We start from the raw sequence: 55,428 nt of genomic DNA, 5'->3' as shown, positions 1-55,428 counted from the left end.
GGTGAACTTCTTCGCTTCCGCCGAATCGCCGACGAAGATGTTGCGCGATTGCTCGAACAGCTCGTCCATCCCCGCCTTGCCCGCGCCGGAGACCGACTGATAGGTCGCGACGACGACGCGCTTGATCTTGGCGAAATCGTGCAGCGGCTTCAGCGCCACCACCATCTGCGCGGTCGAGCAGTTCGGGTTGGCGATGATATTGCGCTTGGTATAGCCCGCGATCGCATCGGGGTTCACTTCCGGCACGATCAGCGGCACATCGGGGTCCATGCGGTAGAGCGACGAATTGTCGATCACCGTGCAACCGGCAGCGGCAAAGCGCGGCGCGTGGATCTTGGTCGCGTCCGACCCGATCGCGAACAGCGCCATGTCCCAGCCGGTGGGATCGAAATTGTCGATATTCTGCACTTTGAGCTTGCGCCCGGTCTCGCCGAAATCGACCTCGTCGCCCTGGCTGCGCGACGATGCCACCACAGCGATATCCGCCAGCGGGAATTCACGCTCCGCCAGAATATTGAGCATCTCGCGCCCGACATTGCCCGTCGCGCCCGCGACCACGATCCTGTAACCCATAACATCCTCCAATTCGGATCGCGCCCGTAGCGTCATTACGCGCCGACGTCCAATCGCTTTGCTAATCGTGCGTGCGCGCCTGCCACGTCGCATGGGAAATTCCATGCACGGTCGCAAGATGATCGGTCAGCGCGTCGAGCTCACCGCCGTCTATATTGGTGCTCACCAGCTTGGCGACAATCTCCACGCGATCTTCACCGCGCGCAACCACGTCAAGCTCGGCCACGGGGAGTTGCGCCGCCTCAAGATGCTCGGTCAGCAAATCGCCCATCGGCCCGGCCTCCTCGGCATCGGTGGTGATCGTCACCGTATAGGTCGCCTCGACATTGCGCCCTTCGATCGGGATGCGGTTGATCGCATCAACCAGCGGCCGCAGCATCGTGTTGGCGAGGATCACGAAGCCGGTCAGCAGCACCGCTTCCGCGATCAGGTCGCTCCCGGCAATCGCGCCCACCGCCGCCGAGCACCACAAGGTCGCCGCAGTGTTGAGCCCGCGGACGTTCATCCCCTCCTTCATGATCACGCCCGCGCCGAGGAAACCGATCCCCGACACGACATAGGCAATGATCCGGATCGACTCGACGTCCCCGCCGAGCCGCTGCCCGAGATCAACGAACGCCGCTGACCCCAATGCGACCAGCGCATTGGTACGCAGGCCCGCAGTGCGCTGGCGATATTGCCGCTCGGCGCCGATCAGCGTGCCGAGCACGAACGCCGCCAAATAGCTGACGACCGTGTCCAGGAACGGCCACAGATGGAAGGTCGTCAGGAACCGCATGTGATCAGCGCTTGTCCTTCACGTTGCGGTCGAGGAAGGTCAGGATCGTCCCCCACAGATGCTCGCTAATCCCCGGCCCAGCCACGCGGTGCGTGTAGCCGGGGTAGAACATCATCTCGAACGGCGTATCGGTCGACTGCATCCGCGCGGCGAGCGCGGTCGAGTTGGTAAACACGACGTTATCATCAGCCATTCCGTGGATCAGCAGCAGCGGATCCTTGATCTTGGGCGCGTTCTCAAGCGCCCCTGACGCAGCATAGGCTTTCGCGTCGCCGACCGGCGAGCCCATATAGCGCTCTGTATAATGCGTGTCGTACAGGTTCCACTGCGTCACCGGCGCGCCCGAAACGCCGGCCGCATAGACGCCCTGGCTCGCCTCCAGCATCTTCAGCGTCATATAACCGCCATAGGACCAGCCATAGATCGCCACCTTGTTTGGATCGACGAAGGGCTGGCTCTTGATGAACTTCGCGCCCGCCAATTGATCCGCCACTTCGACCGTGCCCATCGCGCGGTAGATATGGTCCTCGAACGCCTTGCCGCGATTGTACGATCCGCGATTGTCGATCTGGAAGAAGATGTAGCCGTGCTGCACCAGATATTGCGGCAACGCCCCGCCCCAGCCACGCGTTACCTGCTGCCCGGTGCCCGGGCCACCATAATGCTGGAAGAACACCGGATACTTCTTGCCCGGCTCCAGCGGCGGCGTGATCATCTCATAATAAAGATCAGTGCCGTCCTCGGCCTTGATCGTGCCGAAGGTGGTTTGCTGATGCTCGCCAGATAGGGGTAATAAGGATGCCCCGGCTTCAGCGCATTTTCGTTGATCCACGACAGCCGCTTGCCGCTCGCATCGGCCAGATAGACCTGCGTCGGCTGGGTCGGGTTGGAGCGCCCCACGATCATCCGCGTCGCGGCGTGATCCATGCTGGCACCATTCCACCAGCCCGTCTCGGTCAGCCGCGTCACGACGCCCGGATGCGCGATGTCGACCGAATAGACATGCTGCTCCAGCACGCCATCCTTATTGCCGGTGAAGAACAGCCGACCTTTGGCTTCGTCAACGCCGATCAGCTGCTGGACGACCCAATCGCCCTTGGTCAGCGCGGTCCACTTGCCCTTGGCGAAGCGGTAGAGGTGGCCATAGCCGGTCCGCTCCGAGCGCCAGATCAAGCTGCCATCCTTCATCGGACGATAGGCTTCGGTAAGGTTCAGCCAACTCCGCGCGCCCGCTTTCTCGGTGAACAGGATGCTGCTCTTGCCCGTTTCCGGGTCGACCGTGAGCATGTCGAGCGTCTTCTGGTCGCGGCTTTCGCGCTGCACCAGCAGCGTCTTGCCATCGGGCGTCCAGTCGACGCGGGCGAGATAGATGTCGGGATTCTGGCCAAGATCGACCTTCACCCTGCCTGTGCCATCGGCCTTCATCACATACAGTTCGACCGCGACATTCGGTGTGCCCGCCGCCGGATAGCGCTGCTCATAGACCTTAGTCCCGGTCGCCCCGATCGCGGCGCGGGTGACGATGCCGACCGGAGCCTCGTCAAAACGCTCGACCGCGATGTGCGTGTCCTGCGGGGACCACCAATAGCCGGTGCGACGGTCCATTTCTTCCTGCGCGACGAACTCGGCCTCGCCCCAATGCACCGTGCCCGCGCCATCCTGGCTGATCTGCCGAGCGTCGCCGCCGCCGAGCGGCTGGACGAACAGATTCTGCCCGCGCACGAAGCTGACGAACCCGCCCTTGGGGCTGATAATGGGGTTGAGCGCGCCGCCAGGCGAGTTGGTCAGCCGCCGCGTCGTGCCGTCGAGCGTCGCGAGATACAGGTCCCCGTCCAGCGGCACCAGGATGGTCTTGCCATCGGGGGCCCAGTCATAGGCCACGATCCCCTTTGACCCGGCGATGCGGGCGCGCTCGCGCTGCATCTTTTCGGCCTCGGACAATTCCGCGCCACTGCCGACCTTCTTCGAATCTACCAGCATCCGCTCTTCACCGGTGCGCGTATCGAGCGCCCATAGGTCGAAACGCTCCTTTTCATCGGCCCGCGGGCGCAGCGAGGTCAGCAAAGTGCCGTCAGGCGACAACCGTACCCCGCGCGGCTGCACGCCCGACAGATCGGGGCTCCCGAACACGCGTGACAGCGTCAGCTTGGTCGGCGCGTCAGCCGCCATCACGGGCACCGCCGCACAGGCGAGCATCACGCCCGCAAAAGCCCAACTCGCCCGCATCCTGCATCTCCAATCCCGCGTTTTTCCTCGCCCGACGAGTGCGGACGGCGTCGGCGCTTATCGCGGTGCGCGGGGACTGCGTAAAGAGGGCAAGCGCGCGGTGCGGCATCGCGTCCGGATTGCAACGAGAATTTGCTCGGCTGCGGATGCGTCGATCGCGCCGAACGCCCCCTTGCCGTCGTTAAGGATCAACTTCGGCCTGCACTTTGCGCGGTGCCCGCTAAACTGACGGGGCAACGCGCGCTGCACCAACCAAGACACCATTCACCCTTCGCCTTTCAGGAGAATAGTAATGCCGTTGGAAACAAGCAGCCTGTCCCCGCGCGACGCCGCGCTCGAAATCATGGACGGCTTCAAGGCGCGCCTGGGCATCGACCTGGCCGGAATCGCCGGCAACGAAGCACTGACCGTCGAACAACGCCGCCGCAAGATGATCGCAAAGCTGTTGGAGGCGACACTCTCGGGAATCGATGAGTATCACCGCGCCGAGGGCATCGAGCTCGCATCGCATGAAGACAACACGCTGATCACCGCTGCTCTGGCCGAAGAGCCCACCGAGATCGAACCGAATATCAGCCTGACCCAGCATAATTTCGAAATTGTCCGCGGCTATCGCGGACAGGAAGTGACCGATTATGTCTATGGTCTGTCCAAACGGCTCGAAGCGATGCAGAACGCCAAGACGCCGGGCCAGCTCGCCATCGAGATCGGCGCGAGTAGCCTGTTCAGCATCGGCGTGGCGATGGCCAAATTGACCTGGACCGCCTGGCGCGGCGGGGCGACCTTCCTCAATGCGCTGCGCACGGGCATCACCACGCTGGGCATGAAGACCGCGATCACCATCATCGTGATCGTGCTGGTCGCATTCCTGCTCTATCTATTCCTCGAAAACCCCAAAAAGGTGCTGGCGCTGGTGTTCAACGACACGGCGGAAGATCTCGTCGTCACCAATTGGCGCGCCGGAGTCGAGGGCGGCACGGGTGGGAACCTCTATGTCGCGCACGGGCACATGGAGAATTTCATGCAGGATCACGCCAGCGGCGATCTCGATTCACCAATCGTGCAGATCCGCCAACGCTTCTTCTTCGAACCGAACGATCCCGACAATGTCGTGTTCGGCGGGATCTATTTCGCCGATCGCAATTTCGGCCTGCGCGGCAGCGAGGGGGTAATGCTGTTCACATCGCTGAACAGCCCTTTCTCCGCCGCGCATCTCTACGCCGTGCCGTATGTCAACGATAACGGCACCAACATGCGCTTGATGACCGGGCAGAAACCCAATCTCGAAACGCTGTTCCGCGAGATGTACGATACGCGCAAGGTGCGGGTCGATTTCGCCGAGGGCGGGTATCGCTTTACCTCGACCGTGAATGACGCGCGCGGTGGCGTGGTTGGCTTGATCGGCACGATCTCGACGACCTGATCCAAAAACGGCAGGGCGTGGCGGACGCAGTCCGGCATGCCCTGCTGGCCACGACGCGATCCGCCTCGCTCAAGCGAGCGCCGGGCTTCCCTCCACCTGCGGCCCCACCCGCGCCCGCTTGCGCCATGGCAGCACGCGGCGCTCCACCAGCGAACGCCACGCCCATTCGACCGGCGCAATGTCGAAATGCCGCACCCACACATTGGCGCCGATCAGCAACGCCGCATTGATGAGGAAGGCCGTTACCATCAGCGGTCCCCATGTCATCTTGCCGTACAGGCCGAGCATGAATGGCGGGTACAGCACCCACAGGCAGATCAGCGTCTGCGCGATATAGATCGACAGCGCCGTCCGCCCGGCCGCGACGAACGGGCGCAACAGCCGCGCCCCGACGGCGCTGCTGACGAGCAGGTTGATCAGCGCGACATGCCCCAGCGTCATCGCCTGCCGCGCAAACTCATAGCTCGCCCAGAAGGTATAGGGACCATTGCCGAATTCCATCTGTTCGGACGCGCCGATGACCCGCAGCGTGATGCCGACGGCATAAGCGATCAGTGCGGTCCAGACGTAAAAGCGCCGCGAGCGCCGCCCCTGCAGGATGCCGAGCTTATAAAGCGCGGCACCGATCAGCATGACGCTCGCCGCTTCCCATACGAACAATATCTCGAGGAACTGCGACTCGATATCGAGGAAGGAGCCCCATTGTGCGTGCGCCCAGGTGATGAAAGTGCCCTTGCGCGCTTTGTCTTCGGCGGCGATGTCGTTGTGCGATTTGGCGCGGGCCTCGGCGCGCTTTTTGTCCCGCTCGGCCTTGTCCTTCAGGACCTTGCGTTCTTCCGCAGTCGGCTTGGTTCCGGCGGCCACCTTGGCCTCGATCGCCGCCACTTGCGCGCGCGTCTGCAGCGTCAGGTAATAGCCGAAATAGCCCCCGCCCCCCCAATTGGAACAACGCCAGCGTCAGGCCGATCATGATCAGCCATTGCGGGCGCAACCGCCGGAACAGGAACGCGACCAGCGCGGCCAGCCCATAGGTGTGGAGGATGTCCCCGGGCCACAACAGGATGAAGACATGCACCAGCCCGAATGCGAACAGGATGAGATTGCGTACATAATAGCGCCGCATCACCACCCAGCCATTGGCTTTATCGGCCACACGATCGGTCAGGATCACCATCCCCGCGCCGAACAGCATTTCCAGCATGCAGCGGGCGGTGCCATTGGCGAACACTTCGCGCAGCCACCAGGCGATCCGGTCGGTCTGCGACCAGCCGAGATGCCGGATATCGTCGAACGACGCGTAAATCGACTGCCCCATGTCGTTGATGTTCATGAACAGGATGCCGAGGATCGCCACCCCGCGCAGGATGTCCAGCACCGCGATGCGCGGCGCGCCATCGGGTTCGGCGGCGGTGGTCATGGTGACGTCGGACATATTTCCCCCCCGGAATAGTCGGCAGCCGACCATAGCGAATCGCGGTGTATCGTGCAAACATGACACGTTGGTCGAGAACGGATGCGGGGGGGGTAGCGAATGCGGCGGATCGGGTCGGCGCAAAAGGCCTTCGCGGCACTTGTTTTAACGGTCCTGCTTCTTGCCGGGGCAACCCCGGTGCTGAGCCAGTCGATCCACGACCGTATTTATCCCGCGCCAACCGCACCAATCGCGACCGCAGTCCTCCCTGCAGGGGCCGAGCGCGTCACGGTCCAAACTAGCGACGCGCTGTCGATCACCGGAGCTGCGGTCGCGGCCGCGCCGGGCAAACCGACGCTGCTGGTGTTCCACGGCAACGGCTCCAGCGCGATGAGCACGCTCGCCTGGTTCGCGCCCGCCATCGCCAAGGGCTATGGCGTCGTAGCAGCGGAATATCGCGGCTATTCGGGCAATCCAGGCCGCGCCGACGAGCCCGGGCTCGCGCGCGATGCCGACGCTTTTATGCCGAGGCACGGCGGCGGGCCGGGGGCGGGCGGCTGATCGTCGTTGGCCACAGCCTTGGCGGCGGCGTGGCCTTCGGGCTGGCGTCACGGCAAAAGCTGGATGCGCTGGTGACGATTGGCACCTTCACCAGCCTGACCGCGATGGTACCGAAGATCGGGCGCGCGTTCGTCAGCGACCGCTACGACAATCTTGCCACGGTGCCGACGCTGGACGAGCCCTATTTCCTGATCCACGGCCTCGCCGATCAGACCATCCCCGCTGCGATGGGGCAAGAACTCCACAAGGCCGCACACGCCGCCAAACGCACTGGTTTCAGCGTGGTGATCCAGGGGGCCGACCATCACCCTGATGGCGCGCTGATTGCTTCAATCCTGGAAACGATCGTGGCACATCTGGACCACCCCGATGCGGCGGCTTTGCCCCTCCCCGACACCGTGAAGATTTATGGCTTCGGTTGAGCCTTGCCGCCACGATATTCGCGCACTCTCTTGACTGGTCTCGCAACATCGTCAGTCTCGATCGCCGAGGTTGGGAGCGGATAATGGTAGGAAAGCGGTTCGTTTTTATAGCCTTGTCCCCATTGCTCCTCGGCGCGCAGAGTCCACCGCAATCGCCCGCTGCCGATGTGGCAGATACCGCTTTGGCTAAGGGGCGCTATCTCGAGGCCAGTGACGCCTTGGCCGCCGCAGCCTTCGGCCCTGACGGCAAAGTGCGTGACGAAGACGCGTTCCAGATGTGGGAACAGGTCAGCCCAATGCTCACCAATGAACTCGACCCAGCCGTGCTGGCCCGTGCCCAGCCTGGCTCGCCCCCCGACCCCAGTTGGGCAACGCACTTGGCGGCGGCCACTCCACACGATGCCATTGAAGAGATCGTCCGACGCGCGCGCGACACCAGCATCGTTATCTTGAATGAAGCCCATGATAGCCCGCGCGACCGTGCCTTTGCTTTGCAAGTGGCACGTGCGTTAAAACCCCTTGGGTACTCGATCCTGGCCGCCGAGACGTTTGATAGCGAGCCGGCGGAACCCGGCCACGCCTCGATGATCGACAAACTCAGGCAGGACGGTTTCGTCCGGATCAGCACCGGTTATTACACGCGAGACCCGGTATTTGCGGGCTTTGTGCGCGAGGCCTTAGCGTTGGGGTATCGGCCTGTGGGTTACGAGCAAACCAGCAAGCAACGCCCGAAAGAGGGCGGCATTGCCCCGCGAGAGCAAGCGCAGGCAGAGAACTTGGCGGCAATTCTCGCAGCGAAGCCCAGTGCAAAAGCACTGATATACGTTGGATATGGCCACGTCTGGGAAGCCCCGATCAACTTTCAACAAAGTACGACCGATATGATGGCAACGCGGCTGAAACGGTTGACCGGCATTGACCCGCTCACCATTGACCAGACGAGTTTAACAGATTTGGCATCCGCCGCCCGCCCCGCTTACGCCGTAGCTGCGCGGCGCATCGGGAACCGACCGAGCGTCTTCTTGGAAGGCAACAACCCGCTCATTCTCGGGCGCTATGCTGGTGCGGTTGACCTGCAGGTGGTTCACCCGGCCAGAGCGTATCGCTACGGACGTCCTCAATGGCTGGTTGAAATGGGCGGCACGCCACTCGCAATCCCGAAAGAGCTGGTGCCGACCTCGGGGCGTCGGCTGATCCAGGTTTTTGCCGCAGATGCACCGCCGGATGCCGTCCCGCTCGACCAAATTGTGGTACAAGCCGGTGCCCCGTTGCCGATGCTGTTCGCGCCCGCCGTACCGGTGCGCTTTGCCATCGGTTCATAGCAAGCCGCTCTGGCACAAACAAAAAGGGCGCAGAGGCCAAAGCCACCGCGCCCTTCTGTTAGCCTAACGGCTGTCCGATTACTCGGCAGCGCCGCCCTTGGCCGGACGGGTGTCGCGGCGCTCGGCGATGCGTGCCGACTTGCCGGTACGACCACGCAGATAATAGAGCTTCGCACGACGCACTGCGCCCTTGCGGACGACTTCGATGCTGTCGACGTTGGGCGAATAGAGCGGGAAAACGCGCTCTACGCCTTCACCGAACGAAATTTTCCGCACGGTGAAGTTCGAGCCCATGCCCTTGTTGGAACGCGCGATGCACACGCCTTCATAATTCTGAACGCGGGTGCGCTCGCCTTCGACCACCTTCACGCCGACCTTCAGCGTATCGCCAGGGCGGAATTCGGGGATCTTCTTGGTCTCGAGAAACTTGGCAATGTTCTCGGCTTCGATCGTCTGGATGAGATTCATCTCATGCGTCCTTGTCTGTCTGTCGCGCGCCAGAGGGCGACTGGACCCGAGCACCCTCATGGCGCTCCCACAGGTCCGGCCGCCTTAGCCGTGTTTCGGTCTCGGCCATCGACTTTCGCCATGCCGAAATCCTCGCATGATCCCCCGATCGCAACACTTCGGGGATCGTGCGCCCTTCCCATTCAAATGGTCGGGTATATTGCGGATATTCGAGAAGCCCCGTTTCGAAGCTCTCGTCCACGCCGCTATAAGCCGCGCCCATTACGCCGGGGAGCAGCCGAATGCAAGCGTCGAGCAGCACCAGCGCCCCCATCTCGCCGCCCGAAAGAATGTAATCCCCGATCGACACTTCCTCGATGTCGCGCGCGGCGAAGATGCGTTCGTCAAACCCCTCGAAGCGGCCACACAGGATGGTGACGCCCGGCCCTTCCGCCAGGCTACGCACGCGCGCCTGGGTAAGCGGGGCGCCGCGCGGCGTCATGGCGAGCAGCGGAAGGCCAGCGGGCACGCTGTCGATTGCCGCCGCCAGCACATCGGCGCGCAACACCATCCCCGCCCCGCCACCCGCGGGCGTTCCGTCGACGGTGCTGTGCTTGTCGGTGGCGAAATCGCGGATGTTGCGCGCGTCGAGGCTCCAGCGCCCCTCGGCCAGCGCGCGACCGGCAAGAGAAATGCCAAGCGGCCCGGGAAACATGTCGGGGTAAAGCGTTAAGACGGTGGCGGCGAACGGCATTGGGCTCCTTCCCCCGCCCGCCTCCGAAAGGCAAGACGCGTGGACGACTGCATCATCATCGGCGCTGGCCCGGCCGGGCTCACCGCCGCCATCTATCTCGCGCGGTTCCATTTGCGCATCCGCATGTTCGATTGCGGCAGCAGCCGAGCCGCGCTGATCCCGCGCACGCACAACCATGCCGGTTATCCCGGCGGGGTGAAAGGCACCGAGTTACTGCGCTTGATGCTGGAGCAAGCCGAGGAATTCGGCGCGACGCGCGAACAGGCGGAAGTCACCGAAATCGTTCCGACGGGCGACACGTTCGACGTGCGCGTGGGCGATCACCGGTATCCGGCCCGCTCGGTCCTGCTGGCTACCGGCGTGGTCAACCACCGACCGGACATGGCGGGGGATGTGCATGACGAAGCGCTGGCCCGCGGGCTGCTGCGCTATTGCCCGATCTGCGACGGCTATGAAGTCACCGACAAGCGCGTCGGCGTGATCGGCACTGGCGACCACGGAATGAAGGAAGCGCTGTTCCTGCGCGGCTTCACCCGCGACGTGACCTTGATTGCGCCCGGTGCCGCGCATGAGCTCGACGCGACCTGCCGCGCCAAACTGGAAGACGCTGGCATCGTTCATGTCGATGGCCCCTGCACACCAATCCGCACTGCCGGGGACGCGATCGAGGTCACCACGCCGGGCGGTGCGCTACGCTTCGACAGCGTCTATCCGGCACTGGGGTCGACGATCCGCTCCAGCCTCGCCGTTGCGGCCGGCGCGCGGGCGACCGCCGATGGCTGCCTCGAAGTCGACGATCATCAACGCACCTCGATCCCGGGCTTGTTCGCCGCGGGCGATGTGGTGAAAGGGCTCGATCAAATCAGCCATGCCATGGGCGAAGCCGGTGTCGCCGCAACCACCATTCGCAACCTGCTCGACGAACGCCGCCCGATCAGGCGCTGACCGACCAGTCTCGACGCGCAGGCCCGGCACATCGGCGAAATCGGCTTCGTTATTGGTGACGATGGTCGCGCCCAGGCTCAGCGCATGCGCGGCGAGCAAACGGTCGAAACGGGCGCGTTTGAAGGGCAGCCGCGCATATTCGCGCGCCGCAGCGTCGTCGAAGGAAAGAATCGGGATCACCGCGACAAAACTCGCCAGAACTTCCGGTGACGGCGGCTTTCCAACAAAGGTGCCGACGGCGATCTCCGCGAAACTGATCGCGGAGATCGCCACCTCGCCCGGAAAGCACGTCGCCAAGCGATCGTTCACTGCCGAAAATCGCTCCGACATCGTGTAGATCGCCATGTCGGCATCAATGAGATAGCGCGTCACGCGTCGCGCGCTGCAAGTCGCTTTGCGATCGTGCTGGGCCGCTCATCGAAATCGCCATGCGGAATTAAGCGTGCGCCGGGTGCCTTGCCCGCGAAACCGCTAATGTCGATCGTCCGCCGGGGCGCGTCGACGGGTTCTACGCGAAACGACATCGGCGCCTCCTTGACCATACGCACTTCGGTGCCTTCGGGAATGCCCATCCCCTTGGGCAGCCGCAACGCGACCGAATTGCCCGACTTGAATGTGGTACCCTTATATTCGTCGTCCGGCATCGCAGCCTCCGTATACACGTTACGTATATACTAGACCACGAAGGCAGTGTCAACGACGAGGCGCTCCGCATTCCACTCGGGTACGGCATCGGCGTTCATCGGGACCATGAAGCGCTTCTTGTCGGGCCGTTCGACTTCGATCACGTCGCCCGCGCCGAAATCATCGATCGCGACGACCTGCCCCAGCGCCTCGCCTTCCAGCGAGACGACAGGCAGCCCCAACAGATCGGCATGATAATATTCGCCCGGCTCCAGCGGCGGCAACGCCGAGCGCGGTACGGTCAGTTCGGTGCCGCGCAACGCCTCGGCGGCGTTGCGGTCGGTCACTTCGGCAATGCGGGCGATCGCGCCATTGCTGCCGTGGCGCACGGACTTCAGCGTCAGTGCGCCACCATTGAACACCTTGTAGCTGCTCAGGTCCTCGGTGAAGACCTTGAGACGGACTTCCCCCGTCACACCGTGCGCGCCGATGATGACGGCGAGCGTGACGGGGGAATCGGGTCGCATCAGCCGTTCGCCGGGGTTTCTTCAGCGGTTGCCTCGGCGACGGCTTCGGCTTCCGGGGTCGGGGTTTCGGTTGCGGCTTCTACCTCAGCGGCCATGACAGCTTCGGCTTCAGCAGCTGCGGCAGCGGCCTTGGCCTCTTCCTCAGCGGCAGCAGCGGCGACCTTGGCGGCCTCGGCATCGTCCAGCTTCTTCTGGCGCTCTTCCAGGCGCTCGGTCGCCTTTTCGCCGGGCTTGCCCTTGTTCGGGTTGTTGCGGGCTGCACGCTCGCGCACGCCGGTCACGTCGAGGAAACGCGCAACGCGGTCGGTCGGCTGCGCGCCAACGCCCAGCCAATAGTTCGCACGCTCGGTGTCGAGCACGATGCGCTTCTCGTCGTCCTTGGCGAGCAACGGGTTGTAGGTGCCGATCTTCTCGATGAACTTGCCGTCGCGCGGGTTGCGCGCATCGGCAACGACGATGCGATAGTAAGGGCGCTTCTTGGAACCACCGCGCGAGAGACGAATGCTGACTGCCATTTTCTGTACCTTCTTCTTTTAATACGTTGATTGGGTTGAACTTATTTCTTCTTGAGCAAATTCTCGAAGCCGGGAGGAAGCTTGGTCTGGCCGCCGCCGAGGCCAGGAAGGCCGCCACCGCCGCCGCTGAGCATCTTCGCCGGATCGATCCCGCCGCCCAGCGCACCGCCCAGCCCACCAAGACCGCCGCCACCGCCGAACATCTTGGCCATGCCGGCCAAGCCGCCCATCTTTTTGATCTTCTTCATGGCATTCGCCATTTCCTGATGCATCTTGATGAGCTTGTTGACGTCCTGCACCGTGGTGCCGGAACCCTTGGCGATACGGATCTTGCGCTTGGCGTTGAGCAGTTCCGGCTTGCGGCGCTCCTTCGGCGTCATCGAGGTGATGATCGCGTCCATCCGCACCAGTACCTTTTCGCCGCCGACCTGGTCGACTTGCGCCTGCGCCTTCTTCATGCCGGGGATCATACCCGCCAGCGCGCCGATGCCGCCCATGCGCTGCATCTGCGCAAGCTGCGCGCGCAGATCGTCCATGTCGAACAAGCCCTTGGCGAGCTTGGCCGCCATCTTCTCGGCATCTTCGACCTGGATCGCTTCGGCCGCACGCTCGACCAGGCCGACCACGTCGCCCATGCCAAGGATCCGCCCGGCAACGCGCTTGGGGTCGAACGCTTCCAGCGCTTCGAGCTTTTCGCCCATGCCGGCGAACTTGATCGGCTTGCCGGTGACGGCACGCATCGACAGCGCCGCACCACCACGCGCATCGCCGTCCATGCGGGTCAGCACGACGCCGGTCAGCGCGACCTGATCGGAGAAGTTCTTGGCGACGTTGACCGCATCCTGCCCGGTCAGCGCATCGACCACGAGCAGGATTTCGGTCGGCTTGGTCACTTCGGCGACCGCGCGCATTTCGTCCATCAGCGCCTGGTCGACATGCAGACGCCCTGCCGTGTCGAGCATCAGGACGTCATAGCTCTGCAGCTTCGCCGCCTGCAGCGCACGCCGGGCGATGTCGACCGGCTGCTGCCCGGCGACGATCGGCAGGGTCGACACTTCGGCCTGCGTGCCGAGCACGGCCAACTGCTCCTGCGCATTCGGGCGATTGACGTCGAGCGACGCCATCAACACCTTCTTGCCTTGCTTCTTGGCGAGGCGCAGCGCGATCTTCGCAGTCGTCGTGGTCTTGCCCGAGCCTTGCAGACCGACCATCATCACGATCGCGGGCGGCGTCACGTCGAGTTCGAGGTCCGCCGCTTCGGCCCCGAGCATCTCGACCAGCGCGTCGTTGACGATCTTGACGACTTGCTGGCCGGGTGTGACCGAGCGCAGCACGTTCTGGCCGACCGCCTGTTCGGTGACCTTATCGACGAAATCGCGCGCCACCGGCAAAGCGACGTCGGCTTCGAGCAAGGCCACGCGCACTTCGCGCATCGCCGCGCGCACGTCGGCGTCGGTCAGCGCACCGCGCCCCCGCAACCGATCGAACACACCGCCAAGACGGTCGCTCAGGCTCTCGAACATCCGAACAAACCCTTCTCAAAAGTCGCTTTTGCCCAGTAACGCAAAGAACGCCGGCGGACGAAACCTCGTCGACCGGCGTAGCCCCGTGGGGCAGCCTTCACGCACCTGAACAGGAGCGATTGAGGTTGCCCCTACCGCAACACAAGCAATTGCGCAACCATCCGGCTTAACACGATCTACACGGGTAGCGTGGGATGGACACGAACCGGGAAAGCGTTGGGGCGAAAGACAGCATGATGGCCGAGTCGAGGGTTGGCGAAACGAGCGAGCAGGGCACACGGGTGCCCGCCGAACGCCACGACATCCTGAACGGCGCGATCACGGTGGCGGCGATTCTGTTGTTCGTCGGCACCGGCAGTGCAGCGCTATCGTCGACGATCCAACGCTATTTCAACGATGGCCCCGGCCCCGACCAGACACTCGTCATCGCCTTGCTGCTCAACGTCGCGCTGATCCTGTTCGGGTGGCGTCGCCACCGCGAGTTGGCGCATGAAGTGGCGATACGGACCGCTGCCGAGGAACGTGCGCAACTGCTCGCCTCCAAGGATCCGCTGACGGGCTTCCTCAACCGCCGCAGCCTGGCCGAGGAAGGGGCGGCCATGTTCGTCCGGGCACAGGCCCGCCATAAAGCGATGGCGTTGCTGATGCTCGACCTCGACCATTTCAAGACCGTCAACGACATGCACGGCCACGCAACGGGCGATGCCCTCTTGCAGCAAGTCGCCGTGCAAATTGCCGAAGCGATGCCCAGCGTTGCGCTGACCGCGCGCTTCGGCGGCGACGAATTCGCCTGCGCCTTCCTATTCGACCCCACCGACCCATCCACCGTCGAACGCATCGCCGAAAAGCTCGTCAGCCGTCTGGCGCAGCCGTTCCAGGCCGGCGGATTGCAGCTGCACATCTCGGTATCGGTGGGCATCGCGCGTTCGGACTTCGATTGCACCAGCATCGATGCGCTGATGCGCGCCGCCGACATCGCGATGTATTCGGCCAAGAATTCCGGGCGCAATCGCTTCGCCTGGTTCGACCAGTCGATGGAGCGCGAGTTGCAGGTCCGCAACGATCTGGAAGTGGGCCTGCGCAGCGCCATCCCGCGCGCTGAAATCGTGCCCTATTTCGAGCAGCAGATTCACCTGGCGACCGGACGACTGAGCGGTTTCGAAGTGCTGGCGCGCTGGGACCATCCGACGCGCGGGCTGATCGGCCCCGACGCCTTTATCCCGATTGCCGAGGAAACCGGCATGATCGCCGATCTGTCGCTGTCGGTGATGCGCCAGGCCTTCCTCGCCGCCAAGGACTGGGACGCCAGCCTGTCGCTGTCGGTGAACATTTCGCCGTGGCAGTTGAAGGATGCGTGGCTCGCACAGAAGATCATCAAGGTGCTGACCGAAACCGGCTTCCCGGCCAGTCGGCTGGAAATCGAGATCACCGAGACGTCATTGTTTCATAACCTCGCGCTGGCGCAATCGATCGTGGGGAGCCTCAAGAACCAGGGCGTGCGCCTCGCACTTGATGATTTCGGCACGGGCTATTCCTCGCTCGCGCATCTGCGCGCGCTGCCCTTCGACCAGATCAAGATCGACAAGAGCTTCATCATGTCGATCAACGAGAATAGCGAAAGCGCGGCGATCGTCACCGCAATCACGCGGCTGGGCGAGAGCCTCAACCTGCCGATCACCGCCGAGGGCATAGAGGATGCGAGCATCGAGGAACGGCTGCGCGCGCTGGGCTGCGCCAAGGGCCAGGGGTATTTCTACGGCCGTCCGACCAGCATCGCCGTTACCCGGCGGCTGTTGGCCGAGCGGCGGCTGTTGCAGGTGGTGACGACCGATCCGGCCTTCCAACCGGCAGAGGAACACCGCCGGGCGAGCTGACGTTGTCACCATCGTCGAGCGGGGCGGTGCATGGACTTCGCCCGCATCCGCTCCTAGATCGCCCGCAATGCCCGGTCCCCAGATCATCAGCCTTGGCTGCCGCCTGAACATCGCCGAGAGCGAAGCGATCCGCGCGCTCACGGCTGGGCGGGACCTGGTCGTCATCAACAGTTGCGCGGTCACCAATACCGCCGTTGCCGAAACGCGCAAAGCGATCCGCCGCGCCCGCGCCGACCGACCGGGTGCCGAGATCGTCGTCACCGGGTGCGCGGCGCAGATCGACCCTACCGCCTTTGCTGCGATGCCCGAGGTCGACCGTGTGCTCGGCAATGCCGAAAAGCTTTCAGGAGACGCCTGGGCCGCGCCAGAACCGGTGCTGGTCGGCGATATTGCACGGGTCCGCGAAACCGCACCCCACCTCGCCCCCGCCTTCAGCGCGCACGCCCGCGCCTTTGTCGAGGTGCAGAATGGCTGCGACCATCGCTGCACCTTCTGCGTGATCCCCCAGGGGCGCGGCAACAGCCGCTCGGTCCCCGCCGGAGCTGCGATCGATCGCATCGCCGCTTTGGCCGAGGCAGGGCATCGCGAAGTGGTGCTGACCGGAGTCGACCTCACCAGCTATGGTCCCGATTTGCCCGGTGCGCCCACGCTCGGGCAATTGGTCGAGCGCATCCTGCACCGTGTCCCCGCGCTCGAACGGCTGCGGCTGTCGTCGCTCGACGGGATCGAGATCGACGACCGGCTGTTCGCGCTGCTGACGCAGGAAAAGCGGATGATGCCGCATGTCCACCTCTCGCTCCAGGCGGGCAGCGACCTGATCCTGAAGCGGATGAAGCGCCGCCATAGTCGCGCGCAAAGCGTCGGGCTGGTCGAGCGGTTGAAGGCCGCGCGGCCCGACATTGCGATCGGGGCCGATCTGATCGCGGGTTTCCCGACCGAGGATGATGCGCTGTTCGCCGAGACGCTGGCGTTGATCGACGATTGCGACATCGTCCACGCGCATATTTTTCCCTATTCCGAGCGCGACGGCACACCTGCGGCACGTATGCCCGCCGTGCCGGTGCCGGTCCGCAAGGCCCGGGCGGCGCTGCTGCGCGAGGCAGGCGCGCAGCGCAAGGCGGCGTGGCTGCAGACTTTGGTCGGCAGGAAGCAAGACGTTCTGGTCGAACGGCCCGGCGATCGCGGGCATACGCCCGGCTTTGCCGAGGTGCGCTTCCCCCTCCCCCCCCGTTCGCCCTGAGCCTGTCGAAGGGCAGGCTTCACCACAAGCCGCGTTCTCCGCAGCGAGCAGTGCTTCGACAAGCTCAGCACGAACGGTAGAGGGGGCTGCACGAACGGCCGGAAATATATCCGCCATCCATATCCTCGCCACCGACGGCAAAACCCTCACCGGAATCCCCGCATGACATCCTGGCACGAAAAACTCCTCGGCGGATTCAAACGCACCTCGGATCGGCTGATCGGCAACCTTGCCGGACTCGGCACCGGGCCACTCGACAAAGCAACGCTCGACGAGATCGAGGAAGCGCTGATCGCCTCCGATCTCGGCCCCGAAACCGCCGCCCGCATCCGCCAGCGCTTGTCCGTGGGCACCTTCGAGCGCGGCATGGAAGAACTGGGCATTCGCCTGGTCGTCGCCGAGGAAATCGAGAAGGTGCTCGATACCGTCGCCACGCCGCTCGAGATCACCGGCTTCCCGCGTCCGCACGTCATCCTCGTCATCGGGGTCAACGGCTCGGGCAAGACGACGACCATCGCCAAGCTCGCGCATTGGCTGAAGGAGCAGGATTATGGCGTCATGCTAGCGGCGGGCGACACCTTCCGCGCCGCCGCGATCGGCCAGCTCGCCACCTGGGCCGAGCGCGCGGGCGTGCCGATCATCAGCGGCAAGGAAGGCGGCGATGCGGCGGGGATCGTTTATGAAGCGGTCAAGCAAGCCACCGCCACCGGCATCGACGTGCTGATCGTCGACACCGCCGGTCGCCTGCAGAACAAGCGCGAGCTGATGGACGAACTGTCCAAGATCCGCCGCGTGCTCGGCCGCCTCAACGTCGACAGCCCCCATGACGTGCTGCTCGTGCTCGATGCCACTACCGGACAGAACGCGCTCAACCAGATCGAGGTGTTCAAAGAAAGCGCCGGGGTCACCGGCCTCGTCATGACCAAGCTCGACGGCACTGCGCGCGGCGGCATGCTGGTGGCGGCGGCGGAGAAATACGGCCTGCCGATCCACGCGATCGGCGTGGGCGAAGGCATGGGCGATCTGCGCCCGTTCGATGCGAATGAAGTTGCGCGGATCATCGCGGGCGTGGAAGGGGTCCGCAAATGACCGCCACCCCCATCAAAAAAGCCCCGCTCGCGCGGGCCAGCGCCTCGCCATCGACATTGGCCCGATCGCGATCTTCTTCCTCGTCAATTTCCTGACGCCAGGGCTGGACATGGTCAAACTGATCGCCGGCACCGCAGCCTTCATGATCGCGAGCATCGCCGCCATGATTTATTCCCTGGTCCGCGCCGGACGCATCTCGCCGATGCTTTGGCTGACCGGCACGCTGGTGCTCGTGTTCGGCGGGCTGACGCTGTATTTCCACAATAAGGATTTCATCCAGATCAAGCCGACCGTGATCTATGCGATGCTGTCGGCGATCCTCGTGTTCGGACTGGTAACCGGGCGACCATTGCTGAGTCTGTTCCTTGAGGCCGCCTATCCGGGCCTGACCGAGACCGGCTGGCGGAAGCTGACGATCAACTGGGCGATCTTTTTCGCGTTCCTCGCCGTGCTCAACGAAGTCGTCCGGCACGAATTCAGCTACACCTTCTGGCTTGGTTTCAAGCTGTGGGGCGTCATTCCGCTGACGCTGATTTTTGCATTTGCGAACGTGCCGATGCTGATGAAGCACGGCTTTAGCGTGAACAACGAACCACCGATCCCGCCACAGGAATAATTGCAACCGCCGTTAGGCGTGCCAATCGCGGGGGAGAGCAGACCCTGCTCAATCCCCCGCACGATCGTGTCGCCGGTGCCGGTCTTTCCGGCGGCCTACCTCTTCCGCGTTTTTGTTCTGATACGGCGCTACGACAGCACGAACGAGTATAGCAGGCGCTCAAACAAAAAAAAAGGCCGGTCTCGCGACCGGCCGGGAAAGTTTTAGGAGAGGATGCCTGAAAGGCACCTTCTTTGTGCAGTGCAGCAGACACTTGCGCAACTGCAATATACGATTTTACGATTGCATATTGTGCAATCGCATCATCCGAAACGTGCGATTCAGGCGGCGTCGAACCGCTTGCCCGCTTCGTCCCAGTTTACCACATTCCACCACGCCTTCAGATAGCCGGGGCGATCGTTCTTGTAGGTCAGGTAATAGGCGTGTTCCCACACGTCATTGGCGAGGATCGGCGTGCCCTTGTCCTTGGCATCGTCCATCAGCGGATTGTCCTGATTGGGGGTCGATACGACCTTCAGCGCGCCGCTCGCATCCTTGATCACCCACGCCCAGCCCGAACCGAACTGGCCCGCACCCTTGCCGTTGAAATCTTCCTTGAGCTTGTCGAGGCCGCCATAGGCTTCGATCGCCTCGGCGAGCGCGCCCGACGGCTGGGTGGTGCCGGCCGGGGCCATGATCTTCCAGAAGAAATCATGGTTCCAGAAGCCACCACCATTGTTGCGCACCAGCGGCGGCAGCGTCGAGATGATGTCGAAAATCTCTTCGATCGTCTTGCCTTCAAGCTTCGGATCGGCCGCAACACCCTCGTTCAGCTTCGCGGTATACGCCGCGTGATGCTTGTCGTGGTGATACTTCATCGTCTCTTCGCTGATGGTCGGCTCCAGCGCATCATAAGCGTAGGGCAATGGGGGAAGTTCGAAAGCCATGGGTCTTCTCCTTGAAAAGCTCGCGAGACGCTAACGTCAGGCCCGGCAAATGGGTCCGCGCGGCTCGTTACGCAACCGATTCCGCATTCGCACCTGAAATCAATCCGTGGCGCTTCAGCGCGTGGCGGAGCTGGTCGTAACTGAGCCCCAGCGCGTCGGCAGTCGCACGCTGGTTAAAGCGATTCTCGGCCAGGGCCGATTGCAGCATTTCGCGCTCGAACCGCGCCAGCCGTGCCTTGTAATCCATCGGCGTGTCCGGGTTACTTGGAGGCTGCGGCGCAGCGGGTGGTGGGGTATCGGACACGGGCTCGGCCGGGGGCTGCACCGTCGGCGGGCGATGCGGCGACTGGAACGGGTCGAACTGAATCGCATCGATCGGGCTGTCCTCGTCCCAGCGATACACCGCACGCTCCACCACGTTGCGCAATTCGCGGACATTGCCCGGCCATTGATAGGCGACCAAAGCCGCCTGCGCCGCCTTGGTGAAGCCCGGCCAATCCTCGCGCCCGAGTTCGGAGGCCATGCGCCGCCCGAAATGCTCGGCCAGCACCAGCACGTCGCCGACGCGCGCACGCAGCGGCGGCAGCGTCACCACCTCGAAACTCAGCCGGTCGAGCAGATCGGCGCGGAACTGATGCCGCGCGACCTTGTCGGGCAAATGTTCGTTGGTCGCCGCGACGATCCGCACATCGACGCGCATCGGCCGAGACGATCCGATGCGCGTGACTTCGCCATATTCGACCGCGCGCAACAACCGGTCCTGCGCCGCCATCGACAGCGTGCCGAGTTCGTCGAGAAACAAGGTCCCGCGATGCGCCTCCTCGAACCGCCCTGCCCGCGCCTTGGTGGCACCCGTGAACGCGCCTGCTTCATGGCCGAACAGTTCTGCCTCGATCAGCGTCTCGGGCAGTGCCGCACAATTCATGATGACGAGCGGCTGGTCCCAGCGCGGCGAAAGGCGGTGGAGGCGCTCGGCGACCAACTCCTTACCGGTGCCGCGCTCGCCGATCACCAGCACCGGGCGGTCGAGCGCCGCGGCGCGGCTGGCGAGTTCCAGCGCATCCAGGAACGCGCCCGATTGACCAATGACGTGCGTTGTCCGTTCCATTCCCAAGGCTTGGCGTAAAATCCCAAGCTTGGCAAGTCCGATTTTCGTTCATCTCCCAGAAAGGCGCGGAAATCCGCCATTTTTGAAACTGGCACGCTCCCTGCAAAGCTATTGGCATCGCCCCACCGGGCACCACGATTTCAAGCTTCAGGAGACTTTCAATGAACAGCGAATATAAATCGGGCAACTCGCTTCCCCAGATCCTCGTCGCCCTGGTCGCGACGGTTCTGATCGGTTCGGTCACCCTGGTCGGCACCGTTGGCCCCGCCACCGCCGCCCCCACCCAGATCGCCGCCCAGCCCCACGGGTAAGGCGATGCCGGGGCGGTGCCCTCACATCCGCCCCGGCACACCCTCTTCACACCAGTACAGCGTACCCCTCGAAGGAGTTACATCATGGGCATCTTCAGCCGAACCCGCGATATCATCGCCGCCAACTTCACCGACCTGCTCGACAAGGCCGAAGACCCCGCCAAGATGATCCGCATGATCATCCTGGAAATGGAGGAAACGCTGGTCGAGGTCCGCGCCTCCGCTGCGCGCACCATCGCCGACCAGAAGGAAATGCGTCGCCACATCAGCAAGCTTGGCAGCTTGCAGGAAAGCTGGACCGAAAAGGCCGAGCTCGCGCTGTCCAAGGGCCGCGAGGACCTTGCCAAGGCCGCCCTGGTCGAAAAGCAGAAAGCCGCCGACATGGCCGACCAGCTGGGTCGCGAAATCGCAGTACTCGACGAAGCGTTGCATGCCTCGGAGGAAGACATCGCCAAGCTGACCGGCAAGCTGCGTGAAGCGCGCACCCGCCAGAACTCGATCGCAACCCGGCTCGAAAGCGCGCAGAACCGTTTCAAGCTGCGCGAAATGTATGCTGGCCCCAAGATCCAGGACGCATTCAGCCGCTTCGAAATCATGGAGCGCCGCGTGGATCTGGCCGAGGGCCGCGCCGATGTGATGGGCATGGGCCAGCCGCCCAAGACGCTCGAGGAGGAGATCGCCGAGCTGAAATCGAGCGACAAGGTGGAAGCCGAACTCGCCGCGATGAAGGCCCGCTTCGGCAAGGATGTCTGAGATGAGCGACATATTGGTCCCCATCATCGTCATTCCCGCGATCTTCATCGGGATGCCGTGGATCATCCTGCACTACATCACCAAGTGGAAGCAGGCCCCCAAGATCACCAATGAAGACGAGAAGCTGCTCGATGAGCTCTACTCGCTCGCCCGCCGCCTCGAAGATCGCCTCGGTACGGTCGAACGGATCATCGCCGCCGACCACCCCGAATGGCGCGCGAGCATGCCGCTCGCCGAGCCGACACCCCCCAACTACGACATCACCCGGAGGAACTGAAATGTCCGCCAGCCGCACCAAATTCTACCTCGACAAACAGAACAGCAAATGGCTGGGCGTCTGCTCGGGGATCGCCGATTACACCGGCATCGACGTCACCTGGGTCCGCGTGGGCACCGCCCTGTTGACCTTCGCCACCAGCGGATGGACGCTGCTCGCCTATATCGTCATCGCCTGCGTCGCCGAAAAGAAGCCGCTCGGCCTCTATGACAGCGCCGAAGATGCGAAGTTCTGGCAGGGCGTGCGCACCAACCCGACCCGCTCGACCGCCGAAGTCCGCAGCAAATTCCGCGACATCGACCGTCGCCTGGCCGACATCGAAATGATGTACACCAGCCGCAACAGCCGCCTCGCCGACGAGATCGACAGCCTGCGCTGATCTGATCCGGGCGTCGTCAAACAGGGGTAATGACAATGAGCAATTCTCTAGGAATTCTGGTTCCGATCGCGGCGATCACCATCGGCCCGATCGCCTGGGCCTTCAACAACTGGGTCCGCGCCAAGCACGGCTATCCGATCGAAACCAAGAAGGGCCGACTCATCGGTCGTGAAGGCGAACTCAGCACCACCCGGCAGACCGAGTTGCTGGTCGCGGAAAACGAGAAGCTGCACGGCCAGATCAGCCGCCTGGAGGAACGCCTTGCCGTCCTCGAACGCATCGCCACCGATCCCGCCGAGCGCGTCTCGCGCGAAATCGACGCGCTGCGCTGAACCGAGGAGAACAGGCCATGCCATCCGTACCCGCTTTCTTCTTCGGCCTGATCCTAGGCGTGACCGGCATCCTCGCCATCCAGGCCTTCGCCCGCAGCAAGGTCCGGCAAGCCCTCTCGGCAGCCGATCCGGATATCGCGCGGAACAAGACGCTCCAGCGCGAAGAGGACGACCGCCGCATGCTAGAACTCGACGCCCTACGGCAGCGTCTCGCGGTGCTCGAACGGATCACGATTGATCCCGCCGTCCGCACCGCACGCGAAATCGAACAATTGCGGATCGAAACCAACTGATCCCGCTGCTCCAACGGAGGATACCGCTATGGGCTTCCAGTTTGTCTTTCTTATCCCGATCCTGGGGATCTGCGTTGCCCTCGTCGCTGTGATCGGTGGCACCATCGTCCGCCCCTTGCTCGCCCACAAAGAACGCCGGATGCAGCTCGAAGCGACGATGGTCGCAGAAAAAAGCCGCGCAATATGCCGCGCAGAGCGAACGGCTCGAACAGCGCGTCCGCGTGCTGGAACGCATCATCACCGATCGCGGTGTCGATCTCTCGCACGAGATCGAACAACTCCGCGACACACCGCTCAACTGAACAGCAACCCTTTCCTCCCCGATCTGACCAGAGGCTATCATGATCATCTTTTTCACCGTGCTCGCCGTCATCACGGCGGGATGTTGCTGGGCGACCGAAAGCATCGACCGCCCGCGCCGCCGCCGCCTTCGTGAAACCGCCGCAGACGCGGGCTGAGGCTTCCGCCCACCACGAGAAACAGGGAGTTTCCACCATGAACCCGTTTGAAATGGTCGTCGCGATCATTGTCGTCATTACCATCGGCCGCGTGCTTCAGGCACGCTACGGCGTGGTCCGCACCAAGCATGGCGAGGATGTCCACTTCCGCGACGATGCCGCAAGCCAGGCCGAGAACCAGCGCCTGCGCGATGAACTGAGGGCGATGAAGGACCGCCTTGCCGTCCTCGAACGCCTCGCCACCGACAACAATGACAGCGGTGCCCGCCTCGATCGCGAGATCGAGAAGCTCCGCGACCGCCCATAATGTCCGTCTTTCCAGGAGTAGGGATGATGACCGACCCGACCTTCTACATCACCATGGCCACCGCCGGGCTCGTCGGCATCGCCATCCTGAGCGGCACGGCGCTGACCGGCTGGCGCGGGTGGCTCGCCTTCAAGCACCAGCAGCTCCACGCCTTTGCCGAGCCCAATGCCGGACCGACGCTCCCCAACGCCAGCGCGCGGATCGAGATCGCCGATCTGAAGGAGCGCATCCGCAAGCTGGAAGCAATTGCTGCGGGCGTGGATCTTTGACCTCAGCCCCCCGGGCCCGTCCCGGGGGGAAGGAAGAGGTGACGAACCCGATTGCGCGAGACTATAGCCCAATTATGCAAAGCCTCGCCGATCTCGAATCCGAATACAGCTTCCTCGAAGCGGATGACCGTTACCGTCTGCTGATCGACCTTGGCCGGGAGTTGGAAGCGATGCCGGATCCGCTCAAGACCGACGCCACCCTGGTGCGTGGCTGTTCGGCTTCGGTTTGGGTCTATCCGACGGTGCAGGGCGACGGCACGCTGCATTTCCTGGCGGATTCGAACGCGGCAATCACCAAGGGCATCATCGCGCTCGTCCTGCTGACGGTGCAGGACCAGCCGCCCGCCAGAATCCTGGCAACGAACATTGCGCAAGCGCTCGCCCCATTCGACCTGAGCAAGCAACTCAGCTCCAACCGCACCCAGGGTATTCCCAACATGATCGCCCTGATCCAGGAGACAGCGGCGCGTTATGCAACCGAGCAGCAAGCCGAGTAGATCAGGACGCTTCGTTTTCAGCAACGCCAGCCCAAAACCGACGAAGATCACGCCGGTCAGGCGATTGAAGGCGCGCTTGATCGCCGGGCGACCAAGATAGCGCGACAGGGACCGCCCGCCGAGCGCGTAAACGCCATACCAGAACGACTCCACGACCGCGAAAGTCGCCACCAGAATCGCGAATTGCGGAACCTGTGGCTGCGTCGGGGTTACGAACTGCGGCAGAAAGGCCGCCGCAAACAGGATCAGCTTGGGATTGCTGATGCCGATGGCAAAGCCGCCGCGAAATAGCCCTGCGAGCGAGACTATGGGCGGGAGCGTCCCATCCCCGACGTCCAGCGGAGCAACCTCGGTCCGCCACGCCTTGATGCCGAGATAGATGAGATAGGCGACGCCTGCATAACGCAGCACCTCGAACGCACCCGGCAGCGCGAGCAGCAGCGTGGTGAGGCCTGCCGCCGATGCCGAAAGCACCGCCACAACCGCCGTGAGGCATCCCGTCATCGCCGCTACGCTGCGCGCCATCCCCATTTCGACGCTGCGCGAAAGGATGTGGAGCATGTTCGGACCCGGTGTCCCCGACAGCAGAAACACCGCGCCTGCGAACAACCACCAAGTGTGCCAGGTCATATCATCCCCCGTCCGGCCTCAGCCCAAGTTCCTCCACCACGGTCGCGACCGGCACACCTGCGCGCACCAGCGCCCATTCGCCAGGGGCAGCGCCGTTGATTACCGTGACGCTGTCACGCGGGCATATGCCGAGGCACTTCACCTCGACGATGCCAAGCGTACCCTTGCGCCCTTTCCGCACGCCAAGTTCCGAACGCAAAGCCTTGGCCAGCGGCGTCTTCCCCTTGGGGCCGAACCCGCCGCCCAGCTTCTTCGAACATTTCTTGCACACCAGAAGGGTGTTGGCCCAGTCCGAACGGACCGTCTTCAAACGCCCGGCTTCCACGTCCGCGCATCCTCGGCGGCCTTCAGCACGTCATAGGCGGCCTGGATCGCGAGGAAGCGCGCGGCGGCTTCCTTGTCGCCGGGGCGGACATCGGGGTGGTTCGATTTCGCCAATCGCCGCCAAGCCACGCGCACCGTCTCGAAATCGGCATCGACATCGAGTTCCAGCACTTCCAGCGCGCGAATCTCGTCGCGCGAACGGCTGCCGTCGCCGGGCCCGGCCCATTGATGGTGGCGCGACGCGGTATAGCCCTCGGCGGTCTGCGTCTCGGCGCGCTCGCGCTCGGCCGCCTCCTCGGCGCTCAGCCCTTCGAAATAGTTCCAGCCACGATTATATTCGCCGGCATGTTCCTGGCAGAAATACCAGCGTTCGGGGCTGTTGGGGGATTTGGGAGCCGGGCAATCGCCCTTTTCGGTGCAGCCATGCCGGTCGCACAGCCGCACGGTCGCCGCTTCCATGCTGGCTTCGCCATAAGCGCGCCAGCGCGGAAAGCCCCAGTCGGCTGATCGGGAGGAGGAACGCGCCATAGCGGGCCATCTAAGCATCGAAGCGCGATAGCGCCATGACGCTTTTGTGAAACCACCATGAAAAAACGGCGACCCGTAAAAAAAAACGCCAGAGGGTCTGTAAGCCGGGTTCTGTCCCCCTCTTGCGAGGTTAGGCGACCATTCCTCTAGGACGACGTTTGCACGCCGCCTCAAGCAATCAACCCGGATGACGAGCCGGAACGAGGCCCATATGCCATCCCTATTCGATCTTGCTCCCGGTGGGGTTTGCCATGCCGCCCCTGTTACCAGGCGCGCGGTGCGCTCTTGCCGCACCCTTTCACCCTTGCCTGTTCCTTCTCGCGAAGGACATCGGCGGTCTGCTCTCTGTGGCACTGTCCCTGGGGTCGCCCCCGCCGGGCGTTACCCGGCACCGTCGTTCCGCGGAGCCCGGACTTTCCTCGCGGTGCTTAACGCACCCCGCGGCCGCCCGACCCTCTGGCTGGAGCTGCCCCTAGCGCGAATCTCGCGCGAAAGACAAACTCATTCGTCCCCGGTCGGCTTTGGCAACAGCAGCGCGAGGAGGATGCTGCGGCATTCGCCATCGATCACCCCGTCAAGCAATTCCGGGCGAAAACGGCGCTGAAAGGCAACCACCGCCGCCAATTTGTCGCTGACATCATAGCCGAAGCGTTCGAGTGCGATCAGGAAACCGGCATCGCTCCACAGAGGATCCATCAAATTCTTGGTCGGGCGTGGCAGCGCGAGGCGCAATTTGGCGAGCCGGTTCCAGGGGAACAGTTCGCCCGGATCCTGCTTGCGTGTCGGCGCAATGTCGGAATGGCCCACCACATTGCCGCGCGTGATGCCGTGGCGCTCGGTGATATCGGCCACCAACGGGAACAGAGCATCGATCTGCTCCTCCAGGAACGGACGATAGCCGAATTCATGGCCGGGATTGACGATCTCGATCCCGATGCTGGCCGAATTGACGTCCTCGATCCCGCGCCAGCGCGACTTGCCGGCGTGCCAAGCGCGCTTGCCCTCCGCCACCATCCGCAGGATCGTGCCGTCCTCGGCGATCAGATAGTGCGCCGATACCTTGGCCTCGGGGTCGCGCAACCGGTCAATCGCCGCCTGCGCCGTCTGCATGCCCGTGTAGTGCAACACAATCATCGAGACGGGCAACGTGCGCTCGTCGAAATTGGGCGACGGCGTATCGATGATGGTCATGGTCCCTCCCCGCGAGCCGAAATACCGCTTAAGCACGGACGCAGCGCGTAAGGAACCCCGACCGTCGATTAGCCTTCGCTCACCGCTGGTTCGTACAGGCCGCGATAGCGCGCGCTAGGCCGGAACGCTTCTGTCTGGCCGATCACAGTTTCGCCAGCTCCGAGCACCAGCAACCCGCCTGGTCGCATAACCGTTGCCAGCCGATCGAGAATTTTCCGCCGCAATTCGATCGTGAGATAGAGCAGAACATTGCGACATAGGATTACGTCAAAGCGGCCCACCGGCGGAGGATCACTGACCAGATTGAGGCGTCTGTAGTTGATTCGCCGAACCAGTTCGGTCTTGGCAACCCAGTCGACCCCATCGCCGTCGAACCAGCGCACCATGCGCCGGACTGGCAAGCCACGCTGGATTTCGAATTGCGAATAGCGACCGCAGCGCGCCCGCGACAATGCCGCCTCCGACACGTCGGATGCGATGATTTCCGGCAGCAAATGGTCTACGTCAAGTTCGCGTTCGGCAAACAACATCGCGAGCGATAGCGGCTCCTGCCCAAAGGAGCAGCCCGCCGACCATATCCGCGGGCGTCTGCTCGGCTTGGTCGCGCGGATACTATCGACCGCATCGGCAACCATATCGAACACGGCGGCATCGCGAAAAAAGGAGCTTTCCTGATTGAGCAGCGCATCGGCGACGCGGTCACCGATCGCGGGTGATTGTTGCGCCGCACTGGCGAGCGCGTCGAGCGTCTCCAGGCCGAGATCGCGCAGAACGGGCTTCAACACCGTCTCCACTCGCCATTCGCGATTGGCGGCGAGTTGCTGACCGGTGCGCGCTTCGAGAATCGCGGTCAGCACGCCCATCGCGCCTTTCGAGGAGGCGCGCGGCAGCAGCCCGCGCGGGGTGCCAAGATCGAGGTTGGGCAAGCTCATGCCGGACGCCGCCGCGCGGCAATCAGGCGACCGATTTCCACGGGCGGCAACACCGCGCTGGCACCCCCGGCATTGGCAATCGCCCCCGGCATCCCCCAGACCACCGAACTCTCGCGATCCTGCACCACGATGGTTCCGCCGCGGGTCCGAATGGTCCGTGCGCCATCGCTCCCATCGCGCCCCATACCGCTCAACACGACGCCCAGTACACGCGGACCATAGACCTCCCCCAGGCTTTCAAACATCGGATCGACCGAAGGCATACACCCGCTTTTGGCGGGATCGCTGGTCAAGCGGATTGCACCGCCGTCGCCAGTGCTGACCACCCTGATATGGGCGTTTCCAGGAGCGACGATGATCCGCCCGGGTCGAATCCGCATACAATCGGTCGCGACGTCACACGGGCGATTGGCCAGCACCGCGATCTGGGCTGCGAAATACGGCATGAACGATTCAGGCAAATGCTGCGTAATCAAAATTGGCAGGGTAAGGTCCTTCGGAACCTCGCGCAGCAACAGGCTGAGCGCATGAATGCCGCCGGTCGATGCCCCGATCGCGACAATGTCAAAACCCGGAGCAAGGCCCGCTTCTGCGGCTCCAGCGCCCGACCGAGCGGGCATAGCCTGCGCATCGTCGCTCGCTAACAAGCGGGTCAATTTCTCGTTGATCGCGACCGAGAAACGACCAGCGAACTCACCGATATCGGGCTTGACCAACGTGTCCGCCGCCCCAAGCGCCAGCGCCTCGATCGTCGCCGCAGCTCCTTCGCTGGCCGCAGACGAGACGATCAGCACCTTGGCCCCCTGACCGGCGGCGATCAGCCCCGGCAAGGCTGCCAAGCCGGAGACACCCGGCATTTCAAGATCGAGCACGATGCCGTCGACACGGGTCCGCTTGAGAAACTCCAACGCAACCGCGGCACTCGAAACCGCTCCCGCAACCAGAAAATGCCCGTCAGTCTCGACCGCGCGCGCAATCACCGCGCGGGCCACCGCCGAATCATCGACGATCAGGACCAGCGGGCGTGCGTCGCCCATCCTTGGAGGTTTCGGCTTTAGTTCGGGGCGGGTGCGCATGGGGACAGACCTGTCAGGCCATACCCACGATCTGAAGTTTGCTTTCCAGTGTCTCGCGGTCGAACGGTTTCATGACATACTCGTCCGCTCCGGCTTCGATCGCCGCGCGGATGTGGGCCATGCCGTTCTCGGTGGTGCAGAACACCACCTTGGGCCGCGTCGGGATGGCGCTGTCACGCAATGCGCGCAGGAAGTCCATGCCGCTCATGACGGGCATGTTCCAATCGAGCAGGACCACATCGGGTGCCGACACCAGGCACGCGTCCAGCGCTTCGCGTCCGTCGCCCGCTTCGCTGACGCGAAAGTTGAGCGTTTCCAGGATATGGCGCGCGACCTTGCGGATCACTTTCGAATCGTCGACGACGAGGCACGTCTTCATGAATTCACCCTGTTAAAGTCCGCTTGGGACGCCCCTGCCCGAAATGCGTAAGCGTCGCGTTAATCTGAAGGTTTTCACGCTGCCAGCGCCAGCGCCCCCGGAATTAGCCCATCGAGCGCGATCGCCAGGATCGGCTCGCCCTCGCGTTCGACAATCCCGCGCCCGACCTTCAGCCATCCTTTGTCGAGCAGGATTCCGGCCGATAGCGGGGCGAGTTCGAACGGGGCGACATCATCGAGCGCATCGACGAGAATTGCGTAATAATGGCCTTCGACGATGGTGATGATCGCGCGGCCCGCATCGACCTCCGCAGCGTCCAACCCCAGCGCGGCGCGCGTGTCGATGACCGTCACGACGCGGCTGCGCAATGCGGCGAGGCCACGCACCTGACGCTCTGCGCGGGGGACCGGAATGACGGTGCCGATGTCGACGACCGACTCCACCTGGCTGGATTCGATCGCCACCGGCCGCCCCGCGATTTGTGCTATCAGGAACAACGCCATTATCGACCTCCCGTCGAGCGCGCGACCGCCGCCAGCAACGCCGGCCGATCATAGCGGAAAATGCTGTCGTCATCGCCGTCGGCGTCGCGGCGCAGACGGACCACGGGAACCGTCGCGGCACTGCCGGTCGGGTCGTCGCTCATGCGCACCACAACGCGCGGCGTCTCGCCCGGTCGCAATGCGGTCGCGACGCGATATCCCGCCCCTTCCAGCACGGGTTTCAGGAACGTCGTCATCCAGGCGGTTTCGGGGCCATCGAACAGGCACAGCGGCGCGTCGCTGACGGTGCCAGCATCGGCGTGGCTCGCAAACAGCCAGTGCAGATCGATCACTTCGATTTGATCGCCATCGATGGCCACGACGCCAGCGATTGGTCCGGCATTATGCGCCGGTACAACGGTTTCGGGCAGTTCGACGATGTCGAGCGCCTCGCCAATGGCATAGCCGATCTCGGCCGATCCATCCCGCAGCCGCACCACCGACACCGTGGGGCGTGCCGCCCATTCGCCCAGTGCAACGAGCGGGATGATTGCCCCCTCCACCGACAACCGCAAACGCCCCGCCGAAAAACGGATCGCCGCCGCCGGAACGGGTTCGACCCGGTCGATCACCGACAGCGGCAGCGCCCGGCGCACCCCGTCAAGGTCGTCGAACAACAGCGCCTGCACGCCGGGCACTACGGCTTCGGCCTCGACCTCCTCGACCATCGCCTCACGCCCGAAGACCAGGCCCGCAACATGCGCGATACCAGCGCAATCCAGCATCAGCATCGGCAGGCCGCTGTCGGGCAGAGTCTGCCCCGCATAGACGCCCGTCGCCATGATCGCCGGTGCTGCGGGCTTGATGACGAGTTCCTCATGATCGAGCACCGAGTCAACGGCGAGGGCGTAGCTGCCGCCCGATGCGCTGACGATCACCAACATCAGCGGGGGCCGCGGCCCGAACCCGAGCAGATCGCCAAGATCGATCAGGGGCATGCGCCGGTCGCGAACGGTCGCGCTCAACGTGTCGCCGATGCGGTCGATGCGGATCATATCGCCGCCCACCCGCACGATTTCCTCGATCACCTGGCGCGAAATGGCGAAGCGCTGGTCGCGCACGCCCACACCGATGGTGGACATGATCGACAGCGTGAGCGGCACGTGGATGGCGATTCGCAAGCCCCTGCCGGGGGTGTTGCGCAGTTCGATACGACCACCAATCTGTTCGACATTGGCGCGCACCACGTCCATCCCGACGCCGCGCCCGGATATGGCGGTCGCCATATCCTTGGTCGAAAGACCGGGTTCGAAAATCAAATCGAGCTTTGCCTGCTCGCTCATCGCCCGCAATTGCGCGTCGCTTCGCAACCCCGCGCTCGCGACCTTCGCGACGAGCCGATCGGTGTCGACGCCCTGGCCATCGTCGGCGATCTCGATGACAATCTGATTGCCCGACTGCCGCGCGGCCACGTTCAGCCAGCCATTTTCGCGCTTGCCCAGGGCGCGGCGCAGCGCCGGCGCTTCGATGCCGTGGTCGATCGAATTGCGGACGATGTGGACGAGCGGATCGCGCATCATCTCGATCATCTCGCGGTCGAGTTCGACGTCACTGCCTTCGATATGCAGCGCCACCGATTTACCAAGTTCGGTCGCGGTGTCGCGCACCATCCGCGGCAACGCAGAGAACAACGCGTCGATCTTCTGCATCCGCGTACGCGTCACCGTGTCGCGCATTTCGGCGACAGTCAGCGAAAGCCGCTCGAGCGCAGCCTCGACGACAGGATTGGCACCTCCGTCGCGCACGCGCCGGGCCAGCTCATTGCGCGCCAGCACCATGTCGGACATGCCGCTCATCATCCGGTCGAGCAAATCGACGTTGAGGCGGACGCTGCGGCTGGGGGACCGGGGTGTCACGGCCGACTGCGGCACTGCCATTTCGGCACCCGTATCGAGCGCAGCGATCAGCAGGTCTTCGCCCGAATCGTCCAGCGCATGCCCGGCGTCGATCGCCTCCACGATCTCGCCAATCCGGTCGACGATCGCGAGCACAGCGTTGACGAGGCGGGTGTCCGGCGTGCGCTCGCCCGAACGCACCGCCGCCAGCACATCCTCGGCCGCGTGGCTAAGCCGCGCGAGCCGGGGCAAATCGAGAAAACCGCAACTGCCCTTGACCGTGTGGACGAACCGAAAAATCGCATCCAGCCGGTCGCGATCGTCCGGCGCGGATTCCCATGCGACGATCTCGCCCGAGAGCGCTTCAAGCGTCTCGCGCGTCTCGGCGATGAATTCCTGTAAGAGATCGTCCATGGGCCCCCGCGTAGCGCTACAGCGGTCATGGCCGAACAGTGGTTAAGGCAGAGTTATCCTGCCTTGAAGACCGCGCCGAACAGCAGCACCGAATCCTCAGGATCGGAAACCTGCACGATCCCGCCGCCCTCGGCGACCAAAGCCTGGACAAGATACGCGGCCGCCGCACGCGGGGTGATGACGGCTTCGCCCTGCGTCCCGGTCAAGGCTGCGCGCATTTCGGCGTCGAGCACGATGCGCGGGCCATCGGCTCGCACCACGATCTCGACCTGGCCGTCATTGCTCTCCGCGCCCACATCGAGCTGCCCGCCGCGCACCAGCGCATCGCCGGCGATGAGCGCCAGGTTGAGCAACACCTTGATCGCCGGCTTGGGGAGCGTCGCATCCTCGACCATCCAGCCGAGCTTGACCTTGTGGCCCTCGCCAAACAGCCCCTCAATCGCCGCGCGCGCTTCGCGCGAATCGACCGACTCGCCGAAACCACCCGCTGCGCCGAAGGCGAGACGAAAAATTTCAGCTTGTTGGCCGACGCCTTGGCGCTGTCGCTCAACAACTCCAGACAGCGTGCCCGCATTTCCGGATCATGCTCATCGGCGAGCAGTTCCAGTCCGTTATTGAGAGCACCCACCGGGCTCAGCAAATCGTGGCAGAGGCGCGAGCACAGCAAGCTTGCGAAATCGGCGGCGCTGATCGTCATTGGTTATTTGGCTTTCGGATCATGACTTGATCGCTCTTCTGGCGATGCACGGCGGAGGAAGCAAGCCACTGTGTCCTTAGTTGGCGTCAGGCTGTCTCGATCCGATAGGGCACGGGGTCGAACCGTCCGACATACGCACCATCGCAAACCGCACGGTAACACGCCACCTGCGGATCCGCGATGATGATCCACAGCGCACCATCGGGCGCGGCGGCCGCCGCGTCGCGGGCGGAGGGAGTTGCGGCCCCATTGGGGTGCGAATGGTAGCATCCGATAATCGCCGGCCCACCGTCGCGCGTGGCCCGATGCGCCGCGATCAACGCCGCAGGATCGATCTCGAAAGCCCGGTCCGGCTCCGCTGCAACATTGCGGCACGGTCGCACCGCATCAAGCCGTTCCGCCGTGCCGAAGAGCAGGCCGCACACCTCCTGTTCGGGCGCATTTGCGGCCTCGTTTAGCAATCGGGCCAGCAGAGTGCTTGAAATCTCCAACGTCATGCCCAGATTCTAGTCCATGAACCGGGGGGTTGCCACTCTTGAAGCACGGGTTTCCGCGACTGCGCAGGGTTTGCGCCTCGACCGCGCGCTGGCCGACGCGCTGCCCGATGTTTCGCGCGAGCGGCTGAAGGCATTGATCGCAAGCGGTGCCGTCACCGACCCGCGCGGTCATGTCGCCAACGATCCATCGGGCAAGGCGATTGCCGGTGGCCTGTATCTGGTCGCAGTCCCCGCCCCCACGCCATCGCATAACGAAGCGCAGGACATCGCGCTTAACGTCGTCTTTGAAGACGACGAGCTGATCGTGATCGACAAACAGGCCGGGCTGGTCGTCCATCCGGCGGCGGGGAATGCCGACGGCACCTTGGTCAACGCGCTGCTCCACCATTGCGCGGGCAATCTCTCCGGGATTGGCGGCGTCGCCCGGCCGGGCATCGTCCACCGCATCGACAAGGACACGTCGGGCCTGATGGTCGCCGCCAAGACCGATCGCGCGCATGAGGGCTTGGCGAAGCAATTTCACGACCATAGCATCGACCGGCGTTACAAGGCGATCGTGTCGGGGCAGCCTGCTCCGCCCGCGGGCACGGTCGACGCCCCGCTCGCGCGATCGCCCTCCAACCGCAAGAAAATCGCGATCGTCCCCGGCGGCAAGCGCGCGGTGACGCATTTCACCACGATCGAACGCTTAAGGGACGCCGCACTGGTCGAATGCCGACTGGAGACGGGTCGCACGCACCAGGTCCGGGTGCATATGGCCTCGCTCGGGCACCCCTTGCTCGGCGACCCGGTTTACGGTAGAACAAAGCAGGCCCACAAAGCCACTTTGGAAACCTTGGGTTTCCGCCGCCAGGCGTTGCACGCCGCCCGTTTGGGGTTCATTCATCCGGTGACAAGTAACGCTTTGGCGTTCGATAGCGAAATGCCTGCCGACATGCAGGAACTGTTCTATAGAATGTTTGTATAGCTTTCGGCTGGCGTGTGCCTTGGGCATGTTCCAGCTTCGATAAAGGGAGACACGATCATGGCAGCCCGCAGCAACGTCCCCGCGACGATCCCCGCCCTTGGCGGCGAGGCGAGCCTCAATCGCTACCTGTCGGAGATCAAGAAATTTCCGATCCTCGCGCCCGAGCAGGAATATATGCTCGCCAAGCGCTTTGAGGAACATGGCGACACCGACGCCGCCGCGCAGTTGGTCACCTCGCACCTTCGCCTCGTGGCGAAGATCGCGATGGGCTATCGCGGCTATGGCCTGCCCGTGTCCGAGTTGATCTCGGAGGGCAATATCGGCCTGATGCAAGGCGTTAAGAAGTTCGAGGCCGATCGCGGCTTCCGCCTTGCCACGTATGCGATGTGGTGGATCCGCGCCTCGATCCAGGAATTCATCCTGCGCTCGTGGAGCCTGGTAAAAATGGGCACCACCGCCGCGCAGAAGAAGCTGTTCTTCAACCTGCGCCGGATGAAGTCCAAGCTCGACGCGTTCGAGGATGGCGACCTTTCCCCCGAACATCTCGCCAAGATCGCCAAGGATCTCGGCGTGACCGAGGAGGAAGTCACCAGCATGAACCGCCGCATGGCAATGGGCGGCGACACCTCGCTCAACGTGCCGATGCGCGAGGATGGCGAAGGCCAGTGGCAGGATTGGCTTGCCGACGACTCGCCCTTGCAGGACTCCGTGGTCGCCGAGGCGCAGGAAGCCGACGTTCGCCACGAAATGCTGACCGCAGCGATGGACGATCTCAATGAGCGCGAGAAGTTCATCCTGACCGAGCGTCGCCTGACCGACGAGCCCAAGACGCTCGAGGAACTGAGCCAGGTCTATGGCGTCTCGCGCGAGCGGGTTCGCCAGATCGAGGTACGCGCCTTTGAAAAGCTGCAAAAGGCGATGATGCGCATCGCCGGCGACAATCGGATGCTGGTCGCCGCCTGAGCGCAGCGCGTTCCTTTCCTCGACAATGCTCCCGCGCTACGGAATGCTGCGGGAGCATGTCATGGAGCCGGGGAACGTCAATGTCGGAACGCATGTGCCGCAACCTCAGCTGAACCAGCGTGAGCGCCCTCGCCGGAAACGTGGTCTGGTCGGACGGGTGCTGGGCTGGGCCGTACGCGCCGTTGTCGCGTTCGTGATCCTGTCGATCTTCATGGTCGTATTGTATCGCTTCGTGCCGCCACCGATTACGCTGACGATGGTTGGCGATGCGCTGGGTGGCCACGGCATCGACAAATCCTGGCGTCCGCTGTCGCAGATCGATCCCAATATGGCGCGCGCCGCGATTGCGGGCGAAGATTCGCGCTTCTGTTTGCACAATGGGTTTGATCTGCAGGCGATCGAAACGGCCTATGCCCGCAATGCCCGCGGCGGGCGCATTCGCGGTGGATCGACGATCAGCCAGCAGACTGCCAAGAACGTCTTCCTGATCCAGGGCGGCGGCTATGCCCGCAAGGCGCTGGAGGCGTATTTCACCGTCCTGATCGAGAACATCTGGGGCAAGCGCCGCATCATGGAAGTGTATCTGAACGTAGCCGAGACCGGCATTGGCACCTATGGCGTCGACGCAGCGTCACGGCGGTATTTCGGCCATGACGCGTCGCATTTGACGCCTGACGAAGCGGGCCGCATCGCCGCCGTCCTGCCGCTGCCCAAGAAACGCGCCGCGATCGCGCCCCGTGGCTTTACCCGCCGCCACGGCAACGCCATCACCCGCCGGGTGGGCGTCGTCCGCAACGACGGACTGGATCGCTGCCTGCGCTAGGCCTTATTTGGTCGCGTCGTCGGCTGCCTTGGAGGCGCTGTCGCCGACCTTCTTCGCGCTGTCGCCGACGTCCTTGGCAGCGCCCGCAATCGCATCGGTACGGGCGTTGTCGTTCTGGCTCTTGTTGAAGAGATAGAAGGCACCGACCGCGACCGCGATCAACAGAACAATGCCGATGAAGATCGCGGCCCCGCCGCCGCTGCGACGTTCGATCACAGTGGTATGGGGCGTCTCGGTTACTTGCTCGCTCATGCTATCCTCCTGCTTTTATCTGCAGGGTTGAACGGGTTGCACGGGCGATCGTTCCGTTATCGCACCGCGATCAGAACGGCAGCTTGAACCCCGGCGGCAGCGGGATGCCGCTGGTCATCTTGGCCATTTCGGCACCCGACGCTGCATCGGCCTTGGCCTTGGCGTCGTTGAACGCGGCGACGACGAGATCCTCGACGATTTGCTTTTCGCTCGGTTGCAACAACGATTCGTCGATGTCGATGCCGATGATCCGCCCCTTGGCCGAGGCGCGCACCTTGACCAAACCACCGCCCGCGACGCCCTCGACCTCGATCTTGTCGAGCCCGTCCTGCGCCTTGGTCAGTTCGGCCTGGACGTTTTGCGCCATCGCCATGATGTCTTCGATGCTTTTCATGCGGTTACACTCCGTTTCGCCGCCAGCAGGCGGTCGATTTCGGTTTCGGGAACTTCGGCGTCGGGAAACGCCTCCAGCGCGGCGGCGATCACCGGCACCGCCAGAATTTCGGCCTTGAACGCCTCGCGCTGCGCCGCCTCGGCCTCGCGCACCGTCGGCGCGCCTGGCGTCGGTGCGGTCGTCACTTTCCAGCCGCGCCCGGTAACGCGCTTCAGCGTGACCGCCAATTCAGCGACCAGATCGGGGGAAATCGGTCGCGCCGAGCTCAACACAAGATCGCTGCCATCGAGGCTGACGATGCTGGCGTGGTGCACCACGCGCGACGCCAGAGCGAGCTCGCCCGCGCCCTCCAGCAAAGCAACGATCTGGCTGATCGAGCGGGGCATGTCCTGATCGGTCACCACCGCTTCGGGAGCAGCCGCCGGAAGCGCCGCCGGTGCTGCAGGGGCCGGAGACGGGGTGCCAAGCGGCACGCCATTGCTGATCATGCGCGCCAGGTCGCCCGGATCGGGCAAGGTCGAGGCATGGACCAGCCGCAGCAGCGCCATTTCGCACGCCTCGATCGGCATCGCCGCGCGTGCGACTTCGTCATGGCCCTTGAGCAGCAACTGCCACAGCCGGTGCAATGCGGCGAAGGACAGCGACGACGCCCAGCCCAGCAACGCCTCGCGCTCCTCGGTCGCTTGCCCGGCTTCCTGTGCCGCGCCGAGCTTGACCAAGGTGGTGGCGTGGACGGTCTCCAGCAGCCCGCGCAGCACGCCAAGCGGATCGACCCCAAGGTCATATTGCCGCCGCAGCGCCGCCAGCGCGCCGATCCCGTCGCCCGAAAGCAACAGCGTCATCAAATCGCGGATCGCGCCACGATCGGAGAGCCCCAGCATATCGCGCACCGCGCCCGCGCTCACCGCGCCGCCATCCATATCGGCATGGGCGATCGCCTGGTCGAGGATCGACAGCCCGTCGCGCGCAGACCCTTCCGCCGCGCGCGCGATCAGCCCCAGCGCCTCGGGCTCGGCCTCGACACCCTCGGCCGCGACCACGCGCGCGAAATGTTCGGCCAGCAAATCCGCCGGAATGCGCCGCAAGTCGAAGCGCTGGCAGCGCGACAGCACCGTCACCGGCACCTTGTTCACCTCGGTCGTCGCCAGCACGAACTTCACGCCCTCGGCCGGTTCCTCCAGCGTCTTCAGCAGCGCGTTGAACGCGTTCTTCGACAGCATATGAACTTCGTCGATGATGTAGATTTTGTAGCGCGCGACGAACGCCGTCATCCGCGAGGCATCGATCACGGCGCGCATATCGTCGACGCCGGTATGGCTGGCGGCGTCCATCTCGATCACGTCGATATGCCGCCCCTCGGCGATGCCGACGCACGGCTCGCACACGCCGCACGGGTTGATCGTCGGACCACCCTGCCCGTCCGGCCCGATGCAATTGAGCGCCTTGGCGAGCAGACGCGCGGTCGAGGTCTTGCCGACCCCGCGCACGCCGGTCAGCAAAAAACGCATGCGCCAGCCGCCCACGCCGGATGGCATTGCCCAGCGTGGTGACCATCGCATCCTGGCCGATCAACTCGGCAAAGGTCTGCGGCCGATATTTGCGCGCGAGCACGCGGTACGCATCGCTCTTCGCCGGAGCAGGCGGTTCGCCCAGGTCGAAGCCAGGGGTCTCGTCAGCGGGATACAGGGAGTCGGACATTGCTGCCCTATCTAGGGGCAGCGGGGGGAATTGTCGAAGGGTTGGTTGGGCGATGGGTGCGGGCTGGAGATGCGGGTTTTGTGTCAGGTGCCCCAAGGGCTGCCCCCAAGCCGGGCCTCCGCGCGCCCGCGATGCGCGGAAGATTAGGCTAAGGTTAGGGGCAACCGCGATTGAGACGCTGTTTTATGACCGGCGGAACGGAACACGGCCTCGACATTCGGCGCATCCGGCGGGGGGACGGCGACGGCGCTGTGAGACGACCGCTGTTAGTCTGCAAGATCTCGACGCTGTAGGACAGCTACGTCGCTTCGTGTGGGGGGGGGGGGGACTGAACTGGCAAACCGCGCCTGCTGACTACCAACAAGGCTATTGCCTGGTGCAATGTCGTCGAGCATCGCGACGTGCGCAAGAGGTTGGCCGAGCTGTGAGATGGCCGAAGGCAAAGTTAGCCAGGGCGGTTGGGACGCTGACGCAAATGGTGAAATCGAGACGCGCGTGCTTAATCGCTTCTGCGAGGGGAGCCGGTGAAAATTAAACGACAGAAGGCATTACCCAAAATGCACCCTTTTTCGCACCGTTATCGGCGACATTCTGTTCTTAAAGAGGGATATTGGTAATCATCGCGCATCTTCTGTGAAAATGCCGAATCGGCAGGCAATGCGGGGCGGACAGTTATGACATCGCGATTTCGTCGAGAACTGACTGTTATTCCACCGGTTCGCATATCGGTTCGACGAACCGGGGTTCGCACTACAATCGATTGGAATTCCCGGGAAGCCGATCGCGCACTCTCAGCCAATGGCTTTAAGGTTTTCGGCGATCGGGCTCGTGCTGGGCCCCTGCCGACGGAGCGTTTTCTCATTCCCGGGACTCGAGTAGATTTCGGAGGAGGCGACGTCGCCACTATGACCTCGAGCGGATTAAATCAGTTCAAAGACCTTTTGGTCGCAACGTATATGCGAGAGCGCGAAATTCGCGCGGACATCAAGAAGGCCCGGTTACAGCATGCCTTCTCCTGGACGGCCCGAGCACTCAGTTGGGGCATGCTGGTTTCTGTCGTCTCCAAATCCGTCCGCGCCAGAACAGACAGAGCGGTCGCCCTTCGCAAGGTGGAAATTTCCACGCTCAGCAGCAATTTAGCTGCATCGCGAATATCAATCAGTTTCGACATGGACACCGCCGTTGCTGATCCGCACCGGCGTATGCTGGAAGCGTTCGACCAAATCGCCAATTCTGAGGGCTGTTGGGCCCTAAAGACATCGCAGGGGATTGACCGGGTGAAAGCTCGGAGTATGGCAAGTACGGTCGTAGACCGCAATGTGACCTATCTGGCGCGTCGAACAGATTCTCTTGTTGATACTGCCGACCTGCCGCTGGCCCTTCCTGTCCAGAACGGTCGCTCAACTGCGTATTTTTATCCGGGCTTCGTGCTAATCGTGGACATTGCCCGCTCCGATTTTGCAATCATTGATCTTAAAGAGCTTAATATAAACTATTCGTCTGTTAGTTTCACGGAAAGCGAGCGGATGCCGCGAGACGCAAAATTAGTCGGTAAGGTTTGGGCAAAGTCGAACAAGGACGGTTCGCGGGACCGACGGTTTAAGGACAACCGAGAACTCCCGGTCATGCTTTATGGTGAACTTGGGTTGAAAACCTCGGGAGGTCTCAATGAGGCATTCATGTTTAGCCGCAGCAACCCATGCGAGGCGTTCGTTCGCGCGGTTACAGAGCTAAAGCGGGTTCTTACCACTGGTTCTTCACCCCTTTCAGCTGGAACGAAAGTCCTGCCAGGGTAGCTGCCGACGACCACGTCCGCCCGATGCCCCCCTCAGCCCAGCACCATCGCCACCGCAAGCACCACCGCCGCCGCCAGGATCGCCCCCGCAATCCAGCGCGCGCCGATCACGATCGCGCGAGACGGATCGGCATGCGGCGCGTCCACCGGCTTCTGCTCCAGCCGCCGGATCACCGCGCGCACCAGGCGCGGCGCGTCCCCGCCGATCTTGCTCAGCTCCCAGGCCAGCGCTTGCAGCACCGGTGCCCAATGGTCGGGCGAAAGCCGCGCCCGCGCCATGCGCAGCGAGGCGCGCTGCATCGCGCTCGCCAAATCGAAATCGGGTTCGATCGCCTGCAGCACCCCGTCGATCGTCATCAGCGCCTTGAACATCAGCAACAGGTCGGGCGGCATCGTCATGCCTTCATCGCGCAGCAACGGCAGCAAATCCGCCACAATCGCGCTCAGCTTGATCGGCCCGCCGCCATGCCGCGCGATCAGCCGCTCGGCCGCTGCCTGTATGCGATCCTGCGCGACGCCGCTGCCCGCGCTCCACGCGCCGAACACGTCCGCCAATTGCTCGGGATCAGCCGAGGACAAGGACTGCACGAACGCGATCACTTCCTCGCGCCGCCTTGGCGACACATGCCCGATCATCCCCAAATCGAGCAACGCGATGCGGTTGCCCGGCAGGCACAGCAAATTGCCGGGATGCGGGTCACCGTGAAAGCGCCCGTTGATCATCACCATATCGAGCACGACATCAGCCCCCAGCGCAGCGATCACCGCAGGTTCTAGCCCGGCCGCCCGCAAGGTCGCCGCGTCGCGCGGCGGCACGCCCTCGATGAAATCCATCACCAGCAGCGTTTCGGAGGTCCATTGCCAATGGATTTCGGGGATCACGACGCGCGGATCCTGCGCGAAATCGGCGCGCAGGCGGTCAGCATTGCGCCCCTCGCTGGTAAAATCGAGTTCCTCCAGCACCGCTTGCGCCAATTGCAGCACCAGGTCGCGCGGACGAAACCGCCGCGCCTCGGCGCTGCTCGTTTCGGCCAGCGCCGCCAGTTCGGCGATCAACCGCAAATCCGCCTCCATGCGGGGGCGGATGTCGGGTCGGCGGATCTTGAGCACCACCTGCGTCCCGTCGCTCAGTGTCGCCCGGTGGACTTGCGCCATCGAGGCAGCGGCGAGCGGCATCGGGTCGAAGCCGGCGAACGCGGTTTCCGGCGCTTGCCCCAGCGCGGCTTCGACGGCGGGCCGGAGCGTCTCGAACGGCAGGGTCGGCGCGCTGCTGTGGAGGTGTTCGAGCTCGGCCACCCATTCGGGCGTCAACAAATCCCCGCGCGTCGCCAGGATTTGCCCGAGCTTGACGAAGGTCGGCCCCAATTCTTCCAGCGCCTGGCGGGTGCGTCGCGGCAGCGTTTGCGGTTCGTCCGTCAACGCCTCAGCGGCCGTGGCCCGCTCCAGGCCGAAGCGCGCGAGCAGGATGCCAAGGCCGAAGCGCGATGCGATCTGGACGATTTCACTCAGCCGCTGGCGGTCGCGTCCTGCAACCAGCAAGGTTTTGATCATCATGGCCATGCCAATACCTCATACCGACAGCTCAAAGATCCTCCCCGGCACGGAGTTTTGGGTCGAATCGTCCCCCGGACGACCCTTGACCATGCGGGGCATGGTCAACCCAAAACTGGGGACCCTGAGCATTTAGCGAAGGATGGAGGGGGCGCGTCACACGCGCACCGCTCATAAAAGGAAAGAGCCGACCCGGCAAAGCCGTGTCGTCGGACGGGCCTTGCCCGCCGGCCGCGCTGGTCAGCGTGGCGAGGCGCAGCCTCGCTCTCGCTGGCTGCGCGGTGGGAGCCGGAACGACCCGCAGCGAAATCGTTGTGGCTGCTTCCTTCCGGATCTGACCAGGTTGGCGACGACCACGTCCGCCCGACTCCCGCGCTGCCTATGGCGGGGTCGGGCGAAAGGATCAAGCCTGTCTCGACCGAAGTCGAAACCGGCGCTTAGCGGCGCACCGTCCGGCAGGTACGTACGCGCTGGTGATGACGATAGACCGTGCGGCACACTTTGCGGGTGTGCGGACGCCAGCCACGGTTGCGCTCGGTATGGACAACGGTGCGTTCGACGCGGCGATCATGATGGCGCTCGACCTGCGCGCTCGCGCTGGCGGGGGCCATGGCGGCAGCGGCAATCAGGCCCGCCGAGATCAGGGCTGCGAATTTCATGGGATCATCTCCTGTACCGTGCCGAGGTGGCACCACAGGCAAATGATCAACGGCCCTGCATGTTCCGTACTTCGCCGGGAATGCGCACCGTCAACCCGTCGAGATCCGCCCTGAGTACAATCTGGCACGCGAGCCGACTGGTGCGCGTCGCACCCGCGGCGAGATCGAGCATATCCTCCTCGTCCTCGGTCGGCGCTGGCAATTTGTCGAAATCGCCGACGTCGACGATCACATGGCAGGTCGAGCAGGCCATCTGCCCCTCGCACGTGCCTTCCAGCGGCTGGCCATCGGCTTGCGCGACTTCGAGCAGGCGCGCGCCTGGCGCGGCAACTACCTCGCGAATGGTGCCGTCGGTGCCGATGAAGCGGACATGAGTCATGCGGCGATCCTTTGGGCATTGGCGGCAAGCATGAGGCGGTCGATCGCCTCGGTCAATTCGGCTTCCGTGGTATAGCGCCCGAAGCCCAGGCGAACGCTCGAACGAGCCTGCGTCTCGGTGAGGCCGATCGCACGAAGAACATGGCTTGCCCCGCCCGATCCACTGGCGCAGGCCGAGCCGGCCGAGAAAGCGACGTCGCGTAAGGCGGACATCAGCCGTGCCACGTCGAGCCCATCGCGCCGGACGTTGAGGTTGCCGCGATAGCGCTGGTCGCTCGAACCGTTGATGGACCAGCCGGGACCGAAGCGTTCTATGGCGAGCGTCCAAAGTCGCTCGACCTGCGCCGCATCCGCGTCGCGCCGCACTGCCATCAGCGCCGCCGCCGTCCCGAACCCGGCGCATAAAGCGGGCGACAGCGTGCCGGACCGACCGAGGGCCTCCTGCCCGCCACCATGCAATAACGGCGCGGGCGCAACCCCGTCGCGCACCCACAAGGCCCCGATGCCCTTGGGCCCGTAAATCTTGTGCCCCGACACCGCGACCAGATCGCATGTCGCCGGTATGTCGACCCGCCCATAGCCCTGCACTGCGTCGCACAGCAGCAATGCGCCTGCGGCATGGGCGATCTCGGCCAGCGCGGCGATTGGCTGGATCACGCCGATTTCGTTATTGACCAGCATCGCCGCGACCAGTTTCGTGCCCGGCACGATCGCCGCGCGCGCCTGATCGAGATCGACCAGCCCGTCCGCCCCCGACCGGCAGCACCGTCACCTCCTGTCCGCCCGAGCGCAGCGCCGCCACCGTATCGAGCACGGCGGCATGTTCGCTCGCCAGCGTCACCACCGAGCCGCCCAGCCCTTTGATCGCCCAGTTAAGCGCCTCGGTCGCGCCGCTGGTGAAAGCGAGCGTCCCGCCCGGCGGCAGCAGCGCGGCCACCTGATCGCGCGCCAGCTCCACCACCGCCTTGGCCTTGCGCCCGGCGGCATGCGCCGAATGCGGGTTGGCATGCTGGTCGCGCAGCCATGGCAACATCGCCTCGAGCGCTTCGGCGCGAGCGGCGTGGTCGCCTGATAATCGAGGTAGATCATGCCGCAAACGCGCGGGCAGAGCGCGCGACATTGCGCCATTCGGTGATGAACCGCTCGACATCCTCCGCGCCGGTATCGCGCCCGAAACTCACGCGAACCACCTCGCGCGACGCTTCCACGCTCCACCCCATCGCCCCCAGCACATGGCTCGGCTTCATGCTGCCCGACGAACACGCGCTGCCCGCCGACACCGCAATCCCCGCCATGTCGAAGCGGATAAGCTGTGTCGCGGCGGCGAGCCCCGGCATCCGGTACGACCCGATCGCGGGATGACGCGGCGCGGCTGTGGCGACCACCTCGCCACCCGAGCGCGCAATCGCATCGTCGAGCCGCGCGCGCAGCGGCACCTGCCGTACCACATCCTCGGGCTCGGCCAGTGCGGCTGCGAAGCCGAGCGCTCCTGGCAGATTCTCGGTCCCCGCGCGATACCCGCGTTCCTGCCCGCCCGTCGGCGTCAGCGTCGCCAACTCGCGCACCAACAACGCGCCAATCCCCACCGGCCCGCCGCGCTTATGCCCCGAAATGGCAATGAAATCGGCGCGTTCGATCACCTCTGGATCGGCCCCGGCGGGCATTTGCGCCGCATCGACCAGCAGCAATCCGCCCGCCGCATGGGTAAGCTCGGCAATCGCCGCGATCGGCTGCCGCACGCCCGTTTCGCTATTGCACCACTGCACCGCCACGATCGGGCGCGGCCCCGCCAGCAGCGCCACCAGCGCATCAAGATCCAGCAACCCCTGCGCATCCACCGGCACCACGCCCGCATCACCCCCGGCGCGAATCACCGCGTCATGCTCGACCGCCGAGATCAGCCGCCGCTCCGCCCCACTGCGCAACAAGGCGATCGCCAACGACTCGCTCGCGCCGCTGGTCAGGATCGTCTCGCCGCGCCAGCCATAAGCGGCAGCAATCGCCGCGCGCGCCTGTTCCAGCTTTGCCCGCGCCGCGCGCCCCTCGGCATGCGGCGACGACGGATTGGCCCAGGCCCGCATTCCCGCCTCCACCGCCGCAATGGCGGCGGGCCGCATCGACGTGGTCGCGGCATGGTCGAGATATAGTCGCTGGCGGATCCGGGATTCGGGCAAAATGATGTCAACCTTCGGCAATGATTGCGCGTTGGGGGTGCGAGCCTATATAGCGCGCAATCCATCCTGCCCAAGCCTTGGGCACGGAGCCCTATTCCTTTGCCGTCAGCAGGTCCGATGCCAGAAGTCATTTTTCCCGGCCCCGATGGTCGTCTCGAAGGTCGTTTCGCGCCAGCTCCTCGCCCGCGCGCGCCCGTCGCGATGATCCTCCATCCGCATCCGCAAGCCGGCGGCACGATGAACAACCATATCGTGATGGAACTCTACAAGACCTTCCAGCGCCGCGGTTTCGCGACCCTGCGCTTCAATTTCCGTGGCGTCGGCAAGAGCCAGGGCACCTTCGACAATGGCGTCGGCGAGCTGTCCGATGCCGCCAGCGCGCTCGACTGGGTGCAGAGCTTCCACCCCGAAGCCTCCACCACCTGGATCGCCGGCGTCAGCTTCGGCGCGTGGATCGGCATGCAATTGCTGATGCGCCGCCCGGAAATCCGCGGCTTCATCTCGGTCGCGCCGCCCGCCAACATGTACGACTTCACCTTCCTCGCGCCCTGCCCAGCTTCGGGCATCATCATCCAGGCCGAGAATGACGAAGTCTCCCCCCCCGCTCGCGACGCAGAAGCTGGTCGACAAGCTGCGCACGCAGAAGCACATCACCATCCACCACGACACCATCCCCAAGGCGAACCATTTCTTCGAGCATGAAATGCCGCAGCTGATGGGCAGCGTGGACAAATATCTCGATATGCGTCTCGACCCCAACTCGCCGATCAAGTGATCCGCCCCCCCCGCGCTGCCGTGTCAGGCGGCGCGGGGTCGGCCTTACAGCGTCCAGATCACGACATTGCCCACCAGCACCGCCGCCATTACCAGCATCAGCACGCCTTTTTGCCGGTTCTGGCCTTTGACGATCAGCGCCACGCCCCCGATGAGGCAGGCGAACGCGGCGAGCATGGCGAGCGCGGGTGCGAGGTTTTCTAGAGCGGTCACAGTGCCTCTCTTTCCGTTCGTGCTGAGCTTGTCGAAGCACTGACATCCACCAGCGCTGCGTGTTTGGCCAGGCCCCTTCGACAGGCTCAGGGCGAACGGATGCTCTCAGTCCTTGCCCGCCAGCACCGCGCCATAAGCCGCCAGATCCACATTCCCGCCCGACAGGATCACCAAAAAAGTCCCGGCTCAACCGGCACCTTGCCCGCCAGGATCGCCGCCAGGCCGACCGCGCCGCCCGGCTCCACCACCAGCCGCAGCTTCTCCGCCGCCCAGCGCTGCGCTGTGCGGATCTCGGCCTCGCTGACCGCCACCCCGGTCGCCCCCCGGCGGGATAGGACGTCAAAGGTCAGCATAGAGACCCGTAACGTTTGCAACGCATCGCACGCGGTCGGCGGTGGTGACTCGCCGACGGGCTCGATCCAGCCCGCCTCCAGCGAGCGGCGCATGTCGTCCCACCCTTCCGGTTCCACGACCGTGATCGTCGCCTCGGGCAAGGCCAGCGTAAGCCCCGCCGCCAACCCGCCACCACCGCATGGCACGAGCACGCGACTCGGCGTTCCCAAACCGCGTACCGCCATTTGCGCCGCCGCCTCGATCCCAGCGCTGCCTTGCCCCTCGATCACCCAGGGATCGTCGAAGCTCGGTACCAGCACCGCGCCGCGCGCCTCGGCCAGGCGTGCGGCGATCTTCTCGCGGCTCTCGGTCGCGCGGTCATAGCTTACCACCTCCGCTCCGAGCGCGAGCGTTCCCTCGCGCTTGGCCTTGGGTGCATCGGCCGGCATCACGATCGTGGCGGGCATTTCCAGTCGCCGTGCCGCCCATGCGACTCCCTGCGCGTGATTCCCAGAGGAGAAAGCCACCACGCCTTTTCCCCGCTGTGCGGGTTCGATCGCAGTCAATCGGTGCCATGCCCCGCGCAGTTTGAATGCGCCGATCGGCTGCAGGCACTCGGCCTTGAAAGCGACGCTAACACCATGAATTTCCACTACGAAAAGCGGTGTCGGCGGCACCACTGCAGCTACTTTTGCGGCGGCATCGCGCACCCCTGCCCGCGTCGGCTGTCTTAAAATTGTCACCAATTATCTCCGTGGACGCAAAACCGCTTTACAATGCAAAAAACGCGACCCTATCTCGCCCATCCGCTGCCCCATGGGACTTCCAACCGCAAGGCAGCTTTTTTCACCGTAGGCGCAAGCCACTTGGAGGTCCCTTGAGTTGCACAAGCATCATCGCGCGCTGGGGTTAGCGACCACCCCTTCGATTACCAACACTGGTATCGACATCGCTAAGCAGCGGCCGGTTCAGCCGGTCACGCTGGTTCGTCCGCATGCGGCATCGCGTGCGGCCCGGTTCTTCGCAGAGAAGTTCCCGGGTCGTTCGATGTATGCCGTGAAGGCGAATCCGTCTCCCGCTCTCCTGCAGATTCTGTGGGATTCGGGCATCACCCATTTCGACGTCGCGTCGATCGCGGAAGTGCGTCTGGTTGCGGAAACGCTGCCGGAAGCGACCTTGTGCTTCATGCACCCGGTCAAGGCCTCCGAAGCGATCCGTTCGGCGTATTTCGACTATGGCGTGAAGACGTTTTCTCTCGACAGCGTGGAAGAGCTGGAGAAGATCGTCGACGCGACCGATCACGCCGAAGACCTGACGCTGTGCGTCCGCCTTCGCGTGTCGTCGGAGCATAGCAAGCTGAGCCTCGCGTCGAAATTCGGCGCGGCCCCCGGCGAGACCAAGGAACTGCTGTTCCGCGCGCGTCAGGCAGCGGATGCCCTTGGCATCTGCTTCCATGTCGGCAGCCAGGCGATGACGCCCGAAGCCTATGCCAATGCGATGGAGCGCGTTCGCGCCGCCATCGTCGATGCAGCGGTGACGGTCGACGTGATCGATGTCGGCGGCGGGTTCCCCTCGTCCTATCCGGGCATGGAGCCGCCCCCGCTCGAGCGCTATTTCGAGACGATCCACCGTGCGTTCGAATCGCTGCCGGTCAGCTATTCGTCCGAGCTATGGTGTGAGCCGGGCCGTGCCTTGTGCGCCGAATATAGCTCGATCGTGGTGCGCGTCGAAAAAACGCCGCGGCGATGAGCTGTACATCAACGACGGTGCTTATGGCGCGTTGTTCGATGCCGCGCACATCGGCTGGCGTTTCCCGGTCGAATTGCTGCGCGAGCCGGAAAGCCGCTCGAAGGACATGGCGTTCAGCTTCTATGGCCCGACCTGCGACGACATGGACCATATGGCTGGCCCCTTCTATCTGCCGGCCGACGTGAAGGCAGGCGACTATCTCGAAATCGGGATGCTCGGTGCCTATGGCTCGGCCATGCGCACGGCCTTCAATGGCTTCGGATCGGACGAGACGGTGATCGTCGCCGACGAACCGATGGTCTCGCTCTACGGCGAGGACATGCCAGAGGTCGCCTCGAACGTCGTCACGCTGTAACATTCCTCTTTCATTGCTGCCTTCTTCCACCCCTCCCGCTTGCGGGAGGGGCTGGGGGAGGGAATTCTATTTCGAGGCGCGCAGCACCACCGCCCTCCCCTAACCCCTCCCGCACAGCGGGAGGGGAATTGGCGCTCAGCCCTCGAAATTGTCCGCAACGAACCGGTCGAGCAAACGCACGCCATAGCCCGTCGCGCCCTTGTCATAGGTCGCACCCGGCTTGTCCGCCCAAACCATACCGGCAATGTCGAGATGCGCCCATTTCACGCCCGGCTCGACGAAGCGCTGGATGAACTGCGCCGCGGTGATCGACCCCGCCCCGCGCGGGCCGACATTCTTCATGTCGGCGATCGGGCTGTCGATCAGCTTGTTATAGGCATCCGACAACGGGAAGCGCCACAACAGGTCGCCCGAGGCCTTGCCCGCTGCCAGCAACTGGTCTGCCAGCGCATCGTCATTCGCGAAGCAGCCGGCATGTTCGTGGCCGAGGCTTACGATCATCGCGCCGGTCAGCGTGGCGAGATCGACGATCGTCTTGGGGCGGTGCGTGCGCTGCACCCAGGTGATCACGTCGCACAAGACCAGCCGCCCCTCGGCATCGGTGTTGAGCACTTCGATCGTCTGGCCGGACATGGAGGTGAGCACGTCGCCGGGGCGGATCGCGTCGCCATCGGGCATGTTCTCGACCAGGCCGCACACGCCGATGACGTTGGCCTTGGCCTTGCGCCCGGCAATCGCCTTCATCGCGCCAACGACGGCACCCGCGCCGCCCATGTCCCACTTCATGTCTTCCATGCCGGGCCCGGGCTTCAGCGAAATGCCGCCAGTGTCGAAGGTCACGCCCTTGCCGACCAGCGCCAGCGCCGGATCGCCCGCGCCCGCGCCATTCCACTTGAGCGCGAGCAACTGCGCCTGCTTGGCCGAACCCTGCGACACGCCGAGCAAGGAGCCCATGCCCAGTTCGCGCATCTCGGCTTCGCCCAGCACGGTAATCTCAAGGCCCAGCCCCTCGACCTCGGCGCGCACCTTGGCGACGAAGGTTTCGGGATAGATCACGTTTGGCGGCTCGGCCACCAGCGTGCGGGTCAGTTCCAGGCCCTCGGTCAGCGCCTTCTGCTTGCTCCACGCCGCATCGGTGCCCTCAGGCGCGCCGTGCAGCACGATCGTGGCCAGAGTCGGCTTGGATTTTTCGGGCAGCTTGGTGCGATAGATGTCATGCCGCCAGCCGCGCTGTGCGGCAGCCGCCGCGAAACGCGCCGCCGCCTTTGGCGTGGCCCCGGCGCTACCGAAATCGACGCTGACCGTCCGCACGCCGGAAGTCAGCAAGCGCGCGGTCAATGCACCACCGGCCCGCTCATACTCGGCCTCTCCTGCCGCCCCGGTGCCCAGCAACAGGACACGCCGCACGCCACCGGTGCCATCGGCAATAAAAGTTTCGACCACAGCGGCCGCTTCCCCGTCAAACCGGCTCGCCTGCGCTGCCGCCTTCACCAGATCGAGCGCAGTCGCGTCGATCAGCGTTGTCGCGAGACGCGCGAGCCCCTCTTTCTCGACAAGAAGGGCGATGGCGGCACCCGACGCGGGGGCGGCGCTGGAAAAATCGATCTGCATTATGGGGAGGCCTCGGTTACGAAAAAAAAAATGCGATGAGTCGCGCGTTCTTAGGACAGCGACGCGTCGCTGGCAAAGCGGGGGCACCGAATTCGCCGCAGCACGATTGCAGCAAAGCGGTGTCGATGCGATAGGGCGGGATCGACCAGCGGCAACCGGGGTTCAACCGGGGCCTTCTCGCAACAGGGTGCTTGTTCCGACGTGAAGCGTGCCGTTCTCCTTGCCACTTGTGTGTTTCCCGCTGTGCTGCTCGCCAATCCGGCGTGTGCGCAGGATTTGCAAACGCGTCCGGTAACGCCCCCGCCCCCCATCGAGCACGCCGAGCGCGAGCGACGATCAGGTCCAGTTCACCGCGACCAACCTGGAATATGACAGCAAGGAGGACATCGTCACCGCAACGGGCGATGTCCGTATGTACCGCTCCGGCGACCGCCTGCGCGCCGACAAGGTGGTGTGGAACCGAAAGACCGGGAAGGTCCACGCGAGCGGCAACATCGCGGTCGTCAATCCGGGTGGCGATACGGCCTATGGCGATTCGATCGAACTGACCGATGCGCTGAAGGACGGCGTCGTCGACAATATGCTGCTGGTGCTGGAAAAGGGCGGACGCCTGGCGGCACGCAAGGGCACGCGCTCGCTCGATGAAGTCGTCGTGCTGGAGGATGCGGCGTACACGCCGTGCGCGGTGACCGATTCCAGCAACTGCCCGAAAGAGCCGACATGGAAGATCACGGCGGTTCGCGTACTCTATCGCCCCGATCGCGGCCGGATCTATTATACGGGCGCGCGCATCAACCTGTTCGGCTTGCCGACGCTGCCGCTGCCCGCCTTTTCCAATCCTGTCGGCGAAGGCAACAATAGCGGCCTGCTCTCACCCGATTTCCGCTATGGCCGCGTCAATGGCTTTGAATTTGCGCAGCCGTATCACTTCGCGCTGGCCCCCAATAAGGGGCTGACGATCACCCCGCGCTTTTTCAGCGCGGTGCTGCCGATGCTCAAGGCGGAGTATCAGGAACTCAACACGCTCGGTTCCTATTCGATCAAGGCGTACGCCACCGCCAGCCCGCGCAGTGCCGATCTGCTCACCCCGACCGCGCCCGGCACGCCCGATTCGTTTCGCGGCTATCTGGATGGGGTGGCCCGCTTCCAGCTCGATGAGAATTGGAGCGTCAGCGGATCGCTGCGCTTGACCACCGATCGCACCTTCCTGCGTCGCTATGACATTTCGCAGGACGATCGCCTGCGCACCACCGCGAATGTCGAGCGCATCGATACCGACAGCTATTTCTCGATCGCCGGCTGGTACGTCCAGACGATGCGCGTCGGCGATCGCCAGGGCCTGCAACCGATCGCGCTGCCCGAAATCGATTACCGCCACCGTTTTACCGACAGCTTGCTGGGCGGCACGTTCGAACTGCAAGCCAACAGCCTCGCGATTTCGCGTCCGGCGGGCCAGGATACGCAACGCGCCTTTGCCAGCGCGCAGTGGGATCTGCGCAAATTGACGCCCTGGGGCCAGGAGGTGACATTCACAGCGTTCGGTCGCGGCGATGTGTACAATGCCAACGACACGCTGGCCACGACGGTGGCGAGCTATCGCGGCAATGAAGGGATCAGCGCGCGCGCGATCGGCGCATTCGCAATCGACGTGAAGTGGCCGTTCATCGGCACCTTCCTGGGCGGCACGCAGCGCCTGACCCCGCGGTTTCAAGTGGTCGCTTCGCCGCAGACGACCAATCTTGCCGTGCCGAACGAAGATTCCCGGGCAGTCGATCTCGAGGATTCCAACCTGTTCGCCCTGAACCGCTTCCCGGGATACGACCGGTTCGAGGATTCGACTCGCTTCACTTATGGGGTCGATTGGTCGGCCGATCTTCCCGGTTTTTCGATTTCGACCAATATCGGTCAGAGCTATCGCCTGAACAATCGCGAAACGCTGTTTCCCGATGGGACGGGGCTTTCGGGCCGGGTCTCCGACATCGTCGGGCGCACGGAAATTCGCTATCGTGATTTCGTCTCGATCACGCATCGCTATCGCCTCGACAAGGGCAATCTGGCGATTCGCCGGAACGAAGTGGACGCAAGGGTCGGCTCGCGCAGCACCTATGTTCTCATCGGCTACCTCCGGCTCAATCGCAACATCGACCCGACGCTGGAGGATCTGCGCGACCGCGAGGAAGTGCGCTTGGGCGCACGCGTGCAGGTCACCAAATTCTGGTCGGTCTTCGGATCGACCGTGATCGACCTCACCGACCGCAACGAAGATCCGCTGTCGCTGGCCAACGGTTTCGATCCGGTCCGGCACCGCTTGGGTTTCCAATATGAGGACGATTGCCTCCGCCTGGGGGTGACGTGGAAGCGCGATTATCAGGACACCGGCGACGCGCGTGCCGGCAACAGCTTCCTGTTGACGCTGGCATTCAAAAATCTTGGCCGCTAAGCACTGGTTCAGGCGGCCTGTTGCACGGCCTTTTCCAAGGGCTCGTTGGGCTGAGCAGAAACGCAGACCGCGCGGGATGGGATTTTAACTACGTGAAGACTGATATCACCAAGAAGACCGGCGCAACCACCACCGGCCTCGGTTCGCTCGGCCGCCGTTTGGCGCTCGGTGCGGCACTCGTCGCGCTTGTTTCGAGCAGCGGCGGTTCGATCGCTCAGACCGTACCCGATGATGCGACGCCCGCCGTGGGGCTCGACATTCCGAAGAACCTGCAGATTTTCGGCAAGGTCGATCCAAACGTTCGCAAGCCGACTGCGATCGTCAACGGGGCGGTCATCACCGGCACCGATATCGACCAGCGCGTCGCCTTGCTGGTGGCGGCGCGCGACCTGAAGCTGTCGCCCGAGGAAATGGCGCAGTACAAATTGCTGACCGCGCGCCAGTTGATCGACGAAACGTTGCAGATCCAGCAGGCCAAGACCGCCGAGGTCAAGATCGCGCCCGATGAGGTCAACAAGAGCTATGAGACCGTCGCGCGCAACTTCGGCAAATCCGTCGCCGAAATGCGGGCCTATCTGCGCGGTATCGGTTCCTCGGAGCGGTCACTCAAGCGCCAGATCGAAGCCGAGCTTTCGTGGAACCGCTATTTGCGGCGCAAGGTCGACATCAATGTCGGCGACGAAGAGGTCAACGCCATCATCGAGAAGCTGAAGAAGCAGCAGGGCACGACCGAATATCACGTGCGTGAAATCTACCTGAAGGCAGATCCGGATCGCGCGCAGGAAGTGTTCAACCAGGCGCAACAGATTATCGGTTCGATCCAGAAGCGCGAAAAGGGCGAGGACACGTTCGGCTATTATGCGCGCCTGTCCGACGCCACCACGCGTGCGACCGACGGCGATCTCGACTGGTTGAGCGAAACGCAGTTGGCGCAATTGCCGCCGACGCTGGTCGAGGCGATCAAGTCGATGACGCCCGAGCATCTGGCTGGCCCGATCGAGGTGCCGGGCGGTTTCTCGATCATCTACCTGGTCGACACGCGCAAGGTCGGCGTCGCCGATCCGATGGACGCCAAGCTGACGCTCAAGCAGCTCAGCGTGCGCTTTGCCGAAGGCACGACGCAGGCCCAGGCCGATGCGCGCGTTACCGAGTTCGCCAAGCTGAGCCAGACGATTCACGGTTGCGGTGAAGTCGCCAAGGTTGCGACCGCGCTCGGTGCCGACGTGGTCGACAATGATTCGGTGCGGATCAAGGATCTGCCGGGACCGCTGCGCGAGATCATGCTGAAACTGCAGGTCGGCGAATCGACCCCGCCCTTCGGGTCGGCGAAGGACGGCATCCGTTCGCTGGTGCTGTGCGGGCGCGACGAAGCGACTGGGCCGCGCATTCCCGGCGTCGAGCAGGTCCGAACTTCGATGGAAAATTCACGCGTGAACCTGCGCGCGAACCAGTTGCTCCGCGATTTGCGACGCGACGCGATCATCGAATATCGCTGACCGGGGAGAAAACGCCATGCTCGCGCCGCTCGCCATATCGATGGGGGATCCGGCCGGGATCGGCCCCGAAATCATCGCCAAAGCCTGGGCGCAGCGCGTTGCGGAGGGATTGCCGCCGTTCTTTGCCACGGGCGATGCCAGGGCGATCGCGGCGGTGTGGGATGGACCGGTAGAGCCGATCTCGCACCCGGAAGATACCAACCGCGTGTTCGAGACTGCGTTGCCGGTGCTGACGGTCGAGGATGGCGGCGAGATCATGCCCGGCATTCCCGATGTCGAGGGTGCACGCTGTGCGCTGCGCGCGCTGGAGCTCGCGGCGGGCCTGGTGCGTTCCGGTGCCGCGCGCGCATTGGTGACAGGGCCGGTGTCGAAGGCGCAACTCTATAAAATCGGGTTCAATCATCCCGGTCAGACCGAGTTCGTGGCCGAACGTTGCGGCATAGCGGGCGAGAATGCGGTGATGATGCTGGCTGGCCCTGACTTGCGCGTCGTTCCGATCACCACCCACGTTCCGCTTGCTGCAGTGAGCGGATTGTTGTCGATCGAACTGCTCGTATCGAAAGCGCGCGCGACAGCGCGCGGGCTGATGCGCAATTTCGGGATCCTCAAGCCTCGCATCGTCTTTGCCGGCTTCAACCCCCATGCCGGGGAAAGCGGTGCGATCGGTCGCGAGGAGATCGACCTGATCGCCCCCGCGATCGAGATCCTGCAAAGCGAAGGGATCGACGCGACCGGGCCCTTTGCTGCCGACACGATGTTCCACGCCCGCGCCCGCGCAACCTATGACGCGGCGATGTGCTGCTATCACGATCAGGCGCTGATCCCGATCAAGACGCTGTATTTCGACTCGGGCGTGAACATCACGCTCGGCTTGCCGATCGTGCGCACATCGCCCGATCACGGGACTGCGTTCAACATTGCCGGCAAGAACATTGCCGAGCCCGGCGCGACGATCGCCGCGATCCGGCTGGCGGGCGA

Annotated in this window: 54 protein-coding genes, 2 other RNA genes and 10 pseudogenes (1 of these 66 only partly in view); 28 read left to right on the top strand and 38 right to left on the bottom strand. The window is 64.0% G+C overall.

The annotated features are described in order from the left end of the window. The 3 genes and pseudogenes from NW75_RS03695 to NW75_RS03685 form a co-directional block, all read right to left on the bottom strand. Positions 1-573: the 5' portion of an aspartate-semialdehyde dehydrogenase gene (locus NW75_RS03695; protein ID WP_033963869.1), read on the bottom strand. It extends 456 nt beyond the left edge of the window; the window shows 573 of its 1,029 coding nt (coding positions 1-573); it begins with the start codon at positions 571-573; the stop codon falls past the left edge of the window. A 61-nt stretch (positions 574-634) separates the two neighbouring features. After that, positions 635-1,351 carry an MgtC/SapB family protein gene (locus tag NW75_RS03690; protein ID WP_033963814.1) on the bottom strand — a complete coding sequence of 239 codons (717 nt, stop codon included), beginning with the start codon at positions 1,349-1,351 and terminating at the stop codon, positions 635-637. Between the two features lie 4 nt (positions 1,352-1,355). Then, a pseudogene (locus NW75_RS03685) lies at positions 1,356-3,577 on the bottom strand (DPP IV N-terminal domain-containing protein). A 292-nt stretch (positions 3,578-3,869) separates the two neighbouring features. Between NW75_RS03685 and NW75_RS03680 the strand changes: the two are divergent. Beyond that, the gene (locus tag NW75_RS03680) at positions 3,870-5,000 is read left to right on the top strand and encodes a hypothetical protein (protein ID WP_033963811.1); all 1,131 of its coding nucleotides are present in this window, start codon (positions 3,870-3,872) and stop codon (positions 4,998-5,000) included. A gap of 69 nt (positions 5,001-5,069) precedes the next feature. Here the strand turns inward: NW75_RS03680 and NW75_RS25800 are convergent, their stop codons facing one another. Together NW75_RS25800 and NW75_RS25795 are read right to left on the bottom strand one after the other, a co-directional pair. Further along, positions 5,070-5,633 (bottom strand): DUF418 domain-containing protein, encoded by a 564-nt coding sequence (locus NW75_RS25800; RefSeq protein WP_231564927.1) that lies wholly within the window; start codon positions 5,631-5,633, stop codon positions 5,070-5,072. Continuing rightward, a complete protein-coding gene (locus tag NW75_RS25795; protein ID WP_231564926.1) occupies positions 5,608-6,432 on the bottom strand; it encodes a DUF418 domain-containing protein in 825 nt (274 codons plus the stop codon). The genes NW75_RS25800 and NW75_RS25795 overlap by 26 nt, the downstream gene beginning before the upstream one ends. 99 nt (positions 6,433-6,531) lie before the next feature. Between NW75_RS25795 and NW75_RS25790 the strand changes: the two genes are divergently transcribed. Genes NW75_RS25790 through NW75_RS22675 form a run of 3 tightly spaced genes read left to right on the top strand, consistent with a single transcriptional unit; the run spans position 6,532 to position 8,716 of the window. Further along, complete coding sequence (locus NW75_RS25790) at positions 6,532-6,972, top strand: hypothetical protein (RefSeq protein ID WP_231564925.1); 441 nt, start codon at positions 6,532-6,534, stop codon at positions 6,970-6,972. After that, positions 6,864-7,394, top strand: a complete 531-nt coding sequence (locus NW75_RS25785) for an alpha/beta hydrolase (protein WP_231564928.1) — start codon at positions 6,864-6,866, stop codon at positions 7,392-7,394. The genes NW75_RS25790 and NW75_RS25785 overlap by 109 nt, the downstream gene beginning before the upstream one ends. Further along, positions 7,391-8,716, top strand: coding sequence for a hypothetical protein (locus NW75_RS22675; protein WP_137902285.1), 1,326 nt, complete (start codon positions 7,391-7,393; stop codon positions 8,714-8,716). The genes NW75_RS25785 and NW75_RS22675 overlap by 4 nt, the downstream gene beginning before the upstream one ends. 78 nt (positions 8,717-8,794) lie before the next feature. Here NW75_RS22675 and rplS read toward each other — a convergent pair whose 3' ends face one another. Together rplS and trmD are read right to left on the bottom strand one after the other, a co-directional pair. Next, the gene (gene rplS / locus NW75_RS03660) at positions 8,795-9,184 is read right to left on the bottom strand and encodes a 50S ribosomal protein L19 (protein WP_010402880.1); all 390 of its coding nucleotides are present in this window, start codon (positions 9,182-9,184) and stop codon (positions 8,795-8,797) included. A 1-nt stretch (position 9,185) separates the two neighbouring features. Next, entirely contained in the window at positions 9,186-9,917 is a 732-nt protein-coding gene (gene trmD / locus NW75_RS03655; protein ID WP_033963810.1) for a tRNA (guanosine(37)-N1)-methyltransferase TrmD, read from the bottom strand. Between the two features lie 39 nt (positions 9,918-9,956). Here trmD and NW75_RS03650 point away from each other — a divergent pair, with 39 nt between their 5' ends. Beyond that, positions 9,957-10,862: an NAD(P)/FAD-dependent oxidoreductase gene (locus NW75_RS03650; RefSeq protein ID WP_033963809.1), complete on the top strand. Its 906-nt coding sequence runs from the start codon at positions 9,957-9,959 to the stop codon at positions 10,860-10,862. A gap of 81 nt (positions 10,863-10,943) precedes the next feature. Here the strand turns inward: NW75_RS03650 and NW75_RS23440 are convergent. The 5 genes and pseudogenes from NW75_RS23440 to ffh all read right to left on the bottom strand — a co-directional run. Beyond that, positions 10,944-11,192 (bottom strand): annotated as a pseudogene (locus tag NW75_RS23440) (type II toxin-antitoxin system VapC family toxin); the annotation flags it as partial. Between the two features lie 38 nt (positions 11,193-11,230). Further along, positions 11,231-11,506, bottom strand: a complete 276-nt coding sequence (locus NW75_RS03640) for an AbrB/MazE/SpoVT family DNA-binding domain-containing protein (RefSeq protein ID WP_033963866.1) — start codon at positions 11,504-11,506, stop codon at positions 11,231-11,233. A gap of 30 nt (positions 11,507-11,536) precedes the next feature. Beyond that, positions 11,537-12,013, bottom strand: coding sequence for a ribosome maturation factor RimM (rimM, locus tag NW75_RS03635; RefSeq protein WP_033963807.1), 477 nt, complete (start codon positions 12,011-12,013; stop codon positions 11,537-11,539). Further along, a complete protein-coding gene (gene rpsP, locus NW75_RS03630; protein ID WP_010402889.1) occupies positions 12,013-12,528 on the bottom strand; it encodes a 30S ribosomal protein S16 in 516 nt (171 codons plus the stop codon). Before rpsP ends, rimM begins: the two co-directional genes overlap by 1 nt. Before the next feature lie 41 nt (positions 12,529-12,569). Further along, positions 12,570-14,051: a signal recognition particle protein gene (ffh, locus tag NW75_RS03625; RefSeq protein WP_033963805.1), complete on the bottom strand. Its 1,482-nt coding sequence runs from the start codon at positions 14,049-14,051 to the stop codon at positions 12,570-12,572. A 233-nt stretch (positions 14,052-14,284) separates the two neighbouring features. Between ffh and NW75_RS03620 the strand changes: the two genes are divergently transcribed. The 4 genes from NW75_RS03620 to NW75_RS03605 all read left to right on the top strand — a co-directional run bounded on the left by NW75_RS03620 (position 14,285) and on the right by NW75_RS03605 (position 18,870). Continuing rightward, positions 14,285-15,925, top strand: coding sequence for a putative bifunctional diguanylate cyclase/phosphodiesterase (locus tag NW75_RS03620; protein WP_033963865.1), 1,641 nt, complete (start codon positions 14,285-14,287; stop codon positions 15,923-15,925). A gap of 67 nt (positions 15,926-15,992) precedes the next feature. Next, a complete protein-coding gene (gene mtaB / locus NW75_RS03615) occupies positions 15,993-17,165 on the top strand; it encodes a tRNA (N(6)-L-threonylcarbamoyladenosine(37)-C(2))-methylthiotransferase MtaB (RefSeq protein WP_052192130.1) in 1,173 nt (390 codons plus the stop codon). Between the two features lie 162 nt (positions 17,166-17,327). Continuing rightward, positions 17,328-18,254: a signal recognition particle-docking protein FtsY gene (ftsY, locus tag NW75_RS03610; RefSeq protein WP_033963804.1), complete on the top strand. Its 927-nt coding sequence runs from the start codon at positions 17,328-17,330 to the stop codon at positions 18,252-18,254. After that, a complete protein-coding gene (locus tag NW75_RS03605) occupies positions 18,208-18,870 on the top strand; it encodes an inner membrane-spanning protein YciB (protein WP_231564924.1) in 663 nt (220 codons plus the stop codon). The genes ftsY and NW75_RS03605 overlap by 47 nt, the downstream gene beginning before the upstream one ends. Before the next feature lie 320 nt (positions 18,871-19,190). Here NW75_RS03605 and NW75_RS03600 read toward each other — a convergent pair whose 3' ends face one another. Further along, positions 19,191-19,796: a superoxide dismutase gene (locus NW75_RS03600; RefSeq protein WP_033963803.1), complete on the bottom strand. Its 606-nt coding sequence runs from the start codon at positions 19,794-19,796 to the stop codon at positions 19,191-19,193. 67 nt (positions 19,797-19,863) lie between these two features. Next, the gene (pspF, locus tag NW75_RS03595) at positions 19,864-20,904 is read right to left on the bottom strand and encodes a phage shock protein operon transcriptional activator (protein ID WP_033963802.1); all 1,041 of its coding nucleotides are present in this window, start codon (positions 20,902-20,904) and stop codon (positions 19,864-19,866) included. Between the two features lie 161 nt (positions 20,905-21,065). On the opposite strand from pspF, the gene NW75_RS24245 reads away from it, so the two are divergent. From NW75_RS24245 to NW75_RS23435, 10 genes and pseudogenes are all read left to right on the top strand, one after another. Continuing rightward, positions 21,066-21,215, top strand: coding sequence for a hypothetical protein (locus NW75_RS24245; RefSeq protein ID WP_156142953.1), 150 nt, complete (start codon positions 21,066-21,068; stop codon positions 21,213-21,215). 84 nt (positions 21,216-21,299) lie between these two features. Further along, positions 21,300-21,968 carry a phage shock protein PspA gene (gene pspA, locus NW75_RS03590; protein ID WP_033963800.1) on the top strand — a complete coding sequence of 223 codons (669 nt, stop codon included), beginning with the start codon at positions 21,300-21,302 and terminating at the stop codon, positions 21,966-21,968. 1 nt (position 21,969) lies between these two features. Beyond that, complete coding sequence (gene pspB, locus NW75_RS03585; protein WP_033963798.1) at positions 21,970-22,245, top strand: envelope stress response membrane protein PspB; 276 nt, start codon at positions 21,970-21,972, stop codon at positions 22,243-22,245. Position 22,246: 1 nt separating this feature from the next. Then, positions 22,247-22,624 (top strand): envelope stress response membrane protein PspC, encoded by a 378-nt coding sequence (gene pspC / locus NW75_RS03580; RefSeq protein ID WP_010402906.1) that lies wholly within the window; start codon positions 22,247-22,249, stop codon positions 22,622-22,624. 35 nt (positions 22,625-22,659) lie between these two features. Further along, positions 22,660-22,956 carry a hypothetical protein gene (locus tag NW75_RS03575; RefSeq protein ID WP_033963796.1) on the top strand — a complete coding sequence of 99 codons (297 nt, stop codon included), beginning with the start codon at positions 22,660-22,662 and terminating at the stop codon, positions 22,954-22,956. 17 nt (positions 22,957-22,973) lie between these two features. Continuing rightward, positions 22,974-23,249 (top strand): hypothetical protein, encoded by a 276-nt coding sequence (locus tag NW75_RS03570; RefSeq protein ID WP_126846282.1) that lies wholly within the window; start codon positions 22,974-22,976, stop codon positions 23,247-23,249. 28 nt (positions 23,250-23,277) lie between these two features. Beyond that, positions 23,278-23,551 (top strand): annotated as a pseudogene (locus NW75_RS03565) (hypothetical protein). A 193-nt stretch (positions 23,552-23,744) separates the two neighbouring features. Next, the gene (locus NW75_RS03560) at positions 23,745-24,014 is read left to right on the top strand and encodes a hypothetical protein (RefSeq protein ID WP_033963793.1); all 270 of its coding nucleotides are present in this window, start codon (positions 23,745-23,747) and stop codon (positions 24,012-24,014) included. Positions 24,015-24,040: 26 nt separating this feature from the next. After that, on the top strand, positions 24,041-24,283 hold the full coding sequence (locus tag NW75_RS03555; protein ID WP_033963863.1) for a hypothetical protein: 243 nt from the start codon (positions 24,041-24,043) through the stop codon (positions 24,281-24,283). A gap of 74 nt (positions 24,284-24,357) precedes the next feature. Then, positions 24,358-24,780, top strand: coding sequence for a SufE family protein (locus NW75_RS23435; RefSeq protein ID WP_081988609.1), 423 nt, complete (start codon positions 24,358-24,360; stop codon positions 24,778-24,780). 9 nt (positions 24,781-24,789) lie between these two features. Here NW75_RS23435 and NW75_RS03550 read toward each other — a convergent pair. The 12 genes and pseudogenes from NW75_RS03550 to NW75_RS03500 form a co-directional block, all read right to left on the bottom strand. Further along, a pseudogene (locus NW75_RS03550) lies at positions 24,790-25,410 on the bottom strand (LysE family translocator); the annotation flags it as partial. A 1-nt stretch (position 25,411) separates the two neighbouring features. Continuing rightward, positions 25,412-25,720, bottom strand: coding sequence for a hypothetical protein (locus NW75_RS03545; RefSeq protein ID WP_033963859.1), 309 nt, complete (start codon positions 25,718-25,720; stop codon positions 25,412-25,414). After that, positions 25,717-26,262: a J domain-containing protein gene (locus NW75_RS03540; RefSeq protein WP_033963792.1), complete on the bottom strand. Its 546-nt coding sequence runs from the start codon at positions 26,260-26,262 to the stop codon at positions 25,717-25,719. The genes NW75_RS03545 and NW75_RS03540 overlap by 4 nt, the downstream gene beginning before the upstream one ends. A gap of 84 nt (positions 26,263-26,346) precedes the next feature. Further along, positions 26,347-26,722, bottom strand: an RNA gene (gene rnpB / locus NW75_RS22680) — RNase P RNA component class A. Positions 26,723-26,763: 41 nt separating this feature from the next. Continuing rightward, positions 26,764-27,453: an N-acetylmuramoyl-L-alanine amidase gene (locus NW75_RS03535; RefSeq protein ID WP_033963791.1), complete on the bottom strand. Its 690-nt coding sequence runs from the start codon at positions 27,451-27,453 to the stop codon at positions 26,764-26,766. 68 nt (positions 27,454-27,521) lie between these two features. Next, positions 27,522-28,316, bottom strand: a complete 795-nt coding sequence (locus tag NW75_RS03530; RefSeq protein WP_033963857.1) for a CheR family methyltransferase — start codon at positions 28,314-28,316, stop codon at positions 27,522-27,524. Positions 28,317-28,381: 65 nt separating this feature from the next. Next, the gene (locus NW75_RS03525) at positions 28,382-29,461 is read right to left on the bottom strand and encodes a chemotaxis protein CheB (protein WP_052192128.1); all 1,080 of its coding nucleotides are present in this window, start codon (positions 29,459-29,461) and stop codon (positions 28,382-28,384) included. A gap of 13 nt (positions 29,462-29,474) precedes the next feature. After that, positions 29,475-29,840 carry a response regulator gene (locus NW75_RS03520; protein WP_010402926.1) on the bottom strand — a complete coding sequence of 122 codons (366 nt, stop codon included), beginning with the start codon at positions 29,838-29,840 and terminating at the stop codon, positions 29,475-29,477. Between the two features lie 74 nt (positions 29,841-29,914). Beyond that, a complete protein-coding gene (locus tag NW75_RS03515; protein WP_033963788.1) occupies positions 29,915-30,343 on the bottom strand; it encodes a chemotaxis protein CheW in 429 nt (142 codons plus the stop codon). Then, a complete protein-coding gene (locus tag NW75_RS03510) occupies positions 30,343-32,631 on the bottom strand; it encodes a chemotaxis protein CheA (RefSeq protein ID WP_033963786.1) in 2,289 nt (762 codons plus the stop codon). Before NW75_RS03510 ends, NW75_RS03515 begins: the two co-directional genes overlap by 1 nt. Positions 32,632-32,684: 53 nt before the next feature. Continuing rightward, positions 32,685-33,328 (bottom strand): annotated as a pseudogene (locus tag NW75_RS03505) (histidine phosphotransferase family protein). An 86-nt stretch (positions 33,329-33,414) separates the two neighbouring features. Next, positions 33,415-33,825, bottom strand: coding sequence for a M67 family metallopeptidase (locus NW75_RS03500; RefSeq protein WP_033963784.1), 411 nt, complete (start codon positions 33,823-33,825; stop codon positions 33,415-33,417). A gap of 16 nt (positions 33,826-33,841) precedes the next feature. On the opposite strand from NW75_RS03500, the gene NW75_RS03495 reads away from it, so the two are divergent. The 3 genes from NW75_RS03495 (at position 33,842) to mtgA (ending at position 36,578) form a co-directional block, all read left to right on the top strand. Beyond that, positions 33,842-34,792 (top strand): RluA family pseudouridine synthase, encoded by a 951-nt coding sequence (locus NW75_RS03495; RefSeq protein ID WP_033963782.1) that lies wholly within the window; start codon positions 33,842-33,844, stop codon positions 34,790-34,792. A 57-nt stretch (positions 34,793-34,849) separates the two neighbouring features. After that, the gene (gene rpoH / locus NW75_RS03490) at positions 34,850-35,755 is read left to right on the top strand and encodes an RNA polymerase sigma factor RpoH (protein ID WP_033963781.1); all 906 of its coding nucleotides are present in this window, start codon (positions 34,850-34,852) and stop codon (positions 35,753-35,755) included. Positions 35,756-35,816: 61 nt separating this feature from the next. Further along, a complete protein-coding gene (gene mtgA / locus NW75_RS03485) occupies positions 35,817-36,578 on the top strand; it encodes a monofunctional biosynthetic peptidoglycan transglycosylase (protein WP_231564923.1) in 762 nt (253 codons plus the stop codon). A 3-nt stretch (positions 36,579-36,581) separates the two neighbouring features. On the opposite strand, the gene NW75_RS03480 is transcribed toward mtgA, so the two are convergent. The 3 genes and pseudogenes from NW75_RS03480 to NW75_RS03470 form a co-directional block, all read right to left on the bottom strand. After that, positions 36,582-36,830, bottom strand: a complete 249-nt coding sequence (locus tag NW75_RS03480; protein WP_033963780.1) for a hypothetical protein — start codon at positions 36,828-36,830, stop codon at positions 36,582-36,584. Between the two features lie 70 nt (positions 36,831-36,900). Continuing rightward, positions 36,901-37,224, bottom strand: coding sequence for a YbaB/EbfC family nucleoid-associated protein (locus NW75_RS03475; protein WP_033963779.1), 324 nt, complete (start codon positions 37,222-37,224; stop codon positions 36,901-36,903). After that, positions 37,221-38,922, bottom strand: a pseudogene (locus NW75_RS03470) (DNA polymerase III subunit gamma/tau). The gene NW75_RS03475 and the pseudogene NW75_RS03470 overlap by 4 nt, the downstream one beginning before the upstream one ends. Before the next feature lie 905 nt (positions 38,923-39,827). On the opposite strand from NW75_RS03470, the gene NW75_RS03465 reads away from it, so the two are divergent. Further along, on the top strand, positions 39,828-40,718 hold the full coding sequence (locus NW75_RS03465) for a hypothetical protein (protein ID WP_033963778.1): 891 nt from the start codon (positions 39,828-39,830) through the stop codon (positions 40,716-40,718). 32 nt (positions 40,719-40,750) lie between these two features. Here NW75_RS03465 and NW75_RS03460 read toward each other — a convergent pair whose 3' ends face one another. The 6 genes and pseudogenes from NW75_RS03460 to NW75_RS03440 form a co-directional block, all read right to left on the bottom strand. Continuing rightward, positions 40,751-42,268: an ABC1 kinase family protein gene (locus NW75_RS03460; RefSeq protein WP_033963852.1), complete on the bottom strand. Its 1,518-nt coding sequence runs from the start codon at positions 42,266-42,268 to the stop codon at positions 40,751-40,753. A gap of 277 nt (positions 42,269-42,545) precedes the next feature. Continuing rightward, positions 42,546-42,643, bottom strand: an RNA gene (gene ffs / locus NW75_RS23430) — signal recognition particle sRNA small type. A 62-nt stretch (positions 42,644-42,705) separates the two neighbouring features. Continuing rightward, complete coding sequence (locus NW75_RS03455; protein ID WP_033963777.1) at positions 42,706-42,927, bottom strand: hypothetical protein; 222 nt, start codon at positions 42,925-42,927, stop codon at positions 42,706-42,708. Positions 42,928-42,973: 46 nt separating this feature from the next. Then, positions 42,974-43,306, bottom strand: coding sequence for a 2Fe-2S iron-sulfur cluster-binding protein (locus tag NW75_RS03450; RefSeq protein WP_033963775.1), 333 nt, complete (start codon positions 43,304-43,306; stop codon positions 42,974-42,976). After that, a pseudogene (locus tag NW75_RS03445) lies at positions 43,303-44,394 on the bottom strand (cysteine desulfurase family protein). The gene NW75_RS03450 and the pseudogene NW75_RS03445 overlap by 4 nt, the downstream one beginning before the upstream one ends. Then, positions 44,391-45,422 (bottom strand): cysteine desulfurase family protein, encoded by a 1,032-nt coding sequence (locus NW75_RS03440; protein ID WP_052192137.1) that lies wholly within the window; start codon positions 45,420-45,422, stop codon positions 44,391-44,393. Before NW75_RS03440 ends, NW75_RS03445 begins: the two are co-directional and overlap by 4 nt. 174 nt (positions 45,423-45,596) lie before the next feature. On the opposite strand from NW75_RS03440, the gene NW75_RS03435 reads away from it, so the two are divergent. Beyond that, entirely contained in the window at positions 45,597-46,181 is a 585-nt protein-coding gene (locus NW75_RS03435; RefSeq protein ID WP_231564922.1) for an alpha/beta hydrolase, read from the top strand. Between the two features lie 117 nt (positions 46,182-46,298). Here the strand turns inward: NW75_RS03435 and NW75_RS24240 are convergent, their stop codons facing one another. Both NW75_RS24240 and NW75_RS03425 read right to left on the bottom strand, forming a co-directional pair. Continuing rightward, positions 46,299-46,466, bottom strand: coding sequence for a hypothetical protein (locus NW75_RS24240; RefSeq protein WP_033963774.1), 168 nt, complete (start codon positions 46,464-46,466; stop codon positions 46,299-46,301). Between the two features lie 105 nt (positions 46,467-46,571). After that, positions 46,572-47,509 (bottom strand): annotated as a pseudogene (locus NW75_RS03425) (threonine ammonia-lyase). Positions 47,510-47,681: 172 nt separating this feature from the next. Here NW75_RS03425 and NW75_RS03420 point away from each other — a divergent pair. Beyond that, a pseudogene (locus NW75_RS03420) lies at positions 47,682-48,903 on the top strand (type III PLP-dependent enzyme). Positions 48,904-49,038: 135 nt separating this feature from the next. On the opposite strand, the gene NW75_RS03415 reads toward NW75_RS03420, so the two are convergent. Next, positions 49,039-50,514 carry a leucyl aminopeptidase gene (locus NW75_RS03415; RefSeq protein ID WP_033963773.1) on the bottom strand — a complete coding sequence of 492 codons (1,476 nt, stop codon included), beginning with the start codon at positions 50,512-50,514 and terminating at the stop codon, positions 49,039-49,041. Between the two features lie 201 nt (positions 50,515-50,715). Here NW75_RS03415 and NW75_RS03410 point away from each other — a divergent pair. The 3 genes and pseudogenes from NW75_RS03410 to pdxA all read left to right on the top strand — a co-directional run. Continuing rightward, positions 50,716-52,954, top strand: a pseudogene (locus NW75_RS03410) (LPS-assembly protein LptD). 92 nt (positions 52,955-53,046) lie between these two features. Next, positions 53,047-54,450, top strand: a complete 1,404-nt coding sequence (locus NW75_RS03405; protein WP_033963771.1) for a peptidylprolyl isomerase — start codon at positions 53,047-53,049, stop codon at positions 54,448-54,450. A 16-nt stretch (positions 54,451-54,466) separates the two neighbouring features. Then, positions 54,467-55,428, top strand: a 962-nt coding sequence (pdxA, locus tag NW75_RS03400; protein WP_081988607.1) for a 4-hydroxythreonine-4-phosphate dehydrogenase PdxA, incomplete at its 3' end; no start/stop codon positions are given.

It is taken from the genome of Sphingomonas sp. Ant H11 (genome assembly GCF_000797515.1).
GTDB lineage: Bacteria > Pseudomonadota > Alphaproteobacteria > Sphingomonadales > Sphingomonadaceae > Sphingomonas.
Note: the sequence above shows the minus strand (reverse complement) of the source record. Positions and strands in the feature narration are given on the sequence as shown.

Bases quoted from the DNA above. Each gene is read 5' to 3' on its own strand.
- NW75_RS03530 (WP_033963857.1), bottom strand. From the start codon at position 28,316: ATGGGCGTGCTGACCGCGATTCTCGAAGCGCGCACCGGTCAGCAACTC.
- NW75_RS03640 (WP_033963866.1), bottom strand. From the start codon at position 11,506: ATGCCGGACGACGAATATAAGGGTACCACATTCAAGTCGGGCAATTCG.
- NW75_RS03515 (WP_033963788.1), bottom strand. From the start codon at position 30,343: ATGGCGTTGTTCCTGATAGCACAAATCGCGGGGCGGCCGGTGGCGATC.
- NW75_RS03455 (WP_033963777.1), bottom strand. From the start codon at position 42,927: ATGAAATTCGCAGCCCTGATCTCGGCGGGCCTGATTGCCGCTGCCGCC.
- NW75_RS03500 (WP_033963784.1), bottom strand. From the start codon at position 33,825: ATGACGTTGGAGATTTCAAGCACTCTGCTGGCCCGATTGCTAAACGAG.
- NW75_RS03525 (WP_052192128.1), bottom strand. From the start codon at position 29,461: ATGCGCACCCGCCCCGAACTAAAGCCGAAACCTCCAAGGATGGGCGAC.
- NW75_RS03510 (WP_033963786.1), bottom strand. From the start codon at position 32,631: ATGGACGATCTCTTACAGGAATTCATCGCCGAGACGCGCGAGACGCTT.
- ffh (WP_033963805.1), bottom strand. From the start codon at position 14,051: ATGTTCGAGAGCCTGAGCGACCGTCTTGGCGGTGTGTTCGATCGGTTG.
- rpsP (WP_010402889.1), bottom strand. From the start codon at position 12,528: ATGGCAGTCAGCATTCGTCTCTCGCGCGGTGGTTCCAAGAAGCGCCCT.
- NW75_RS23435 (WP_081988609.1), top strand. From the start codon at position 24,358: ATGCAAAGCCTCGCCGATCTCGAATCCGAATACAGCTTCCTCGAAGCG.
- pspC (WP_010402906.1), top strand. From the start codon at position 22,247: ATGTCCGCCAGCCGCACCAAATTCTACCTCGACAAACAGAACAGCAAA.
- NW75_RS03605 (WP_231564924.1), top strand. From the start codon at position 18,208: ATGAAGTTGCGCGGATCATCGCGGGCGTGGAAGGGGTCCGCAAATGAC.
- NW75_RS25790 (WP_231564925.1), top strand. From the start codon at position 6,532: ATGCGGCGGATCGGGTCGGCGCAAAAGGCCTTCGCGGCACTTGTTTTA.
- NW75_RS03480 (WP_033963780.1), bottom strand. From the start codon at position 36,830: ATGAGCGAGCAAGTAACCGAGACGCCCCATACCACTGTGATCGAACGT.
- pspF (WP_033963802.1), bottom strand. From the start codon at position 20,904: ATGGAACGGACAACGCACGTCATTGGTCAATCGGGCGCGTTCCTGGAT.
- NW75_RS03415 (WP_033963773.1), bottom strand. From the start codon at position 50,514: ATGCAGATCGATTTTTCCAGCGCCGCCCCCGCGTCGGGTGCCGCCATC.
- NW75_RS25800 (WP_231564927.1), bottom strand. From the start codon at position 5,633: ATGCTGATCGGTGCCGCGCTTTATAAGCTCGGCATCCTGCAGGGGCGG.
- NW75_RS03600 (WP_033963803.1), bottom strand. From the start codon at position 19,796: ATGGCTTTCGAACTTCCCCCATTGCCCTACGCTTATGATGCGCTGGAG.
- NW75_RS24245 (WP_156142953.1), top strand. From the start codon at position 21,066: ATGAACAGCGAATATAAATCGGGCAACTCGCTTCCCCAGATCCTCGTC.
- NW75_RS03575 (WP_033963796.1), top strand. From the start codon at position 22,660: ATGAGCAATTCTCTAGGAATTCTGGTTCCGATCGCGGCGATCACCATC.
- NW75_RS25795 (WP_231564926.1), bottom strand. From the start codon at position 6,432: ATGTCCGACGTCACCATGACCACCGCCGCCGAACCCGATGGCGCGCCG.
- NW75_RS03690 (WP_033963814.1), bottom strand. From the start codon at position 1,351: ATGCGGTTCCTGACGACCTTCCATCTGTGGCCGTTCCTGGACACGGTC.
- trmD (WP_033963810.1), bottom strand. From the start codon at position 9,917: ATGCCGTTCGCCGCCACCGTCTTAACGCTTTACCCCGACATGTTTCCC.
- NW75_RS03620 (WP_033963865.1), top strand. From the start codon at position 14,285: ATGATGGCCGAGTCGAGGGTTGGCGAAACGAGCGAGCAGGGCACACGG.
- NW75_RS03560 (WP_033963793.1), top strand. From the start codon at position 23,745: ATGAACCCGTTTGAAATGGTCGTCGCGATCATTGTCGTCATTACCATC.
- rimM (WP_033963807.1), bottom strand. From the start codon at position 12,013: ATGCGACCCGATTCCCCCGTCACGCTCGCCGTCATCATCGGCGCGCAC.
- ftsY (WP_033963804.1), top strand. From the start codon at position 17,328: ATGACATCCTGGCACGAAAAACTCCTCGGCGGATTCAAACGCACCTCG.
- rplS (WP_010402880.1), bottom strand. From the start codon at position 9,184: ATGAATCTCATCCAGACGATCGAAGCCGAGAACATTGCCAAGTTTCTC.
- rpoH (WP_033963781.1), top strand. From the start codon at position 34,850: ATGGCAGCCCGCAGCAACGTCCCCGCGACGATCCCCGCCCTTGGCGGC.
- NW75_RS03540 (WP_033963792.1), bottom strand. From the start codon at position 26,262: ATGGCGCGTTCCTCCTCCCGATCAGCCGACTGGGGCTTTCCGCGCTGG.
- NW75_RS03465 (WP_033963778.1), top strand. From the start codon at position 39,828: ATGACCTCGAGCGGATTAAATCAGTTCAAAGACCTTTTGGTCGCAACG.
- NW75_RS03450 (WP_033963775.1), bottom strand. From the start codon at position 43,306: ATGACTCATGTCCGCTTCATCGGCACCGACGGCACCATTCGCGAGGTA.
- NW75_RS03520 (WP_010402926.1), bottom strand. From the start codon at position 29,840: ATGAAGACGTGCCTCGTCGTCGACGATTCGAAAGTGATCCGCAAGGTC.
- NW75_RS03535 (WP_033963791.1), bottom strand. From the start codon at position 27,453: ATGACCATCATCGATACGCCGTCGCCCAATTTCGACGAGCGCACGTTG.
- NW75_RS03570 (WP_126846282.1), top strand. From the start codon at position 22,974: ATGCCATCCGTACCCGCTTTCTTCTTCGGCCTGATCCTAGGCGTGACC.
- NW75_RS03435 (WP_231564922.1), top strand. From the start codon at position 45,597: ATGCCAGAAGTCATTTTTCCCGGCCCCGATGGTCGTCTCGAAGGTCGT.
- NW75_RS03440 (WP_052192137.1), bottom strand. From the start codon at position 45,422: ATGCGGCCCGCCGCCATTGCGGCGGTGGAGGCGGGAATGCGGGCCTGG.
- NW75_RS03495 (WP_033963782.1), top strand. From the start codon at position 33,842: ATGAACCGGGGGGTTGCCACTCTTGAAGCACGGGTTTCCGCGACTGCG.
- NW75_RS03680 (WP_033963811.1), top strand. From the start codon at position 3,870: ATGCCGTTGGAAACAAGCAGCCTGTCCCCGCGCGACGCCGCGCTCGAA.
- NW75_RS03475 (WP_033963779.1), bottom strand. From the start codon at position 37,224: ATGAAAAGCATCGAAGACATCATGGCGATGGCGCAAAACGTCCAGGCC.
- mtaB (WP_052192130.1), top strand. From the start codon at position 15,993: ATGCCCGGTCCCCAGATCATCAGCCTTGGCTGCCGCCTGAACATCGCC.
- NW75_RS03460 (WP_033963852.1), bottom strand. From the start codon at position 42,268: ATGATCAAAACCTTGCTGGTTGCAGGACGCGACCGCCAGCGGCTGAGT.
- NW75_RS03555 (WP_033963863.1), top strand. From the start codon at position 24,041: ATGACCGACCCGACCTTCTACATCACCATGGCCACCGCCGGGCTCGTC.
- mtgA (WP_231564923.1), top strand. From the start codon at position 35,817: ATGGAGCCGGGGAACGTCAATGTCGGAACGCATGTGCCGCAACCTCAG.
- pspA (WP_033963800.1), top strand. From the start codon at position 21,300: ATGGGCATCTTCAGCCGAACCCGCGATATCATCGCCGCCAACTTCACC.
- pspB (WP_033963798.1), top strand. From the start codon at position 21,970: ATGAGCGACATATTGGTCCCCATCATCGTCATTCCCGCGATCTTCATC.